55 protein-coding genes and 1 tRNA gene (1 of these 56 cut by a window edge) are annotated in these 55504 nt (G+C 64.5%); 18 read left to right on the plus strand and 38 right to left on the minus strand.

All coding sequences use genetic code 11. The features are described 5' to 3' along the window. Window positions 1-226, plus strand: a 226-nt coding sequence (locus tag K3F49_RS00005) for a hypothetical protein (RefSeq protein WP_234678752.1), incomplete at its 5' end; no start/stop codon positions are given. A gap of 754 nt (window positions 227-980) precedes the next feature. Here the strand turns inward: K3F49_RS00005 and K3F49_RS00010 are convergent. The 13 genes from K3F49_RS00010 to rpoZ all read right to left on the minus strand — a co-directional run bounded on the left by K3F49_RS00010 (window position 981) and on the right by rpoZ (window position 15281). Next, window positions 981-2525 carry a GMC family oxidoreductase gene (locus tag K3F49_RS00010; RefSeq protein ID WP_234678753.1) on the minus strand — a complete coding sequence of 515 codons (1545 nt, stop codon included), beginning with the start codon at window positions 2523-2525 and terminating at the stop codon, window positions 981-983. 4 nt (window positions 2526-2529) lie between these two features. Then, window positions 2530-4080: an ABC transporter substrate-binding protein gene (locus K3F49_RS00015; RefSeq protein ID WP_234678754.1), complete on the minus strand. Its 1551-nt coding sequence runs from the start codon at window positions 4078-4080 to the stop codon at window positions 2530-2532. Between the two features lie 288 nt (window positions 4081-4368). Beyond that, window positions 4369-6627 (minus strand): DNA topoisomerase IV subunit A, encoded by a 2259-nt coding sequence (parC, locus tag K3F49_RS00020; RefSeq protein WP_234678755.1) that lies wholly within the window; start codon window positions 6625-6627, stop codon window positions 4369-4371. A gap of 60 nt (window positions 6628-6687) precedes the next feature. After that, the gene (locus K3F49_RS00025) at window positions 6688-6966 is read right to left on the minus strand and encodes a hypothetical protein (RefSeq protein WP_234678756.1); all 279 of its coding nucleotides are present in this window, start codon (window positions 6964-6966) and stop codon (window positions 6688-6690) included. 125 nt (window positions 6967-7091) lie between these two features. Further along, a complete protein-coding gene (gene recO, locus K3F49_RS00030; RefSeq protein ID WP_234678757.1) occupies window positions 7092-7844 on the minus strand; it encodes a DNA repair protein RecO in 753 nt (250 codons plus the stop codon). Window positions 7845-7914: 70 nt separating this feature from the next. Then, window positions 7915-8295, minus strand: a complete 381-nt coding sequence (locus K3F49_RS00035; RefSeq protein ID WP_234678758.1) for a hypothetical protein — start codon at window positions 8293-8295, stop codon at window positions 7915-7917. A gap of 21 nt (window positions 8296-8316) precedes the next feature. Beyond that, window positions 8317-9243: a GTPase Era gene (gene era, locus K3F49_RS00040; protein ID WP_234678759.1), complete on the minus strand. Its 927-nt coding sequence runs from the start codon at window positions 9241-9243 to the stop codon at window positions 8317-8319. Then, a complete protein-coding gene (rnc, locus tag K3F49_RS00045; protein WP_234678760.1) occupies window positions 9233-10156 on the minus strand; it encodes a ribonuclease III in 924 nt (307 codons plus the stop codon). Before rnc ends, era begins: the two co-directional genes overlap by 11 nt. Next, window positions 10153-10917 (minus strand): signal peptidase I, encoded by a 765-nt coding sequence (gene lepB / locus K3F49_RS00050; protein ID WP_234678761.1) that lies wholly within the window; start codon window positions 10915-10917, stop codon window positions 10153-10155. Before lepB ends, rnc begins: the two co-directional genes overlap by 4 nt. A gap of 261 nt (window positions 10918-11178) precedes the next feature. Continuing rightward, window positions 11179-11598 (minus strand): holo-ACP synthase, encoded by a 420-nt coding sequence (gene acpS / locus K3F49_RS00055; RefSeq protein ID WP_234678762.1) that lies wholly within the window; start codon window positions 11596-11598, stop codon window positions 11179-11181. Then, entirely contained in the window at window positions 11595-12347 is a 753-nt protein-coding gene (locus K3F49_RS00060) for a pyridoxine 5'-phosphate synthase (RefSeq protein WP_234678763.1), read from the minus strand. The genes acpS and K3F49_RS00060 overlap by 4 nt, the downstream gene beginning before the upstream one ends. 45 nt (window positions 12348-12392) lie before the next feature. Further along, a complete protein-coding gene (locus tag K3F49_RS00065; protein WP_234678764.1) occupies window positions 12393-14678 on the minus strand; it encodes a RelA/SpoT family protein in 2286 nt (761 codons plus the stop codon). 210 nt (window positions 14679-14888) lie between these two features. Further along, a complete protein-coding gene (gene rpoZ, locus K3F49_RS00070; protein WP_014494742.1) occupies window positions 14889-15281 on the minus strand; it encodes a DNA-directed RNA polymerase subunit omega in 393 nt (130 codons plus the stop codon). A gap of 331 nt (window positions 15282-15612) precedes the next feature. Here rpoZ and K3F49_RS00075 point away from each other — a divergent pair, with 331 nt between their 5' ends. Together K3F49_RS00075 and K3F49_RS00080 are read left to right on the plus strand one after the other, a co-directional pair. Further along, window positions 15613-16257 (plus strand): LabA-like NYN domain-containing protein, encoded by a 645-nt coding sequence (locus K3F49_RS00075; RefSeq protein ID WP_148773836.1) that lies wholly within the window; start codon window positions 15613-15615, stop codon window positions 16255-16257. Next, window positions 16238-16912, plus strand: a complete 675-nt coding sequence (locus K3F49_RS00080) for a uracil-DNA glycosylase (RefSeq protein ID WP_234678765.1) — start codon at window positions 16238-16240, stop codon at window positions 16910-16912. The genes K3F49_RS00075 and K3F49_RS00080 overlap by 20 nt, the downstream gene beginning before the upstream one ends. On the opposite strand, the gene K3F49_RS00085 is transcribed toward K3F49_RS00080, so the two are convergent. From K3F49_RS00085 to dapA, 4 genes are all read right to left on the minus strand, one after another. Then, window positions 16909-17502 (minus strand): peroxiredoxin, encoded by a 594-nt coding sequence (locus K3F49_RS00085; protein ID WP_234678766.1) that lies wholly within the window; start codon window positions 17500-17502, stop codon window positions 16909-16911. The genes K3F49_RS00080 and K3F49_RS00085 overlap by 4 nt on opposite strands. Window positions 17503-17506: 4 nt before the next feature. Beyond that, a complete protein-coding gene (smpB, locus tag K3F49_RS00090; RefSeq protein ID WP_148773839.1) occupies window positions 17507-17980 on the minus strand; it encodes an SsrA-binding protein SmpB in 474 nt (157 codons plus the stop codon). A gap of 73 nt (window positions 17981-18053) precedes the next feature. Further along, on the minus strand, window positions 18054-18467 hold the full coding sequence (gene mscL, locus K3F49_RS00095; RefSeq protein WP_234678767.1) for a large conductance mechanosensitive channel protein MscL: 414 nt from the start codon (window positions 18465-18467) through the stop codon (window positions 18054-18056). Window positions 18468-18526: 59 nt separating this feature from the next. Continuing rightward, on the minus strand, window positions 18527-19417 hold the full coding sequence (gene dapA, locus K3F49_RS00100) for a 4-hydroxy-tetrahydrodipicolinate synthase (protein WP_234678768.1): 891 nt from the start codon (window positions 19415-19417) through the stop codon (window positions 18527-18529). 296 nt (window positions 19418-19713) lie between these two features. Here dapA and K3F49_RS00105 point away from each other — a divergent pair, with 296 nt between their 5' ends. Next, window positions 19714-22128: a transglycosylase SLT domain-containing protein gene (locus tag K3F49_RS00105; protein WP_234680540.1), complete on the plus strand. Its 2415-nt coding sequence runs from the start codon at window positions 19714-19716 to the stop codon at window positions 22126-22128. 542 nt (window positions 22129-22670) lie between these two features. On the opposite strand, the gene K3F49_RS00110 is transcribed toward K3F49_RS00105, so the two are convergent. After that, on the minus strand, window positions 22671-24182 hold the full coding sequence (locus tag K3F49_RS00110; protein WP_234678769.1) for a porin: 1512 nt from the start codon (window positions 24180-24182) through the stop codon (window positions 22671-22673). A gap of 920 nt (window positions 24183-25102) precedes the next feature. Between K3F49_RS00110 and K3F49_RS00115 the strand changes: the two genes are divergently transcribed. Then, a tRNA-Ser gene (locus K3F49_RS00115) sits at window positions 25103-25195 on the plus strand. A 107-nt stretch (window positions 25196-25302) separates the two neighbouring features. On the opposite strand, the gene K3F49_RS00120 is transcribed toward K3F49_RS00115, so the two are convergent. From K3F49_RS00120 to K3F49_RS00160, 9 genes are all read right to left on the minus strand, one after another. Next, entirely contained in the window at window positions 25303-25557 is a 255-nt protein-coding gene (locus K3F49_RS00120) for a hypothetical protein (RefSeq protein ID WP_234678770.1), read from the minus strand. 95 nt (window positions 25558-25652) lie between these two features. Next, window positions 25653-25919, minus strand: a complete 267-nt coding sequence (locus tag K3F49_RS00125; RefSeq protein WP_234678771.1) for a hypothetical protein — start codon at window positions 25917-25919, stop codon at window positions 25653-25655. A 1412-nt stretch (window positions 25920-27331) separates the two neighbouring features. After that, window positions 27332-28810: an Asp-tRNA(Asn)/Glu-tRNA(Gln) amidotransferase subunit GatB gene (gene gatB / locus K3F49_RS00130; protein ID WP_234678772.1), complete on the minus strand. Its 1479-nt coding sequence runs from the start codon at window positions 28808-28810 to the stop codon at window positions 27332-27334. Next, entirely contained in the window at window positions 28807-29109 is a 303-nt protein-coding gene (locus K3F49_RS00135; protein ID WP_234678773.1) for a hypothetical protein, read from the minus strand. Before K3F49_RS00135 ends, gatB begins: the two co-directional genes overlap by 4 nt. After that, window positions 29100-30575 carry an Asp-tRNA(Asn)/Glu-tRNA(Gln) amidotransferase subunit GatA gene (gene gatA, locus K3F49_RS00140; RefSeq protein ID WP_234678774.1) on the minus strand — a complete coding sequence of 492 codons (1476 nt, stop codon included), beginning with the start codon at window positions 30573-30575 and terminating at the stop codon, window positions 29100-29102. The genes K3F49_RS00135 and gatA overlap by 10 nt, the downstream gene beginning before the upstream one ends. After that, entirely contained in the window at window positions 30572-30787 is a 216-nt protein-coding gene (locus K3F49_RS00145; RefSeq protein WP_014494728.1) for a hypothetical protein, read from the minus strand. Before K3F49_RS00145 ends, gatA begins: the two co-directional genes overlap by 4 nt. 21 nt (window positions 30788-30808) lie before the next feature. After that, window positions 30809-31096 carry an Asp-tRNA(Asn)/Glu-tRNA(Gln) amidotransferase subunit GatC gene (gene gatC, locus K3F49_RS00150; RefSeq protein WP_234678775.1) on the minus strand — a complete coding sequence of 96 codons (288 nt, stop codon included), beginning with the start codon at window positions 31094-31096 and terminating at the stop codon, window positions 30809-30811. A gap of 76 nt (window positions 31097-31172) precedes the next feature. Further along, window positions 31173-32249, minus strand: coding sequence for an NAD(P)H-dependent flavin oxidoreductase (locus K3F49_RS00155; protein ID WP_234678776.1), 1077 nt, complete (start codon window positions 32247-32249; stop codon window positions 31173-31175). Between the two features lie 17 nt (window positions 32250-32266). After that, window positions 32267-33244, minus strand: a complete 978-nt coding sequence (locus K3F49_RS00160; RefSeq protein ID WP_234678777.1) for an NAD(P)H-dependent flavin oxidoreductase — start codon at window positions 33242-33244, stop codon at window positions 32267-32269. A 96-nt stretch (window positions 33245-33340) separates the two neighbouring features. Between K3F49_RS00160 and K3F49_RS00165 the strand changes: the two genes are divergently transcribed. Beyond that, entirely contained in the window at window positions 33341-34231 is an 891-nt protein-coding gene (locus K3F49_RS00165) for a LysR family transcriptional regulator (protein ID WP_234678778.1), read from the plus strand. Here the strand turns inward: K3F49_RS00165 and K3F49_RS00170 are convergent. Further along, complete coding sequence (locus K3F49_RS00170; RefSeq protein WP_234678779.1) at window positions 34218-34433, minus strand: hypothetical protein; 216 nt, start codon at window positions 34431-34433, stop codon at window positions 34218-34220. The two genes, K3F49_RS00165 and K3F49_RS00170, sit on opposite strands and share 14 nt — an antisense overlap. Window positions 34434-34479: 46 nt before the next feature. On the opposite strand from K3F49_RS00170, the gene ruvX reads away from it, so the two are divergent. Together ruvX and K3F49_RS00180 are read left to right on the plus strand one after the other, a co-directional pair. Then, window positions 34480-34965: a Holliday junction resolvase RuvX gene (gene ruvX, locus K3F49_RS00175; RefSeq protein WP_234678780.1), complete on the plus strand. Its 486-nt coding sequence runs from the start codon at window positions 34480-34482 to the stop codon at window positions 34963-34965. A 4-nt stretch (window positions 34966-34969) separates the two neighbouring features. After that, on the plus strand, window positions 34970-35893 hold the full coding sequence (locus tag K3F49_RS00180; protein WP_234678781.1) for an AEC family transporter: 924 nt from the start codon (window positions 34970-34972) through the stop codon (window positions 35891-35893). Between the two features lie 12 nt (window positions 35894-35905). Here K3F49_RS00180 and K3F49_RS00185 read toward each other — a convergent pair whose 3' ends face one another. Genes K3F49_RS00185 through K3F49_RS00195 form a run of 3 tightly spaced genes read right to left on the minus strand, consistent with a single transcriptional unit; the run spans window position 35906 to window position 39078 of the window. Continuing rightward, complete coding sequence (locus K3F49_RS00185) at window positions 35906-36676, minus strand: CPBP family intramembrane glutamic endopeptidase (protein ID WP_234680541.1); 771 nt, start codon at window positions 36674-36676, stop codon at window positions 35906-35908. A 23-nt stretch (window positions 36677-36699) separates the two neighbouring features. After that, on the minus strand, window positions 36700-38343 hold the full coding sequence (locus tag K3F49_RS00190) for an acyl-CoA dehydrogenase family protein (protein WP_234678782.1): 1644 nt from the start codon (window positions 38341-38343) through the stop codon (window positions 36700-36702). Between the two features lie 18 nt (window positions 38344-38361). After that, window positions 38362-39078 (minus strand): M15 family metallopeptidase, encoded by a 717-nt coding sequence (locus K3F49_RS00195; RefSeq protein ID WP_234678783.1) that lies wholly within the window; start codon window positions 39076-39078, stop codon window positions 38362-38364. Window positions 39079-39340: 262 nt separating this feature from the next. Between K3F49_RS00195 and K3F49_RS00200 the strand changes: the two genes are divergently transcribed. The 4 genes from K3F49_RS00200 to K3F49_RS00215 all read left to right on the plus strand — a co-directional run bounded on the left by K3F49_RS00200 (window position 39341) and on the right by K3F49_RS00215 (window position 43568). Beyond that, window positions 39341-40288, plus strand: coding sequence for an aspartate carbamoyltransferase catalytic subunit (locus K3F49_RS00200; RefSeq protein WP_234678784.1), 948 nt, complete (start codon window positions 39341-39343; stop codon window positions 40286-40288). Window positions 40289-40293: 5 nt separating this feature from the next. Further along, window positions 40294-41595 carry a dihydroorotase gene (locus K3F49_RS00205; RefSeq protein WP_234680542.1) on the plus strand — a complete coding sequence of 434 codons (1302 nt, stop codon included), beginning with the start codon at window positions 40294-40296 and terminating at the stop codon, window positions 41593-41595. 53 nt (window positions 41596-41648) lie between these two features. After that, a complete protein-coding gene (gene plsY, locus K3F49_RS00210; RefSeq protein ID WP_234678785.1) occupies window positions 41649-42245 on the plus strand; it encodes a glycerol-3-phosphate 1-O-acyltransferase PlsY in 597 nt (198 codons plus the stop codon). A gap of 150 nt (window positions 42246-42395) precedes the next feature. Continuing rightward, window positions 42396-43568, plus strand: coding sequence for a patatin-like phospholipase family protein (locus K3F49_RS00215; protein WP_234678786.1), 1173 nt, complete (start codon window positions 42396-42398; stop codon window positions 43566-43568). Here K3F49_RS00215 and K3F49_RS00220 read toward each other — a convergent pair. Further along, complete coding sequence (locus K3F49_RS00220; protein WP_234678787.1) at window positions 43560-44804, minus strand: amidase; 1245 nt, start codon at window positions 44802-44804, stop codon at window positions 43560-43562. The genes K3F49_RS00215 and K3F49_RS00220 overlap by 9 nt on opposite strands. A gap of 90 nt (window positions 44805-44894) precedes the next feature. Here K3F49_RS00220 and dprA point away from each other — a divergent pair, with 90 nt between their 5' ends. Then, a complete protein-coding gene (gene dprA, locus K3F49_RS00225; RefSeq protein ID WP_234678788.1) occupies window positions 44895-46037 on the plus strand; it encodes a DNA-processing protein DprA in 1143 nt (380 codons plus the stop codon). Here dprA and K3F49_RS00230 read toward each other — a convergent pair. After that, window positions 46034-46444: a winged helix-turn-helix transcriptional regulator gene (locus K3F49_RS00230; protein WP_234678789.1), complete on the minus strand. Its 411-nt coding sequence runs from the start codon at window positions 46442-46444 to the stop codon at window positions 46034-46036. The genes dprA and K3F49_RS00230 overlap by 4 nt on opposite strands. Before the next feature lie 83 nt (window positions 46445-46527). Between K3F49_RS00230 and K3F49_RS00235 the strand changes: the two genes are divergently transcribed. Then, a complete protein-coding gene (locus K3F49_RS00235; RefSeq protein ID WP_234678790.1) occupies window positions 46528-47136 on the plus strand; it encodes an FMN-dependent NADH-azoreductase in 609 nt (202 codons plus the stop codon). Window positions 47137-47193: 57 nt separating this feature from the next. Here K3F49_RS00235 and K3F49_RS00240 read toward each other — a convergent pair whose 3' ends face one another. Together K3F49_RS00240 and K3F49_RS00245 are read right to left on the minus strand one after the other, a co-directional pair. Further along, window positions 47194-47376 (minus strand): hypothetical protein, encoded by a 183-nt coding sequence (locus K3F49_RS00240; RefSeq protein WP_234678791.1) that lies wholly within the window; start codon window positions 47374-47376, stop codon window positions 47194-47196. A 174-nt stretch (window positions 47377-47550) separates the two neighbouring features. Then, entirely contained in the window at window positions 47551-48324 is a 774-nt protein-coding gene (locus K3F49_RS00245; protein ID WP_234678792.1) for an SDR family oxidoreductase, read from the minus strand. A 121-nt stretch (window positions 48325-48445) separates the two neighbouring features. Here K3F49_RS00245 and K3F49_RS00250 point away from each other — a divergent pair, with 121 nt between their 5' ends. Then, window positions 48446-48913 carry a winged helix-turn-helix transcriptional regulator gene (locus tag K3F49_RS00250; protein ID WP_234678793.1) on the plus strand — a complete coding sequence of 156 codons (468 nt, stop codon included), beginning with the start codon at window positions 48446-48448 and terminating at the stop codon, window positions 48911-48913. A 240-nt stretch (window positions 48914-49153) separates the two neighbouring features. Here K3F49_RS00250 and K3F49_RS00255 read toward each other — a convergent pair whose 3' ends face one another. Both K3F49_RS00255 and K3F49_RS00260 read right to left on the minus strand, forming a co-directional pair. Next, window positions 49154-49501, minus strand: coding sequence for a hypothetical protein (locus tag K3F49_RS00255; protein ID WP_234678794.1), 348 nt, complete (start codon window positions 49499-49501; stop codon window positions 49154-49156). A gap of 87 nt (window positions 49502-49588) precedes the next feature. After that, the gene (locus tag K3F49_RS00260; protein WP_234678795.1) at window positions 49589-49828 is read right to left on the minus strand and encodes a hypothetical protein; all 240 of its coding nucleotides are present in this window, start codon (window positions 49826-49828) and stop codon (window positions 49589-49591) included. A gap of 280 nt (window positions 49829-50108) precedes the next feature. Between K3F49_RS00260 and K3F49_RS00265 the strand changes: the two genes are divergently transcribed. Then, entirely contained in the window at window positions 50109-50501 is a 393-nt protein-coding gene (locus tag K3F49_RS00265; protein ID WP_234678796.1) for a flavodoxin family protein, read from the plus strand. Window positions 50502-50782: 281 nt separating this feature from the next. On the opposite strand, the gene K3F49_RS00270 is transcribed toward K3F49_RS00265, so the two are convergent. Beyond that, entirely contained in the window at window positions 50783-51022 is a 240-nt protein-coding gene (locus K3F49_RS00270) for a hypothetical protein (RefSeq protein WP_234678797.1), read from the minus strand. 226 nt (window positions 51023-51248) lie between these two features. Here K3F49_RS00270 and topA point away from each other — a divergent pair, with 226 nt between their 5' ends. Both topA and rnr read left to right on the plus strand, forming a co-directional pair. After that, window positions 51249-54008, plus strand: a complete 2760-nt coding sequence (gene topA / locus K3F49_RS00275; protein WP_234678798.1) for a type I DNA topoisomerase — start codon at window positions 51249-51251, stop codon at window positions 54006-54008. Window positions 54009-54016: 8 nt separating this feature from the next. Beyond that, on the plus strand, window positions 54017-55504 hold the 5' portion of the coding sequence (gene rnr / locus K3F49_RS00280; protein ID WP_234678799.1) for a ribonuclease R. It continues 858 nt past the right edge of the window; the window shows 1488 of its 2346 coding nt (coding positions 1-1488); it begins with the start codon at window positions 54017-54019; the stop codon falls past the right edge of the window.

The raw sequence follows: 55504 nt of genomic DNA on the forward strand, positions 1-55504 counted from the left end.
AGCCTCGTCGGGCAAAACACCCGCGCAAATTCCCCACTCCGCCTGTCAAGCCCCGCTCGCAGAAATATTCCACTTTACCGAAATTCGGATTTATCGTACAAGCGAAACACCCTGGCCTTCGACAAGGGGCGGATCGCGATCGTACCGAACTGCGGGCCAGGCAGCGATGGACGCGACGGCGTCGGGCGTGATGGCGTTGCAGGGCGGCTTTGGCCGTGAGCAATGACCTCGCGCGGACGAACACGGCGCTGACAGCGTCTTCGCATGGTTTCGGGTGTGAGCACACGCCAGCGCCCGGAGTCCCAGCGAAGACGTGCGCGGACGAACAAGTCGTGTGGTCCTGACGCCCGGAGCCTGTGCGTCAAGTCCTGTGGTGATGCGGGTGGCCCAACCGGGCGCTCACATCAGTCATCCGCTGGGCGACGGGGGCAATAGTGCATCGCTCCCCGGGGAGAGCACGAAGGACACGTTAAAACCATCGCGCAGGGAAGGCCGGGCGATCCGGCGAACCTGCGGTCCACCCCGTGTGCATTTCCATGGCGCACGGACCTGCGGGTGCCAGCCGGCGCCCGGCCTTCCCTGCGCCCTCGTCTTTACGAGGGCGATGCGACAGGTAAAACTCGGGCGACATGCGCCGCGAGAAGGCGATGGCGTGGCTGCTGTTTGAAATGTGAATTGGAGAACGATGGCCTCGCCACTTGCTCCGTCATTGCGAGGAGCCCTTGCGACGAAGCAATCCAGACTGCACCCGCGGAGAAATCCTGGATTGCTTCGCTCCGCCCGCAATGACGAGGTTAGAGCAGCGCGCCCTACTTTCTCCCCGTCACCCTGAGGTGGCCGCTTCTTCAGCGGCCCTCGAAGGGCGACGGCCCCGGCTGCATCAGCGGGGCCGCTCATCCTTCGAGGCTCGCGATGGGGCGCTCCGCGCCCCATCACTCGCACCTCAGGATGACGGGTCGAGTGGAATTTGGCGCGTAAAACTACCGCATCATCATCCGCGCGATTGCCTCGCCAATCACCACCGTCGTGAAGTGGGTGTTGGCGCGGCAGTCGGACGGCATGATCGAGGCGTCGGCGACACGCAGGCCCGAGATGCCCTTCACCGAGCCATCAGGGTTGACCACCCCATCGGCGTTGCCAATGCCGGTCATGCGGCAACTGCCGGCGGCATGCTGGATATCGCCGGTTTCACGGCGCAGCAGCGCATCGAGCTCATGATCCGGCAGCGCCGCAGCTTGTGGCAGCGTCAAATCGGTGTCGGCCAGCCTGATCCAGTCGGCGATGCCGGCAAGGGCCGGCTGCGAGGTGATCACGGCCAGCCGTTTCACTGCATCCATCATGCGCAGCATGTCACGGGGATCGGCCAGCATGTTCTCCTCGACGATGGGATCGACGGATGGATCGGTCGAAGCCAACTTGAGCGTGCCGCGCGAATAGGCGTTGAACAGGCCGGCGCCGATCGCACCCGGCACGCCGATGCCGCGGTGATTGAACGCGATTAGGATCATGTCGCGCTTGCCGCCATTGGCGAGACCGGAGGAATAGGTCACGCAGCAATTGGTGTGGCGGGTGTCGGGATCGGTCGGCCGCAGATTTTCGTGAAGCCCAATCGTGGCCCGGAACAGCGGGTGATCGAAGAAGTGCCTGCCCACCGGCAGATCGCGCGCGACCGCGATCCCCATCGCCTTCAGCTCCTCCGCCGGTCCGACGCCCGAGCGCAGCAGGATCGCCGGGCTGTGGATGGCACCGGCGCACAGCACGATCTGACGCGCGCTGATGTCGCTGGTGCCCTGCCCCTCGGTGTGAACGCGCAGACCGGTCGCACGGCCATCGCTGATCAGAACGCGATCGACCAGCGTCTTGCCCCGGATCTCCAGATTGGCGCGGCCGCGCGCAGGCTCCAGATAGCCCTCGTTGGTTGTGATGCGGCGGCTGTCGCGGCTGTTGATGGGATAGCAGGCGACGCCTTCACCATCGGGACCATTGAGGTCGGCACACCAGGGATAGCCGCTCGCCAGCGCCGCGTCGCGCAGGCCGCGATCGATCGGGCCCCATTTTTCCGGTGGCGCGCGATAGACCGGCAACGGCCCGCCGCGGCCATGCCCCTCAGCATCGCCAAATTCCAGATCGTCCTCGATCACCGAGAAGAGCGGCATCACCTCCCTGGCCGACCAGCCGGTGCAGCCATTGGCGGCCCATTCGTCGAACGCGTCCGCGACGCCGCGAATGGCGATCTGGCCGTTCATCATCGACGAGCCGCCGAGCCCTTTGCCGCGCCAGTAGAAGCGCGGCTCTTGCCCGGCCACGCGGCGCGTCAGGAGATCGGGCCACTGCCACTTCTCCTGATACTCGCGCTTGTGAATGATCGGGATCGGGTTCGGTGTCCTCACTTCCCAGGGCGCGTCGTCGGCGCGCCAGTCGAGGCCCGCTTCAAGCAGCAGGACGCGCCGTGACGGATCCTCGGAGAGCCGCGCCGCAACAGCGGCGCCGGCCGAGCCGCCGCCGACAACAATGACATCGTACATCGCGTTACTTCTCAACGTTCCAGAACACCGGGATGGCGGACGGTATCAGACCGCGCAGAGTGGTGCGATAGGCCGCCGGCTGCGCGAACTGGCCCCACGGGATCGCAGGCGCCTGATCGTACATGATGCTCTGGATCTCACCGGCGATTGTCTTGCGATCGTCCTCGGCAGGCGCCTTGGCAAAGGCCTGCATCAGCGGCGTGATGCGCGGATCGCACTGCCAGCCGGTGAAGTCGGCGCAGTTGAAGGCCACCATGACGTTGGTCAGCGGCGAGCCGAGGTCAAAACCGCTGGCGTGAACGCCATAGACGCTCCAGCCTTCCTTCTTGGCGCGGCGCGCCAGCACGCTCGCCCAGTCCATCACCTGGAGGTCGACGTTGAAGCCGGCCGCCTTCAGCCGTTCGGCCAGCACCTGTGCCGAGACCCGCGGAGCTTCGAGGTCGTTGGCCTCCATGACGACGACGGGCTCGCCGGCATATTTCGTCGCCTTCAGCGCGGCCTTCGCGGCCTCGATGGACGGGCTTGCCGCAGCCTCGGTGCCGGCCTTGCTTTCATACGTGGTGCCGCAGGTGAAGAAGGTCGCACAAGGCGTCGCGTATTTGGCATCGAGCCCGAGCGCATCGAGCACCTCGCGCTGATCGACCAGCTTCCACAGCACGCGCCGGATCGCGGGATCGTCGAACGGTTTTGATGCCGCATTGAGACGATAGGCGCCCGCAAACATGTTGCCGCCGGTGAAGTTGACGAGCTTTACGCGAGAATTCTTCTCCAACTGCGGCAGGAGGTCGAACGGCGCGTACTGCATGAAGTCGATTTCACCGGCCTGCAGCGCGGAAGCCGCCGTCGCAGCATCGGGAATGACGCGGACCTCGAGCGTATCGATGTTCACGCGCTTGCCGCCGGCGAGGAAGTCGGCAGGCTCCGGGCGCGGCACGTAGTCAGCGAACTTCTTCAGGATCATGCGATCGCCGGTGCGGTGATCGGCCTTGCTGTAGACGAACGGGCCGGAGCCGATGATCTCGCTGATGCGCTGGTCGCCGGGCGTCTTGGCGATGCGCTCGGGCATCATGAAGGCGACGGGGCTGACGGGGTTGCCGAGCGCGTCGATGACGAGGCCTGACGGCTCCTTCAGCGTCAGCACGAAGGTTTTTGCGTCGGTCGGCTCGAGCGAGGCGGTGATCGCAAAAATCCGACGGCCGAGCGCGCTGCGGGTGCCCCAGCGGCGCAGCGACGCGACGCAATCGGCTGCCGTGACCGGCTGGCCGTCGTGCCACTTCAGACCGTCGCGCAGCGTGAAGCTGTAGGTCAATCCATCCGCGGAGACCTTCCAGTCCTGCACCATCTGAGGCTTGACGTCGCCCTTGGAGTCTTTCGCAAACAAGGTATCGAACACCATGTAGCCGAACGTGCGCGAAATATAGGCCGTGGAGAAATGCGGATCGAGCGTGACGATCTCCGCCTCGAGCACCGCGACGAGATTGCCTGCGGCATGCACCGGCGCCGCGGCGATCGCGATAGCGCACAGAGCCGGAATGAAAGCCTTCAGCTTGAACATTGGTTTCTTCTTGCCTTTTGACGAAGCGTTTGCAGTCGCAAGGAAAAAGCAATGTTCGTGCCGTCGGAAGGATGCACTTATGCGCACGCGACTATCTGCCACGCGTTTGCAGGATGCGCACTTTTGAGTTGGAGAGCGACGCTATCGCAGCTCGTCATTGCGAGCGCAGCGAAGCAATCCAGACTGCGACCGCGGAAAGACTCTGGATTGCTTCGCTGCGCTCGCAATGACAGCAGGGAGGTAGCGTGTTCCTCCACAGCCGTCGTTGCCCGCAGCGAGAGCCCGCTCCTACCCGATCACCTTGCCGAACTTGTTCGACTTCGGGAAACCCTTCGGCGGCAGGCGGCCGGCATCGGCGCGGGTGCCTTGCCACTCGGCGAGCTCCTTGGTGGTCGCGGAGAACTCGCGGCCGGCGGAGTCTCTCCAGGTCAGGCCTGCCTTGGCCTCGAAGACCGCGACGTCGGACAGGCCGCCGTCCTTGTACTTCTGCAGGCGCACGCCGCGGCCACGCGCCATCTCCGGCACCTGGTCGAGCGGGAAGATCAGCATCTTGCGGTTCTCGCCGATCACCGCGACGGTGTCGCCGATCACCTCGGTAACCGTGCGCGCCTCGTTCGGCATGTCGACGTTGAGGACCTGCTTGCCCTTCTTCGTCGTGCCGACGCAATCGTCCTCGTTGACGACAAAGCCCTGCCCCTCGTGGCTCGCGACCAGGAATTTGCGGCCGCCCTTGTTGACGAACAGCGTGACCAGCGCGGCCTCCGGCTCGAGATCGATGAATTGGCGGATCGGCTCGCCATGGCCGCGGCCGCCCGGCAGCTTCGCCACGTCGATCGAGAAGAACTTGCCGTTGGTCGCGAACAGCAGCAGCTTCGAGGTGGTCTCCGCGAAGAAGGCGAAGCCGAGCTTGTCGTCCTGCTTGAAGGCGAGCCCCGAGAGATCCTCGACATGGCCCTTCATGGTACGGATCCAGCCCTTGTCGGAGACCACGACCGTGACCGGCTCGCGCTCGACCAGGGCTTCCTCCATCGCGGCGAGATCGTGCTCGGGCGCGTCGGCAAAGGTGGTGCGGCGCTTGCCGAGCGGCGTCTTCGGTCCGAACATGTCGCGGACCTTGCCGACCTGCTCGGCAACCTTCTTCCACTGCTCGGGTTCCGAGGCGAGCAGGCCTTCGATGCCCTTCAGCTCCTCGCGCAGATCCTTGTCCTCTGTGCGGATTTCCATCTCTTCAAGCTTGCGCAAGCGACGCAGGCGCATGTCGAGGATTGCTTCGGCCTGCACCTCCGTAAGCTTGAATGTCTTCATAAGAATCGGCTTCGGCTCATCCTCGTTGCGGATGATCCTGATCACCTCATCGATGTTCAGGAAGGCGATCAGATAACCACCGAGGATCTCGAGCCGGTTCTCGATCTGCGCCTTACGAAAATTGCTGCGGCGGATCAGGACGTCGCGCAGATGGTCGAGCCATTCGCGCAGGCACTCTGCGAGCCCCACCACCTTGGGCACGCGGCCCTTGATCAACACGTTCAGGTTCAGCGGAATCTTGTTCTCGAGCTCGGACAGCCGGAACAACGATTCCATCATCAGCGCCGGATCGACGTTCTTCGATTTCGGCTCGATCACGATGCGGACGTCTTCGGCGGACTCGTCCCTGATGTCGCCGACCAGCGGCAGCTTCTTCTGGTCCAGCAGCTCGGCGACCTTCTCGATCAGGCGCGACTTCTGCACCAGGAAGGGGATCTCGGTGACGACCACGACCCAAACGCCGCGCGCGCCCTCTTCCTGCTCCCACCTGGCGCGGACGCGGAACGAGCCGCGGCCGGTCGTGTAGGCTTCAGCGATGGCCTGCTTGGAATCGACGCAGATGCCGCCGGTCGGGAAATCCGGACCCTTCACCCACTTCAAGAGCGCCTTGGACTTCGCGTCCGGCTTCTCGATCAGATGCAACGCGGCGTCGCAAAGCTCGGCGGCGTTGTGCGGCGGGATCGAGGTCGCCATGCCGACCGCGATGCCCTGCGCGCCGTTGGCGAGCAGGTTCGGGAAGCCGCCAGGCAGCACGACGGGCTCTTTCGACTGGCCGTCGTAATTGGCGCGGAATTCGACGCCGTCCTCGTCGATGCCGTCGAGCAGAAGCCGCGCGACATCGGTCATGCGCGCTTCGGTGTAGCGGTAGGCGGCCGGATTATCGCCGTCGATATTGCCGAAATTGCCCTGGCCGTCGACCAGCGGGTAGCGCGAGGAGAAGTCCTGCGCGAGACGCACCATGGCGTCGTAGATCGCCTGGTCGCCGTGCGGATGGAACGAGCCCATCACGTCGCCGACGATTTTTGCGGATTTCTTGAAGGCGGTGCCGGGGTCGAGCCTGAGCAGGCGCATGCCGTAGAGGATGCGCCGGTGCACTGGCTTCAGACCGTCGCGCGCGTCGGGCAGCGCGCGGTGCATGATGGTGGAGAGCGCGTACGCGAGATAGCGCTCTTCCAGCGCCTCACGCAGCGGCACATCATGAATTTCGGCCGGTTCTTCCGGCGGAACGATTCGTTTTCCCATGCCGCCCGGTTAAACCGTGGAAGCGAATCGGGCAAGGATGGATTGGTTCCCCGTGGGCTGCTACTGCCCTGCCCAGCCGGCGGTCACCGTTGGCTGGACCTTGGTCGGGGGCGTCGCCGGCGTGTTCGCCACACAGCGGCGGGCAGCCTCGATTTCGGCCTCGGTTGCGCCATGGGACCGCGCCCATGTCTCTGCGGCCGCAGCGGAATATTTTGCGACATAGTAGCGGACGACGGTGCAGGATGCCCGGCGAAACACGCCAGGTTGCGGCTCGCCGGCCATTGCGTCAGGCGCAAAAGCCAGCAGCGCCGCGGTCAGCGCAAAACCCCTGATCAACATTTGGGCTGTCCCCCGTTATGGAACCTACGGGCCAATTCGAGGAACCCGATTTCGTTCCAAGGGAACCCATGTCCTGCGGCTAGGCAGGGGCGCGATCGTTCATGGCCCCGGGGAGCGCCGCCATTTTATGGCGCCGGAAGCCCCGATTTGGCCTCCTGCCGGGTCAGGGCATTGATGAAGCCGGCGCGCGCGTCGGAATGGGCCTGCCCGCGCGGTTCCAGCACATGGCGCAGCAGGAACAAGCCGGTCAGCCGAAAGCCGTCCTGGAGATCCTCGTCGGTGAGATCGCTCGCGGCTTCGCCATGCCGCAGGAACGGCGGGAGCCGCAGCAACCGGTCGCGCCAGGGCTCGCCCGCGCCGCGCGACACCGCGCCGCCGGATTTGGGCGACACGTAGATCAGGTCGGTGGTCTCCCCGGTCACGGCGCAGTTTTCGAGCGCAAGCCGAAAGCCAAGCTCGGAGAGCATCGCCAGCTCGAAATGAATGAGGTGCACGGCCGCGCTGCCGATGTCGTCGAAATCGTCGAGCGAATGTTCGAGCAGCGCAAAGATGTCCGCGTGCGGATCTCGCTCCGGCAGCAGCCGCGCAATCGAGGCCAGATGGGTGACGCCGTAGACGCCATGGGACGATCCCAGCAGCGTCGCCGCGCGCAGCTTCAATCCCTCGATCGCGTATGTGCCGAGATGCTCGTCGAGCCGCGCCCGCCACACCGCGCTGACGCTGTTGCCGGGTTGCAGCAGCGGCCGCAGCCGCGAACTCGCGCCGCCGCGCACGAGGCCGAGATGCCGGCCATGCTGGCGCGTCAGCAGTTCAACGATGGCGCTACTTTCGCCATGCCGCCGCACGCCCAGCACGATGCCTTCGTCAGTCCATTCCATGCGTTGAAGTGTAGCGCAATTCGAGCGCTCGTAGGGTGGTCAAAGCGAAGCGTGCCCGCCAATTTGATCGTCACGCGTTGAACCAGCCCTGTGCGTCGCCGGTGAACGAGAAATACAGCCCGAACCCCGTCAGCACGCAGGAGACGATCTCGATGACGCTATCGAGCTCGAGGCCCTTCTCACCGAGGATCTGACCGAGCGAGATCACTGACAGAACCAGCGCTGCCGCCAGCACCCAGCGCGGCCAGTTCTTGCGCCAATGGGCGGCCAACCAGACGAAATAGACCAGCAGCAAGATCATCCCGCCGGCGAGCAGCGTAGCCGTCATGATCATCTGCTCGGTCATCTCGATGGTGGGCGTGCGGTCCTGCACCGCCACCGACAGTGCATCCAGCATCAGCGATGCATAGAGCAACGCTTCGAAGCGCCGGACGTTCGTAGGCACGCTCATCAAACACCGATCTTTTCTTGCTTATTCCTTGGGAAATTCCAGGCCCATCTCGCGGTAGCGATCGGGATCGTCACCCCAGTTCTCGCGCACCTTCACGAACAGGAACAGATGCACCGGCACGCCCAGGATCTCGGCGAGCTCCTTGCGCGAGTCCGCGCCGATCGACTTGATGGTGGCGCCGCCTGCGCCGAGCACGATCTTGCGCTGGCTCTCGCGCTCGACGAAGATCGTCTGCTCGATGCGCACCGACTTGTCCTTGCGCTCCTCCCACTTGTCGGTCTCGACCGTGGACTGGTAGGGCAATTCCTGGTGCAGCTTGCGATAGATCTTCTCGCGCGTGATCTCGGCCGCAAGCTGCCGCATCGGCGCGTCCGACATCTGGTCTTCGGGATAGAGGAACGGCCCCGGCGGCACGATCTCGGCAAGTGTATGCCTGAGGTCATCGACACCGTCGCCCGAGATCGCCGCGATCATGAAAGTCTTCGCGAACGGCATGCGCTCGTTGGCGGCCTGCGCCAGCGCCAGCAGCTTCTCGCGCTGGACCAGGTCCACCTTGTTGATGACCAGGATCTTCTCGTGTTTCACGCTGGCGACCTTGGCGAGGATCGCCTCGGCCTCTTCGTCGATTCCCGCCTTGGCGTCGAGCAGCACGCAGACGAGGTCGGCGTCATGCGCCCCGCTCCAGGCAGTCGAGACCATGGCGCGGTCGAGCCGGCGCTTGGGCAGGAAGATGCCGGGCGTGTCGACCAGGATGATCTGCGCGTTGTTCTCGATCACGATGCCGCGGATCAGCGCGCGCGTGGTCTGCACCTTGCGCGAGACGATCGTGACTTTGGCCCCGACCAGCGCATTGACCAGCGTGGATTTGCCGACGTTCGGCGCGCCGATCAGCGCAACGAAGCCACAGCGCGTAGCAGTAGGCGCCTCGCCGCTTGTTTCAGCCGTCATTGCCGCCGCCAACACCTTCACGTTCGATCATCACTGAAGCAGCCACCTTCTCTGCCGCGCGCTTGCTGCCGCCGGTACCTTCGGCCGGTGCCAGTCCCGGGAGGTCGACCGCGACACGAAACTCCGGATCGTGATGCGGGCCGGTGCGCTCGACCTCGCGATAAACAGGCGTCGGCAGTCCCTTCCCCTGCGCCCATTCCTGCAGCACGGTCTTGGGATCGCGCAGCGGCCGCCGCGGCTTGTGCATGCGCTCGGTCCAGTTGCGCTTGACGAACTCGTCCGCCGCCGCATGGCCGCCGTCGAGGAAGATCGCGCCGATCACGGCTTCGCAGATATCACCGAGGATGGATTTGCGCAGGCGCGCATCGGCGCTGGAGCCGACCGAGCCGAGCTTGATGTCGTCGAGCAGACCGAGCGACTTGGCGACGTCGGCGCAGCTTTCCTTGCGCACGAGCTCCGCAAGCCGCTTGGACAGCTCGCCCTCATCGGCGTTCGGAAAGGCATGATAGAGCATGTCGGACACGACAAGCCCAAGCACGTGGTCGCCGAGGAACTCCAGCCGCTGATAGCTGTCGCCGCGCTTGCGTCCGGACTTCAGCGCCGAGACATGCGTGATCGCCTGCATCAGCAGATTCGGATCGGCAAAGTTGTGGCCGATGCGCGCTTCGAGCGCCGCGCTCGCGTCAGCCGCCGCCTTTGCCTTGTCCTTGGCCTTGCTGCTCCGCGTCCGCTTCTTCGCCAGCGGCTTGGCTTCAGCCGCCTTCACGTCGGGAGACTTGGTATCAGGAGTCTTGCTGTCAGGAGTCTTGCTATCAGGAGTCTTGGTCGCAAGCGTCTTGGTTGCAGCTTCGCTCTCGGGAGCGGCTTGCGCCTCGATCGGTTGGGTCGCGATGTCCTTGGCTTCGTCTTTCATCGGACGATTTTGAAGAAGCGATTCCAGCGCACCGCCCACGGCCAGCGCCAGAACATCCAGGCATGCTCGCCTTCGGCGATCGAGAAGAAGATCATCTGGGCGCGGCCGATCAGGTTCTCCCGTGGCACGTAGCCAACCTGGCCGAGGAAGCGGCTGTCGGTGGAGTTGTCGCGATTGTCGCCCATCATGAAGAAATGGTCGGGCGGCACGGTGTAGACGTTGGTGTTGTCCATGTAGCCGTTGTCGGCGCAATCAAGCGTCTCGTAGGAGACGCCGTTCGGCAGCGTTTCCTTCCAGCGCTTCACCCGCGAGATGCCGCCGCCTTCGGAGCCGCAGGGATCCTCGCCGACAAATTCGCTCAGGCGCTGGCGCTCGACCGGAGTGTCGTTGATGTAGAGCAGCCCATCCTTCATCTGGACGTGGTCGCCGGGCAAGCCGATCACGCGCTTGATGTAATCGGTGGTGTCGTCCTTCGGCAGCCGGAACACGACGATGTCGCCGCGGTTCGGGTCCGAACCCCAGATCCGTCCCGAGAACAGCGGCGGCGAGAACGGGATCGAGTAGTGGCTGTAGCCGTAGGAATATTTCGAGACGAACAGATAATCGCCGACCAGCAGCGTCGCCTTCATCGAGCCGGACGGGATGTTGAACGGCTGGAACAGGAAGGTGCGGATCACCAGCGCGATCAGGAGAGCATGGATCACGACCCGGATTGTTTCGCCGACGCCGCTTTCAGTTTTCGTTCCCGAAGTCACGCTCATTGCTCTCTCAATTCCGGCCGGCGATCACAGAACGCCCTCCTCTCGCGAACGGCCCACCGGTTCGCGGCCCAAGGAGATTGTCCTGATTCTGACAGTGAGGGCCAATTCCGGCGTAAAGCCGAATTTGCCCAGCCTGATTTGCATCCGCGGACTTTTAGACGGTTGCCGCAGGCCACGCAATCAAGGATCGCATCAAAAACCCGTAAGGCGTTGAATTTTAATATGAATTATAAAATTTCCACCCCGCCCCTCAGGAATCGGTCAGGGCTTGGCCAGCGGCACGGCGGAAATGATCACGAAGGCCTGCGCCAACGGCCAGTCGTCGGTGATCGAGAGGTCGATCTGAGCTTCGAATCCCTCCGGCGTGAGGGCCTGGAGCCGGGCCAGCGCCCCCCCGGTCAGCCGCATGGACGGCTTGCCCCCGGGCAGGTTGACCACCCCCATGTCGCGCCACCACACGCCCTGCCTGATGCCGGTGCCGAGCGCCTTGGAGCAGGCTTCCTTGGCGGCAAAGCGCTTGGCGTAGGTCGCCACCACCATCTTCTCGTTCTTGGCCCGCCGCTCCGCCTTGGCCCGCTCGGCCGCGGTGAAGATGCGGTCGAGGAAGCGCTCGCCATGGCGCTCCATCACCTTAGCCACGCGCGTGATGTCGATGAGGTCGGACCCGATGCCGATGATCATGCCCGGCTCCGTCCGACATCCATCGCCGCGCGCATCTTGCGCACCGTCTCGGCAAGACCGACGAAGAGCGCCTCGCCGATCATGTAGTAGCCGATGTTGAGCTCCATGATCTCAGGCAGCGCGGCGATCTTCTCGGCCGTGGCGTAGTCCAATCCGTGGCCGGCATGGACCTCGAGCCCGGCGTCCTTCGCGAGCTTCACGCCCGCCACGATCCGCCGCCACTCGGCCTCGGCCTTGTCAGCGTGACCGTCGACCACAGCGTCGCACCAGGCGCCGGTGTGAATCTCGATCACGGGCGCGCGCAGTTGCGCCGCCATTGCGATCTGCGCAGGGTCCGCGGCAATGAACAGCGAGACGCGGATGCCGGCATCGTTCAACCGCGCGATATAGGGCGCCAGCGCATTGTGCTGGCCGACCGCATCCAACCCGCCCTCGGTCGTCACCTCCTGGCGCCGCTCCGGCACCAGGCACACCGCATGCGGCTTGGTGGCGAGCGAGATGCGCATCATGTCGTCGGTCGCCGCCATTTCGAAATTCAGCGGCCTGGAGATCTCCGCCTTCAGCCGCGCCATGTCCTCGTCGCGGATGTGCCGGCGGTCTTCACGCAGATGCGCGGTGATGCCGTCGGCGCCGGCCTCGATCGCGAGCAGAGCGGCGCGGACCGGATCGGGATGGCGGCCGCCGCGCGCGTTACGGACGGTCGCGACATGGTCGATATTGACGCCGAGGCGGAGCGGAGGTGCGGGCATTTCAGGGCTCACGGGATCGGAGGAACAGGCGACTGCGACAGACGCCTATCCATTAACACGTTCGACACGGGCGACGACCGCCTTGGCGCGCAGCTGGGCCAGGATCGCGCTCAAATGCTTGAGATCGTAGACTTCGAGATCGATCGTCGTCTCCGTGAAGTCGGGCGAGCGGCGCTGCATGCTGATATTGTCGATGTTGCCGTCGTGCTCGGCGATCACGGTCGCGATCTGCGCCAGGGCGCCGGGCTCGTTGACGTTCTCGACCTTGATGCGCGCCGGGAAGCGCTGCGGGGCGGAATCCTCGATGTCCCAGCGCACGTCGAGCCAGCGCTCCGGCTCCTCCTCGAAATCCTTCAGCGCCGGCGACTGGATCGGATAGATCGTGATCCCCTCGCCTGGCGTAACGATGCCGACGATGCGATCGCCAGGCACGGCGCCGCCGTTCGGCGCGAATTTCACCGGCAGGTCGGAATTGTTTCCGCCAATAGGGATCGCAACCGGGCTGCGCGACGGCTCCGCCGCCTTCTCCTTGAGCTTGGCGGCGAGCCCCTTCTTGACGCCGTAGCGCGCGACGCGCTCCTCCTTGTAGTCGGGATACATCGCGCGCGCGACGTGGGAGGCCTTGATCTCGCCCCGGCCGACCGCCGCCATGACATCCTCGATCGAGGTGCGCGCCAGCCGCGGCAGCGCGCCCTTGAGCTTGTCGTCGGCGTATTCGATCTTGGCGCGCTCGAACAGGCGCTCGACGATGCGCCGGCCGAGACCGGCATATTGATCGCGCACCGCGGTGCGCGTTGCGCGCCGGATCGCGGCGCGCGCCTTGCCGGTGACGGCAAGCGTCTCCCAGGCCGAGGGCGGTGCCGACTGGGCTTCCGAGGTCAGCACTTCGACTTCGTCGCCATTCTGAAGCTCGGACGACAGCGGCGCGAACTGGCCGTTGATCTTGCAGCCCACCGCACTGTTGCCGACGTCGGTGTGCACGGCATAGGCGAAGTCGATCACATTGGCATGGCGCGGCAGCGCGATCAGCTTGCCTTTCGGCGTGAAGCAGAACACCTGGTCGTGGAACAGCTCGAGCTTGGTGTGCTCGAGGAATTCTTCGGGGTTGGCGCTCTCCGAGAGGATGCCGATGGTGTGGCGCAGCCAGGCGAACGCGGTCGACTCGCGCTTGAGGAATTCGGTCGGCGAGCCCACGCCTTCCTTGTAGAAGACATGCGCGGCGATGCCGCGTTCGGCGATCTGGTCCATCGCCTCGGTGCGAATCTGCAGCTCGACGCGCTGGTTGCCGGGGCCGATCACCGTGGTGTGAATCGAGCGATAATCGTTCTGCTTCGGCGTCGAGATGTAGTCCTTGAAGCGCCCCGGCACGACCGGCCAGGTGGTATGGACGATGCCGAGCGCCCGATAGCAGGCCTCGATGTCGTTGACGACGACGCGGAAGCCGAAAATGTCGGACAGCTGCTCGAAGCCCACCGACTTGCGCTCCATCTTGGTCCAGATCGAGAACGGCTTCTTGCTGCGGCCATAGACCCGCGCGCCAAGGCCCTTGTGACGCAGATTGTTGGAAAGCTGCGCCTCGATCTCGCCGATCAAATTGCGATTGCGTTCGGCGAGCGCGTCGAGCCGCTGCATCACAACCGAATAGGCGTCGGGATCGAGGGTGCGGAAGGACAGGTCCTCCAGCTCCTCGCGCATCTGCTGCATGCCCATGCGCCCGGCCAGCGGCGCGTAGATGTCGAGCGTCTCCTCGGCAATGCGCCGGCGCGATTCCGTCGGCACGAAATCGAGCGTGCGCATGTTGTGCAGGCGGTCAGCGAGCTTGACCAGGAGCACGCGGACATCGTCGGCAATGGCCAGCAACAATTTGCGCAGGTTCTCGGCCTGCTTGGCCTCGCGCGACACCAGTTCTAGTCGCTTCAGCTTGGTCAGGCCCTCGACCAGCGCGCCGATCTCGGGGCCGAACAACTGGTCGATCTCGGCCCGCGTCGCCTCGGTGTCCTCGATCGTGTCGTGCAGCAGCGCAGCGACGATGGTCGCGTCGTCGAGCTTCAGGTCGGTGAGAATCGCCGCGACTTCGAGCGGGTGCGAGAAATACGGATCGCCGGAAGCGCGGGTCTGCGAGCCGTGCGCCTTCATGGCGTAGACATAGGCGCGGTTCAGCAGGTCTTCGTTGGTGTTCGGATTGTAGGACCGGACGCGTTCGACGAGGTCATATTGGCGCATCATGCGCGCGCGCGGCTTCGCTGGCCGTGCCACCGGCGCAGTCGGGGCCACGGCAACCGATTCGGTTGCGCCCTGCATCTGCGTCGATCTGCGGCGTCGATACACCATGCCGTCCTGCCTTCAAACAGACCACGAAACGGCCCGTTGTATACATCCTAAGCTCCGATCGCGGACACTGCCGATCAATTCAATGACAGGCACGCGGCGCAAACCGGCAACGCTATGGTAACCACGGAAACGCCAACAAAAGCAAAGGCCCGAACGCGGGTTCGGGCCTTTGATAAGATCACAAGAAGTCGACGATCGCGATTAAGACGATTACTCGTCCTCCTCGGGCTGCTCTTCCGGCGGCGCGAGGCCTTCGAGGCCCTTCAGGAGCTCCTCTTCGGTCATGCGCTCGACAGCCACCTCGGTATCGTCGGCATCGACGCTGGCGCCGGCGGAACCGATCAGCGGCACAGTGTCCGGCTCGGGCTCGTCCACCTCGACGAACTTCTGGAGGGAGTGCACCAGCTCCTCGCGGAGGTCCTCCGGCGAGATGGTCTCGTCGGCAATTTCACGCAAAGATACAACAGGGTTCTTGTCGTTATCGCGGTCAACCGTTAGTTGTGAACCGGACGAAATCATGCGGGCACGGTGGGCGGCCAGCAGGACCAGGTCAAACCGGTTGTCGACCTTGTCGATACAATCTTCTACGGTGACGCGAGCCATAGACTGTCGCTCCGTTGTGGGTGGGACGAAATATGTGGATGATTGGGGCTAGTTATAGGGGCCGGGGCGGTTTCGCAAGGCAAATTTGTGATTTGGCCTCGCCAAACGCCTCTGCTACCTCCACATTGGGGCTGGGATGGGTGGTTTCCCGGGCTGCCATTGAGGGCGGCGCCGGGAGTATGAGAGTCCGCCATAACTATACCTTGATTGCCCCGACTTCTCCGGATTTGCGGTTTCGACGGGTTTCGGCAGGGCTTTGAACTGCGCGGCTTGCTGCCGCTGCGCCAACAATAAAACGATCAATCACGAACACACTACGCGAGCAAACTGAATGTCACCTTCCCCTACCAACAAGATCGCGCTCTTCATCGACGGGGCCAATCTTTACGCAACGGCGAAAACCTTAGGCTTCGACATCGATTACAAGCGCCTTCTGAAGGAATTTCAGAGCCGCGGGACGCTGTTGCGGGCGTTCTACTACACAGCGATCATCGAGGATCAGGAATATTCCTCGATCCGTCCCCTGATCGACTGGCTCGACTACAATGGCTACACGGTCGTCACCAAGGCGACCAAGGAATTCATCGACGCCTCCGGCCGCCGCAAGGTCAAGGGCAACATGGACATCGAGCTCGCGGTCGATGCCATGGAGCTTGCCGAGCACATCGACCAGATGGTGCTGTTCTCGGGCGACGGCGACTTCCGCTCGCTGGTCGAGGCCGTGCAGCGCCGCGGCGTGCGGGTCACGGTGATCTCCACCATCGCCAGCCAGCCGCCGATGATCGCCGACGAGCTGCGCCGCCAGGCCGACGTCTTTACTGATCTCGTCGAGTTGCAGTCCAAGCTTGGCCGCGACCCGTCCGAGCGCCCTGCCCCGCGCGATCGCGGCGAGCGCGAGGCGCGCCACCACGCTCCGCAGTTCCTCCAGCGCGCGACCACGATGGCGCCGAGGGGCGATGACGACTTCGAGGAGTGAGGCTGCCCGGTCCAGCCGCCAGGCCCCCACCCTCGTTCCCGACCGTGACTGTCCGCTCTGTCCGCGCCTGGTCGCCTTTCGCGAGGCGAACCGCGCGCGCGAGCCGTCCTGGCACAATGCGCCGGTGCCACCGTTCGGCGATATCGAGGCGTGCCTATTGATCGTCGGCCTCGCGCCGGGCATGCAGGGCGCCAACCGCACCGGCCGCCCCTTCACCGGCGACTATGCCGGCGACCTGCTCTACGCCACGCTGCTCGAATACGGATTTGCCAAGGGCAGCTATCAGGCCCGGCCCGACGACGGCCTAAAGCTTGTCGACTGCCGGATCGCCAATGCCGTGCATTGCGTTCCGCCGCAGAACAAGCCGCTGCCGGTCGAGATCAACACCTGCCGCCAGTTCCTCATCGCGAATCTCGAGACGATGCCGAAGCTGCGTGCGATCATCGCGCTCGGGCGGATCGCGCACGACAGCGTGCTTAAGCCGCTGAACTTGAAGGCCTCGCAAGCACCCTTCGGCCACGGCGCCGTGCACCAGGCAGGCCGGTTCAAGCTCTACGACAGCTATCATTGCTCCCGCTACAACACGAACACGGGCGTGCTGACGACGGACATGTTCCGCAGTGTGTTTGCGAAAATAAAGGCCGACCTCGACTAGGCCTTTGCCGGAGTCTTTGCAGGATTGGCCTTCAGCCAGTCCAGCACGTCGCCCGCGTTCCGGTCGGGCGGAAACACCGGATAGAACACATGCGAGATCCCAGCGTCGTCGACGATCAGCGCGAGGCGCTTGATCAACGTCAGGCCCGCAACCTCCATGGTCGGCAGATTTAGCGCGCGCGTGAGCGCCAGCTTTTCGTCCGACAGCACCGGGAATGGCAGATGCAGCCGCGACGCCATCTCGGTCTGGTAGGCGTTGCTCTGGGTCGAAAGCCCGAACACGTGTGAGGCGCCGGCGGCCTTCAGCTCGGCGAACAAGTCGCGAAACGCGCAGGTCTGCGGCGTGCAGCCCCGCGCCCCCGGGATCATGTCCCAATCGTCGACCAGCGAGATCTTGCCGGGCTCGCCGGTGCGCGGATAGGCGAACACCACGGTGCGGCCGGGGAGCGCCGACAGATCGACCGAATTGTCATCGGTCGCACGCAGGCTGATCGTGGGCATCGTTAGGCCGGTCAGATGCGCGGCGCCGCCGTCGTCGGCGGGTGCTGGAATCTGGCTCCAATCGACCTCGAGCAGGTTCTTCTGGTTCATCTCGCTATCCCCTCGCCCGCATCAGCCGGCCCTTCTCCCGGCTCCAGTCGCGCTTCTTCTCGGTCTCGCGCTTGTCGTGCAGCTTCTTGCCCTTCGCAACCGCTAGCTGCAGCTTGGCCCGCCCGCGTTCGTTGAAGTAGAGCTTGAGCGGAATCAGCGTCATCCCCTCGCGGTCGACCGCGCCCATCAGCTTGTTGATCTGACGGCGATGCAGCAGCAGCTTTCGCGGCCGCTTCGGCTCGTGGTTGAAGCGGTTGCCCTGGAGATATTCGGGAATGGTGGCGTTGATCAGCCAGATCTCGCCGTCTTTGGAGTCGGCGTAGGACTCCGCAATCGTGCTCTTGCCGTTGCGGATCGACTTCACCTCGGTTCCGGTCAGCGCAATGCCCGCCTCGACCGTATCCTCGATCGCATAGTTGAAGCGGGCCTTGCGATTTTCCGCCATGACCTTGATAGGACGTTCGTTCTTATCGGCCATGACCTAGGAAACCTGAACAACAAACCTGATCGAGATGCGCACGTAAGCTAACAGTTTGGATGAAGCGCGCGCGTCACTTCTTGAGGAGATCGCGGATCTCGGTCAGCAGCGCAACCTCGGCCGATGGCTTCGGCGGCTCCGCGGGGCTGGCCTCATCCTTGCGCTTGAACTGGTTCATGGTGCGGATCACCATGAACAGCACGAAAGCGATGATGACAAAGTTCACGACCAAGGTGAGGAAGCTGCCGTAAGCCAGTACCGCACCCTGCTTCTTGGCTTCGACGAGATTGGTCTGCGTGACGTTTTTGGAGAGTCCGACGAAATAGTTGGAGAAATCCAGACCGCCGGTGACTGCGCCGATGATCGGCATGATGATGTCGTTGACCATGGACGTCACGATGGCACCGAAGGCGGCGCCGATGATGACCGCAACGGCGAGATCGACGACGTTGCCCTTCATCGCGAATTCGCGGAATTCCTTCAGCATGTCCGTCCCCTCTCTTCGGTGTCACGCACCGGATTGTCCGGCCGCGAAATCCCCAAATCTCAGTTGATCAGGCCGGCATGCACCATGGCGCTGCGCACGGCGGCGCGGGTCGACTCGGACACCGGAACCATCGGCAGCCGCAGCGTCTCGTCGAGCTTGCCGAGCAGCGACATCGCGTACTTGATCGGCGCCGGATTGCTCTCGATGAAGAGGTTGTTGTGCAGCGGCATCAGCTTGTCGTGGATCGCGAGCGCCGCCTTGGTGTCGCCCTTCTGCCAGGCTGCGTGGAACTCCGCGCACAGGCGCGGCGCGACGTTCGAGGTCACCGAGATGCAGCCATGGCCGCCATGCGCCATGTAGCCGATGATGGTGGCGTCCTCGCCGGAGAGCTGGTTGAAGTCCTCGCTTAATTCAGCGCGCTGCTGCGACACGCGCACCATGCTGGCCGTGGCGTCCTTGACGCCGGCGATGTTCTTCAGCTCCCACAGCCGCTTCATCGTGTCGACCGACATATCGATCACCGAGCGCGGCGGGATGTTGTAGATGATGATCGGAATCCCGATCGCATCATTGATCGCCTTGAAGTGCTGATACATGCCTTCCTGGGTCGGCTTGTTGTAGTAGGGCGTCACCACCAGCACGGCGTTGGCGCCCGCCTTCTCGGCATGCTGGGCGAGCTCGACCGCTTCCTTGGTGGAGTTGGAGCCGGCGCCGGCGATCACGGGCACGCGGCCCTTGGCCTCCTCGATGCACCATTCGACGACCTTCTTGTGCTCGTCATGGCTGAGCGTCGGGCTCTCGCCGGTGGTGCCGACCGGGACCAGGCCGTTGGTGCCTTCGGAGATCTGCCAGTTGACCAGGGAGCGGAACGCCGCCTCGTCGAGCGAGCCGTTCTTGAACGGCGTGACCAAGGCGGTGAACGACCCCCGGAATTTCGTCTTGGCTGCCATGGACTTCCTCCGTACGCGGCGAGATTTTAGAGCAAGCCCCATTCTTATCGGGTCTGTCCGGCCGGTAAAAGACCTGCCGCCCATCGACGCACCGTTTAGGCCGCGATTTTGCCGCGGTGGTGGTGCAAACCCGGCGAAGGTAAGCGGCTGTTGGTATTTTGTCCGCATATTCAATCAAATACAGCCAGATCTTGTACAGATAGGTCTTGAGCCAATTGACTGATTCGGGGCGACGAACCTCCGTGACCTCCTTTCCTCGTGCCGCATGGCGATCTGCTGGTCTGGCCGTTTGCCTGATGGCCGGCCTGTCGATCGGCTGCGTCGCCTTGGCCAAATCCAATGAAGCGGCCGACGACACCGCGAAGGAACCCGCCAAGCAGGCGACCAAGGGACCCGCGAAACCAGCCGTCAAGCCGTCCGCGAAGGACGAGACGAAGGGATCTGCCAAAGGGTCGGCCAAGGAGACCGCCAAGAGCACGGGCAAGGAAGCGGCCAAGGAGACCGCCAAGGGCGCGAGCAAGGGAGGCGCTTCCGCGCCGGCCAAGGATGCTGCGAAGAAGCCCGCCGGCAAGGATGCCGCCAAGGACAAATCGAAGCCCGCTGCCGCCGCCTCCGCGCCAAAAGCACGGCCGACCGCCAATGCTCCGGCCTCCCGGACCACGCCGGCGGTGACGGCCACTGTCAGACCTTCCGCGCCGGCCCCCGGCTCCGCCAAGCCTGTCGCAGCGCCGGTGCTGGCGCCCGCGACCCGCCAGCACGCCGCGCCGCGCAAGCCGGTCACGCCGGCCGCGGTTGCTGCGACCTCGTCGACGTCGCAGGCCGACAAGGATACGCTCGAGAACGTCATCGAGCTCGTCCGCAAGCGCAAGGCGGGCGATGCCACGAGTTACGCCGATTCGATTTCGGATCCCGTCGCGCGAAAGCTTGCGGAATGGATCATTCTGCGCAGCGAGGACAACGGCGCGAGCGTTGAGCGCTATCGCGCCTTCCTCTCCGCCAATCCGAGCTGGCCGTCGCAGACCTTCCTGCGCCGGCGCTTGGAGGCTGCGATGTGGGACGACAGGCGCGACGACTCCGTCGGCTGGTCGTGGTTCGAGAACGAATCCCCCGTGTCGGCCAAGGGGCGCTTCGTGCTTGCCAAGGCGATGCTGGCGCGCGGCGATCGCGCCAACGCCGAGCGGCTCGTGCGCGAAGCCTGGCGCAGCGATCCGATGTCGGAAGACACAGAGAACAACGCGCTCGACCAGTTCGGCGCCCTGCTCACGCCGGGCGACCAGAAGGCGCGGATGGACACCCTGCTCTATGGCAGCGAGACCGAGGCTGCGCTGCGCGCCGCCAGGCGCCTGGGCGCCGGCTATGTCGCACTCGCCAAGGCCCGTATCGCCTCCTTCAAGAAAGCGCCGAACACGCGCGCGCTGCTCGAAGAGGTACCGCGCGAGCTGCACGGCGATCCCGGCTTCATCTTCAGCAAGATCCAGCTGCTGCGCCGCGAGGAGAAGTTTGCCGAAGCTGCCCAGCTCATGCTGTCGGCGCCGAAGGATCCGGGTCGGCTCTACAATCTCGACGAATGGTGGATCGAGCGGCGCCTGCTAGCGCGCAAGATGATCGACACCGAGGAATTCCGCAGCGCCTACCTGATCGCACGCGACGCGGCGCTGCCCTCGCGCGACATCTACAAGACCGAGCAGGAATTCACGGCAGGCTGGATCGCACTGCGCTTCCTCAACGATCCAGCGGCAGCCGCCCAGCACTTTGCCCGCATCGGCGTCGGCAGTGTCAATCCGACCACGCTGGCGCGTGCGGGTTACTGGCAGGGCCGCGCCGCGGAAGCCGCAGGCCGCCAGCAGGAGGCCCGCAACGCCTATGCCCGCGCCGCCGAGCAATCCACCAGCTATTACGGCCAGCTTGCGCGCGCAAAACTTGGTCTGCCGCAGATCGAGCTGAACAGCCAGCCACGCGGCCGCGGCTCCGAACGGCTGGAGATCGTGCGCGCGGCACAACTGCTTTACGAACTTGACGAGCGCGAACTCGCGGTGCCCATGCTCGCCGACATGGGCGAGAACGGCGATCCGGAGGCGCTGACCGGCCTCGGCGAGCTGACCCAACGCTACAGCGACGCGCGCGGCATGCTGCTGCTCGGCAAGGCCGCATTGAATCGCGGCCTGCCGTTCGATTTCTACGCCTATCCCGTCAACGGCATTCCGCAGTTCACGCAGATCGGCCCCGAGGTCGAGCGCAGCATCGTCTACGCGATCGCGCGACAGGAAAGCGCGTTCAATCCGTCCGTGGTCTCGCCGGCGCAGGCCTATGGCCTGATGCAGGTGACGCCGGACGCCGCGCGTTACGTCTGCAAACGGCACGGCGCGACCTATGACCTCTCGCGGCTGAAGAACGATTCGTCCTACAATGCGACGCTCGGCGCGGCGGAGCTCGGCGGCCTGCTCGAGGATTATCGCGGCTCCTACATCATGACTTTCGCCGCCTACAATGCCGGCCGCGGCAGCGTGAAAAAGTGGATCGACCGTTACGGCGACCCGCGCGACGCCAAGGTCGATGCCGTCGACTGGGTCGAGCTGATCCCGTTCTCCGAGACGCGCAATTACGTGCAGCGTATCATGGAGAACCTCCAGGTTTACCGCGCTCGCTTCGGCGGTGGCACGCGGCTCCAGATCGAGGCCGATCTGCGCCGCGGCGCCGGCAGCGTGGAATAGCGACCTTCTCTCTCGGGCGTAAGACGCTGCTCCTCGGTAACAGACGCGCGCCTCAGGCCGACACGACGTCGCCATCGCAGCAGCAACGAGCGCGAACCCCCGTGCCGCCGCGCCGTTGCCGCGACTTGGGCACCACGCCTGTCAGCTTTCCAGGACGGTCTTGAGCTTCTCATCTTCGGACCAGCCCCGCCGCTCGCCCGTGTCCACCATCTCAAGCGACTTCGAGCCGTTCCACTTGAGCCGTTCGACTTGGGCACTGCGCCTATCATGGCGCCATCGCCACTGCGGGACTGTCAAATCCAGGGTCTTGGCTCAATGCCCAAATACTGGCCCAAGTGCCGGCCAAGGCGCTGGTTCAAGTGTCCTGACGTCTCCGATCAGCACATCCAGGGATCTGAGCACCTTGGTCAGTTGATCGACCACAACCGGGTCGTCGATCATCTTTCGACTTGTGCGTCGCAAGGCCATCGTCACGCCGACAAACAGCAAAAAGCCCCCGGCGGTTTCCCGCCGGGGGCTTTCTATCGATCGCTAGATCGATCTTAGAAGGTGCGCTGAGCGCGAAGCATCAGGGTCAGGGAGTTCTGATCCTTCAGCTCATACACCGCAGGCGGCTTGGCAGCGGTACCAAGGAGCGCCGGAGCAGTGACCGTGCCGGAGAACTTCTGGTCCAGCATCGAATAGCTCAGGTCCGCCGTGAAGGCCAAGTTCTTGACCGGGGTCCAGACGGTGTTGACGCCGACGACGCCGAAGTTGAAGTCCGGGTTACAAGTCGCCCCGGCGTTCGCAATGTTGGCGAAGATGCCGCAGATCAGGGCCTTGCTGTTCGTGCCGTAGCTCAGGGCACCATAGCCACCGTAAACGCCGGTCACCCAGTAGGGGCTCCAGTTGTGGGTATAGCCGCCACGGACGCCCCAGGTCTTCACGGTCTCGATGCTGCCGCCAGCGCCGAAGACGCCGTCAGCAACGCCAGCCAAACCGATGCTCTGGTATGCACCAGGCACGCCCGTGCCACTGAACATGAAGAAGGTTGCCGGGAACAGGACCTGGAAGTTCTCCTTGCTCATGCCATCGGTGTAGACGGCCTGCAAGTTGATCGAGTCGCCAGCGCCGGTCGGGATGTTCTTGATCGACAACGAACCCTGAACCGCCCAGCCCCACTTGTCCGACGGGTGACCCGTGGGTTCCGTCGTGCCGTAGTAGGCAGCATGAAGATTATGTGCAGCAACCGAGAACTGGGCAAGACCCCAAGCCTGGTCAACACGGACGGCACCGACGATGTCGGGGGAGCGCGTTCCACCCCAATCGCTGGAGCCGTAAGCACTACCCGTAATCAACGCAGTGGCAGCAGCGAGCGGTGAAGCGAAGCCGGAGGTGTTCCAGAGGTTGCCCTGACCGTTCGACTGAGTGGTGGGCTCTTCCAAGGCGATCGAACCGGTGATGCCCTGGCCGAAGTCAGCGGTATAGGCGAACTGGTTGATACCGGTGACATGGTTGGAGCCGCCCGGAATGGTATCGGGACCGCCAGCCGGATAGCTCTGCCACGGCGCGTCGAAGATCGAGACCGTGCGGCCCATGGTGAAGCCAGCGAACTGGATGAACGCATGGTAGAGGCCGAGCGACGGTTGTCCGGTCGAGAACGCCGACGGGCTGCTGCCGGTGACGTTGGCCGTGTCATAGCTGAAGATCATGTCAGCGTAGGTACGAACAACGCCGTATTCGGTCGCCGTGCGGGTATCGACGTTGAGGTCCATACGAGCGCGGGTGTAGTAGTAGTTGGTCAAACGGTTGTTTGAGCCACCGTTCGCCGCGGCGGTGCTGTAGTTGAAACCGTAGTCGCCGGAGCCGCCGAAAATGGCGTCAGCGCGCAGGTAACCACCCAGCTTGATGCAGGTGTCGGTGCCGGGCATGTAGTAGAAACCCGCACCGTACAGGGAGCAGATCTTCACGTATTCGACCGCTTTGGCCTTCACGGGGAGATCGGCTGCCTGCGCTCCGCCCACGGCGATAAGACCCGCCGCTGAGCCGAGCAAAAGGCTCTTAACCAACTTCATGTTAAACCTCCAAGTTGCTCTTCAGGGAAGGTTACTGACCCGAATGGCCAATTCCCCAACCCCCTTTAAATCACCGCCTTGGCCACCTTCGCGTCTTCGGACACACCCGCATGAACGCGAGGGACTTAAGCGAAAGACCTAAACGGGACGACCTTGGGATGCCCCCCTCCGTCGCCCGATCACAATTACCGAACGTCCTTGCACACACAACAACAGAACGCTCCGAAGCAGGCCTGTGAAGCGTGTTTTCCGACGGGTGTTGCACAAATAACACGCAGATGTGATCACGCGACACCTGTAACACATTGTTTATACTATATTTTTTTGATCGGTTCCACTTGCCGCCGAAATTCCCGGTCCGATGCCGCGCGGATCGGCTTACACACAGAAGCGGCTTTGACGCGCGCGAATCGTGGAATCGGCATGCGGAGTTCACACGCAGGCTCAGGAGATCTGTAACGCGCCGTAACTCTCGGTGATCTCTGGCAGGAGACGTGCGAATGGCCGACACGGCGTGCGCGGCGCAGACTCATTAAGTGGCTGACGTCGCTCGCGCGACCAGGAGAATCAGGACCGGCATCATCCCGGCTGGCGGGGATGTGCGGTTCGCCCGTCGATGCCTCCATAAGCCTGGAACGGCGCAGCAAGCCGGAAGCCTGCCTCGCAGGCGCGCGCCTGAAATATCCAGTAAATTCAATAGCTTGATGGATCTGGCATGGCGTCCCCCGTCGCCGCTGTCGCTGTAACCTCAGGCAAACGCCTTGATTCTGCGTCCACTCTTTCTGCGCGATGTTTCTCGACCGGAAAGCACACCGTCACTATTGGCGCGCAGTCCTGCGGAAATCGTTGGGAATATTCGAGCGAAAACACGCGCTTCCAAATTGACCGGCCCAAGTAATTAGATGCATAAGGCTCGCACCGGAGAGGTGGCCGAGTGGCTGAAGGCAACGCTTTGCTAAAGCGTCATACGGTCTCAAGCTGTATCGAGGGTTCGAATCCCTCCCTCTCCGCCACCCAGCGGCAGAATCAAGGTCTGTTCATCTGAAAGCGATCGTCGCACGGCTGCGAAAGCCTGGCGCCAGGATTCGCGCGGCTGAGCTCGGCCCGATTCGCGCTCTCTTTATATGTGCGTGTCCGCATCTCGCGGCCCGAATCGCCAGATCCGCCAGTGCGAGGGTGATATCAGCACGGCCTCGCCCGCCCAGACATTGAACCAGACGCCGGCCTTGCGCCGGCATGGGAAGCCAAGCGGCAGAATGCCGGTCTTGTGCGGCCGTCCGAGTTCCAGATCGCAATCGTCGGGCGCGATCTGAATCGGCAGCCATTCGCTTCGTCTTGGACTCAGTCCTGAGTCATTCTTCTCGGGATCGCTCATGCCGCTCAGGTCTTAAGTGATGGCACGACGCGGGAACTTGATTCAGCGCAATCCAATCGCCCCGTGAAACCGCGGAGCCGGATCCGCTTCTCAATTCAATGCGCGGACACCCACGCCCTCGCGTCACGCTGCGCGGCCGAGATCTCGGACTCCGACATCTGGCCGGCCACTTCCTGGCGCAGCGCGACGGCGTCCTTGCGGCCCTTCAGCGCAGCGAGGTTGAACCATTTGTGCGCGGCGACGAGGTCGACCAGGCCCGAGCGGCCGCTCGCCCAATAGATCCCGCGCTCGAACAGAACGTCCGACAGCGCGCTTGCATCGATCGGCGTAGCCGCATCGAGATCGAAAGTACCCTGAAACATAACGCATCCCCTTTTTCTTAGGCCGCCTCGTTCCCCCGAGCGCGGCTCCCGTCCACTCTGATGTGCGCGATCCTTCTGGATCGCGCGCTGTTCAACTTACCCCCATGCCGTTTGCCGGCTTGTTGGAGGCGATGATGGCGGGCAAATTTGAATGGCAGTTTAAGTATCGCGATGAAGCAGACGTAAACGCGAGGCCGCGCCACGCGCGCGGGAAATTCAAGAAGTCCCTGATTTGCAGGCACTTCTTCGATTCGTCAGATTTGGTTTACCGTGGGATTTTTGGACATCGATAACCATCGCGCGCAGTGGCGCGTGTCCTGTGATGTCTCCCTCCCGCTATCGAGTGGAGGAGCAACGCGCTGTCAGCGTGCAATCATCCGCACTCTCGCCGGCCCCAAGGCGGCGGAGCCAGGACGGCAGGCCAAGACAGCACGACAGCGCAGTGCGACTGCCGTGGTCAGATCAACAATGTCGGGAATGGGAATGCCGGCAATACCCCGGCCTCAGGGAACGAGGGCGTCGGCGAACACGTCAGGACCAGATTCCAAATTAGCCCGGAGGCCGCTTGTGGAATTGCGGAGCCCTTTTGAAGGAGACCCGCACCGAACGAAGAAAACTTGTTTCTTCTGCCGGACCGGACTTTGACGAGCAAGCTCGCGAAGCTGACGATCCGACCGTTGACCTGATGTCTCGCCGACACCCTCTATCGTCGACCAGAACCTTTTGAGAGGCGCTGGTGACGTGCCGGCTCTCTGGGAGCCGGCAACTTCAGAAGCGAAGTTACTTCTTCTTGGCGACCTTGCGGGTCTTCTTCGCAGTCTTCTTCACTGCGCTCTTCGCCTTCTTCGCCTTCTTCGCCTTCTTTGCTTTCTTGGCCATGTTGCCCTCCGATGTGTGAGATGGCTCTAATCGCTGCGCGCATTCGGGGATCGAATGTGCACTCACCCCGAATACACCAACACGACGAAAAAAACATCTTCTCACTTAAGGAAGTGTTGACGACGCAGCGCGCCTGCGCCAGCCGCGCTTGATTTGCCGACACGCAGAGACACGCGTCTGCGAATGCAAATGCTTCTCGCAACGTCGGCGGCGCCAAGCGCGGCGATTGCAGGAAAACACTATGCAGCAAGTATTATCCTGCGCGCGCACGTCACGCGTGATCCGCGCGATGGCGCGCGCTGCAAAGCGCGCCATCGCCTCGCAGAGGCGAGTCGCGGACTCTGAGTCGCGAATTTTGGCAACGAAATTATTTTCATGCTTAACGGCGGAAGCGCTCGTCAGGGCGAGTGCAAGTCGCCGTTTTGTGCGAATCGCGCCACCGCGATTCGCATCTGCAGCGTGACCTCAACGGGATAAAGTTTGCTGTTTGCGATGCGTGCGCGCGTCTCGTCTCGACGTCGCGCGAGGTGACGTCAGATACCGAGCTTCGACTTCAGCAGATCGTTGACCGCTTGCGGGTTCGCCTTGCCGCCGGATGACTTCATCACCTGGCCGACGAACCAGCCGAGCGACTGCGGCTTGTCCTTCACCTGCGCGGCCTTGTCGGGATTGGCCGCGATGATGTCGTCGACAACCTTTTCGATCGCCGAAAGATCCGTGACCTGCTTCATGCCGCGGCTTTCGACCAGCGCACGGGGATCGCCGCCTTCCTGCCAGACGATCTCGAACAGATCCTTGGCGATCTTGCCGCTGATCGTGCCCTCGCCAATCAGGTCGACGATTGCGGCAAGCTGCTCGGCGTTGACCGGAGAGCCCGTAATATCCCGGCCTTCCTTGTTGAGACGACCGAACAGCTCGTTGATCACCCAGTTCGCGGCCATCTTGCCGTCGCGGGCGCGGTTGGCGAGCCTGTCGAGCACCGTTTCGTAGAACACCGCGCTCTCCCGCTCGGCGACCAGCACGCTCGCGTCGTAGGCCGACAGGCCGAAGTCGGCGACGAAGCGCGTCTTCTTCTGGTCCGGCAGCTCGGGAAGCTCAGCCTTCAGCTCGTCGACGAAGCTTTGCGAGAACTCCAGCGGCAGCAGATCCGGATCGGGGAAGTAGCGGTAGTCGTGCGCCTCTTCCTTCGAGCGCATCGAGCGCGTCTCGCCCTTGTTGGGGTCATAGAGCCGCGTCTCCTGGTCGATCTGACCGCCATCCTCGAGGATTTCGATCTGGCGGCGCGCTTCGTACTCGATCGCCTGGCCGATGAAGGTGATCGAGTTCATGTTCTTGATCTCGCAGCGGGTGCCGAGCGGCGCGCCCGGCTTGCGCACGGAGACGTTGACGTCGGCGCGCAAGCTTCCCTTTTCCATATCTCCGTCGCAGGTGCCGAGATAGCGCAGGATCGAGCGCAGTTTTGTCACGTAAGCCTTGGCCTGCTCCGCGTCGCGGATGTCCGGTTTTGACACGATCTCCATCAGCGCCACACCGGAGCGGTTGAGATCGACATAGGTCATGGTCGGCGACTGGTCGTGCAGCAACTTGCCGGCGTCCTGCTCGAGATGCAGGCGCTCGATCCCGATCGCGACGCTGCGGCCGCCGTCGAGTTCGACCTGCACCTCGCCCTCGCCCACGACCGGCGATTTGTATTGGCTGATCTGGTAGCCCTGCGGCAGGTCCGGATAGAAATAGTTTTTCCGATCGAACACCGAACGCAGATTGATCTTTGCGTTGAGACCAAGCCCTGTCCGGACAGCCTGCCTGACACATTCCTCGTTGATGACGGGCAGCATGCCCGGCATCGCGGCATCGACCAGCGAGACGTGGCTGTTCGGCTCGCCGCCGAACGTGGTCGACGCGCCCGAGAACAGCTTCGAGTTCGACGTCACCTGGGCATGGATCTCCATGCCGATGACCATCTCCCAATCGCCGGTTGAGCCCTTCAGAAGCTTGTGCGTGGCCGTGCTCATGTCTTGCTCCCGAGCAGCGTGGCAGCGATCCGCTCCCACTCCGCTTCCAATGAATCCTTTGCAGCGGGCTGGCCGGCCTGGCGATACCAGTAGCCGGCATTGCCGAGATCGCCTTCGACGCGGTGCAGATACGCGTGCACCCAGGCGGCGTCGCGCCCCTGGTCGTCCTGAACGATCTTGTGCGCCTGGTCCCAGTCGCCCTTCGCGGCCCACCAGAGGCCGGCAAGCGGCGCACTCAGGCCAGGCGCGGGCGCCGCGCCGTCGACGCTCGCGATGAAATCAGCGACATTCACCACCACCTCGCGGGCGTGAAGCGGCCGGCGGCCTGCTCGATCACCTCGCCGAGCGAGAACAGCGTCTCCTCGTCAAAGGGACGGCCGATCAGCTGCAAGCCGAGCGGCAGGCCCTGCGCGTCCTTGCCGGCGGGCACGGCGATGCCCGGCAGGCCCGCCATGTTCACGGTGACCGTGAAGATGTCGTTGAGATACATCTCGACGGGGTCGGCGCCGCCCTTCTCGCCGATGCCGAAGGCGGCCGAAGGCGTCGCCGGCGTCAGGATCGCGTTGACGCCCTTGGCGAAGCAATCCTCAAAGTCCTTCTTGATCAGCGTGCGCACCTTCTGGGCGCGCAGATAATAAGCGTCGTAATAGCCGGCCGAGAGCACATAGGTGCCGATCATGACGCGGCGGCGCACCTCCGCGCCAAAGCCTCTCGCGCGGGTGTTCTCGTACTGCTCGATGATGTTCTTGCCCTGCTCGCGCAGGCCGTAGCGGACGCCGTCATAGCGCGCGAGGTTGGACGAGGCCTCCGCCGGCGCCACGATGTAGTAGGCCGGCAGCGCGTACTTCGTGTGCGGCAGCGACACCTCGACCAGCTCGGCGCCGGCCGCCTTCAGCCACGCCGCGCCCTCGCTCCAGAGTTTCTCGATCTCGGCCGGCATGCCGTCGAGACGATACTCCTTGGGAATGCCGATCCTGAGGCCCTTCACGGACCTGCCGATCGCAGCCTCGTAGTCCGGCACGGCAACGTCGACGGACGTCGTGTCCTTCGGATCATGCCCGGCCATCGAGCGCAGCAGCATCGCCGCATCGCGCGTCGTGCGTGCGATCGGACCGGCCTGGTCGAGCGACGAGGCAAAGGCAACGATGCCCCAGCGCGAGCAGCGGCCATAGGTCGGCTTGATGCCGACGGTCGCGGTGAATGCTGCCGGCTGGCGGATCGAGCCGCCGGTGTCGGTCGCAGTCGCGCCCATGCACAGCAGCGCCGCCACGGCCGAGGCCGAGCCGCCGGACGAGCCACCCGGTACCAGCATGGTGTTGCTTCCGTCGCGCCGCCAGGGATTGCCGACGGGGCCGAAGCACGAGGTCTCGTTCGCCGAACCCATCGCGAACTCGTCATTGTTGAGCTTGCCGAGCATCACCGCACCGTCGCGCCAGAGCTGCGAAGTGATGGTGGACTCGTAGGTCGGCACGAAATTGCCGAGTATCTTCGAGCACGCCGTGGTGCGCACGCCCTTGGTCGCGAACAGGTCCTTGATGCCGAGCGGGATGCCCGCGAGCGGACCGGCGTCGCCTTTGGCGATCTTCTCGTCCACGGCCTTCGCCATGTCACGCGCACGATCGGGCGTCTCCATTACGAAGGCGTTGAGCACGCGTGCGGCTTCGATCGCGGAAAGATGCGCGTCGGTCAGCTCGAGTGACGTGAAAGTCTTGTCGGCGAGACCCTTGCGGGCCTCGGCGAGCGTCAGCGATGTCAAATCGGTCATTTATTGATCGGGCTGCAGAAGAAGGGAGACAGGGTCTTGTCGTTGGCCGGGTCATCTTTTTTCTTGGCGGCGGCATTCGCAGCGGCCTCGATCTCGTCGAGCACGGCATTGACGGCGACATTGGGGTCGGCAGCCTTGCCCTGCCGCTCCATCTTGTCGAGATAGTTCATATAGGCCTGATAGGCCTTCTCATCGTCGCAAAGCATGCACATCGGACGGCGTCCTGAATTGAACTACTCAACAACCTTCGGCACCAAGAAGAAGTGACCTTCGGTCGCAGGCGCGTTGGCAACGATATCGTCGGCGATCTCGCCGTCATTGACCAAATCTTGCCGCTTCTTCATCCGCATCGGGGTAACCGAGGTCATGGGCTCCACGCCCTCGACATTGACCTCCGAGAGCTGCTCGACAAAGGCGAGCATGGCGTTGAGCTCGCCCTGCAGATGCGGAACCTCATCCTCGGAAACCGCAATGCGCGCCAGATGCGCGATGCGGCGGACGGTAGCGGCGTCGACGGACATTATATAAGGCCTCTCACGGCAAAATCTAACTGCCGTATAGCAGAGGCCGGTTTTGCGCCGCAACCGGCGCCAGCGCCTAGCCGGCCAGCGCCTTCATACGGGCCAGCGCCGTTTTGGCGAGATCCCGGGTCAATTCGGCGGCGGGGACTTCGCGGCCCAGGGCCACGGCCTGTCCGGCCCAGAGATTGGTGAAATCCACCCTGCCCTGCTTTTCGGCAGCCGTCTTCAAGGGCGCCAGCGCCGTCGCCGCATGGGGAAACGGCGGCGCGTCCGGCGAGATCGGGCCGGCCTCGCGCATCAGGCGGTTCTGGACACCACGCGCCGGGCGGCCGGTCATCACATTGGTGATGACGGTGGAATCGTCTCGCGCCTCGGCAAGCGCCTTGCGGCCGCCTGCGCTGACCTTGGACTCCGGGCAGCGCAAGTAAGCGCTGCCGATCTGCACGCCGGAGGCGCCGAGCGCAAAGGCGGCAGCAATGCCGCGCCCGTCGGCGATGCCACCGGCCGCGATCACCGGCACCTTCACGGCATCGGCGACCTGCGGCACCAGCGCAAACGTGCCGGGCTGCTCCGAGATCTTGTCCGTCAGGAACATGCCGCGATGGCCACCGGCCTCGGCGCCCTGCGCGATGACGGCATCGACGCCACGCTGCTCCAGCCAGACGGCTTCCTTCACCGTGGTGGCGGACGAAATGACGAGGCAGCCCGCCGCCTTGACGCGCTTGAGCAGCGCCGCCTCCGGCAGGCCGAAATGGAAGCTGACGACCTCCGGCTTCAGCTCCTCGACGACTTCGCAGAAAGAGGCATCGAACGGTGCGCGGTTTGCCGCATTGATCGGTGCTGACGGATCGAGGCCATGCTCAGTATAGTAGCCCGTGAGCCGCTGTTTCCAGCGCGCTTCGGCGTCCGCCGTGAGCTCGATCGGCGTGTGGCAGAAGAAGTTCATGTTCACCGGCGCCGTCACGCGCTGGCGGATGACGTTGACCTGCTCGCGCGCCTTCTCCGGCGACAGCATCGCGCTCGGCAACGAGCCAAGTCCGCCGCCCTGCGCCACGGCGATCACCAACTCCGCGTCCATCACGCCGGCCATCGGCGCCAGCACGATCGGAAATTCGGTCTTGAAGAGATCGATCAGTCGACGGTCAGGCCACATGGCGTGTCTTTCTTGGTTCAGGCGAGCGATGCGATGGAATTGCGCTGGCCGGCAAGCAGCTGCTCGGCCTCGGACGCAATCCGCTCGACGATCTCGGCCGCCGGTGGAATATCATGGATCAGGCCGACCGCTTCTCCCGCGAAGACGGCCGCGATTTCGAAATCGCCCGCCATTTTCGCCGCGAAATAATGTTTGGCGACTTCGTCTGCGCGCTGCATCAGCTCGACCTCTCGGCCGGTCCAGCTTTTGATATGGCCGTTGACCAGCGTTCGCGCGGTAAACGGGGCGGGCCAGAACAGTTTTCGCGACCAGTCGGGAACGACGCCGCGTACGGTGTCATCGCTGCCGGCCGTGCGGATGCGCTCCTTCGCTTCCGCGGCGCCATTGGCCTCCACGCTCGCATAGAAGCGCGTGCCGATCAGCACGCCGGAGGCGCCGAGCATCATCATTGCGGCGAGGCCCCGGCCATCGGCGATCCCGCCGGCTGCAACGACAGGCACGCGCCCGGCCGTGAGATCGACGATCGCCGGCACGATATCGACCGTGGTGCGCGACGCGCCATGGCCGCCCGCCTCGGTCCCCTGCGCGATCAATATCTCCGCGCCGGCATCGAGGGCCTGCTTCGCCATGTCCTCGCTCTGGACCTGGCAGATCAACCGCGCACCGCTCGCCTTGATCTGCGGCGCGAACGGCGCGGGATCGCCGAATGACAGCATGACGGCCTGCGGGCGCGCGTCGAGCGCGATGTCGAGAAGGTCGGGCTGTTTCGCCAGGCTCCAGGTGATGAAGCCGATGCCGAACGGTGCAAAGCCCTTCAGCTCTGCCGCCTCGGCCTGAAGTCGGGTGCGATCACCGTAGCCACCGCCGAGGATGCCAAAACCGCCGGATTCGCTGACGGCGCGGGTCAGCCGGCTGCCCGCGATCGTGTCCATGGGCGCCGACAGGATCGGATGCCTGATCCCGAGAAGCTCCGTCAGCGGCGTGGCGATCGGCATGGGATCTCTCACTCTGGACAGAAACATTAGGCGCAACTAACATTCTCGAAAAATGAATTATTATGAACGCTGCCATCACAAAAGCGAAACGATGCCATGGAACTGAGTGACATCCAGACCTTTGCCGCGGTCGCCCGCACCGGGGGCATCACCCGCGCCGCCGAAGAGCTCAACACGGTGCAATCCAACGTCACCCAGCGCATCAAGGCCTTGGAGGCCGAGATCGGCACGCCGCTGTTCGAGCGCCATAGCCGCGGCATGGCGCTGACCAGCGCCGGCAAACGTCTCCTCCCCTATGCGCAACGGATGGCTGCGCTATCGCACGAGGCCGTGCTCGCCGCGCGCGACGACGGTGAGCCGAAGGGACCGCTCTCGATCGGCTCGATGGAGACGACGGCTGCAGTACGGCTGCCGCCGCTGCTGGCCGATTTCCACCGCCGCTTCCCCGCGGTGCGTCTGAGCCTGCGCACATCGCCGACCGCCGATCTCGTCGCCGGCGTGCTCGACGGCACGCTCGATGGCGCCTTCGTCGCAGGCCCCATCGCGCATGCCGACCTCACCGTAACAAGCGCGTTCCGCGAAGAGCTGGTGCTGGTCAGCGCGCGGCGCTGGGCCTCGCTTGCTGAACTGCGCGCCGGCACGCCCGAGTCGGGCCCGACCGCGCTGGTGTTTCGCACCGGCTGTACCTATCGGCAGCGGCTCGAGCAGATTTTCGTCGAATTCGGCTGGCCATCGGCCGCGCGCTTCGAGCTCGGTACGCTCGACGGCATGATCGGCTGCGTCGCCGCCGACATGGGGGTGACGCTCTTGCCGCGTGCGGTGGTCGAGCGCAGCGCGATGAACGGCAGCGTGACGATGCATCCGCTGAGCCCATCGCATGGGCGCGTCGAGACCCTATTCATCCAGCGAACCGCCGGCCATCAAACCAGCGCGCTCGCTGGCTTCCTCGCCTGCCTGACCAGTGACGACGAAATCATCGCGGCTTGACCAACCACCGCCGCAGCGCAACGAAGGCCCAGATCGCCTCGACGAGGCCGAACGGCCAGGCCCCCTGCAGGAAGCCGTACGCGGATCCGAGCGCACAGGACGCAGCAAACAGCAGCACGAACCAGTGGCTGCGGTCCTCCAGGGCATAGCAGACCAGCATCGCCGTCACGGCGAACAGGCCGAATAATGTCAGTGCGTCCATCGTTGTGGGTTCACTCCGCTGCGCGACGCGTGATATGCGCTAAACCATGCCCGCTCTTATCCTGCCCCTGATCGATGCTGCAACCCACTGGCCCGAACGCGGCGGGTTGATCGGCCTTGACCTCGGCACCAAGACCATCGGCGTTGCTGTGTCCAATCCGGACCGCCGGCTCGCGACCGGTGTCGAGACGATCCAGCGCAAGGCATTCAAGCAGGACGCAGGCCGCCTGCTCGCCATCGCGACTGAGCGCAAGGTCGTCGGCTTCGTGCTCGGCCTGCCCATCAACATGGACGGCAGCGAGGGCCCGCGCGCACAGTCGACCCGCGCCTTTGCGCGCAATCTGGCCAACCTCACCACGCTCCCCATAGGCCTCTGGGACGAGCGCCTCTCGACCGCGGCGGTCGAGCGCGAGCTGATCGGCATGGACGTCAGCCGCGCCAAGCGCGCCGAGGTGATCGACGAGCACGCCGCCATCTTCATCCTGCAGGGCGCGCTCGACCGGCTCGCCAATCTACGCTCAGAGACTGGCTGACCCGATGCTCGTGGTGATCGCGGCGCTGCTGCCGGTCTTCATCCTCATCGTGCTCGGTGTCGTGCTCCGGCACAGCCTGATGCGGCTCGACACGCAGTGGCACGGGCTGGAGCGGCTGACCTATTTCGTGCTGTTCCCCATGCTGCTGATCCAGACGCTGGTGAAGGCTGACCTTTCAAGAGTGCCGGTCGCCGGCGTAGGTGGCGCGCTGCTGCTGGCGGCGCTCGCGATGTCGCTGCTTTGCCTCGCGCTGCGTCCGGCGCTGTCGCGCCTCGACATCGATGGCCCCGCCTTCACCTCGATCTTCCAGGGCGCGACGCGCTGGCAGACCTACGTCGCCCTCTCCGTCTCCGCCAATCTGTACGGCGATGTCGGGCTGGCGCTGGCCTCGGTCGCGATGGTCGCGATCATTCCGCTCGTGAACGTGTTCAGCGTCGCCGTGCTCGCACACTACGCATCGCCCGAGAAGCAATCAGCGCGCGCAATCGCCATGACCGTGATCCGCAATCCCCTGATCTGGGCCTGCATCATCGGCCTCTTCGTCAATGTGGTCCACCTGCCGCTGCCAAGAATCTGGCACGAGGTCGCCGACGCGCTCGGCCGCTCCTCGCTCGCCATCGGCCTGCTCGTCACCGGCGCCGGCCTCCAACTCAAGGGCCTGCTCCGCCCGAGTGTGGGCGTGACCCTTGGCGTGGCGTTCAAACTGGCGCTGATGCCCGCAATTGCGCTAGCGCTCGCCGTCTGGTTTGGCCTGTCCGGCACCAACCTCGCAATCGTCGCGATCTGCGCCGCGGTGCCGACCTCGCCCAGCGCCTACGTGCTGGCCCGCCAGATGGGCGGCGATGCGCCGCTGCTGGCACAGATCATCACGCTGCAGACGATTTTGGCCGCGATCACGATGCCGATCGCGATCGCGCTGGTGGCCTAGACCTCGAGTGCCTCACTCGCCCAGCCACATCGTCAGCACCACCGCCGTCATGTTGTTCAGCGCATGCAGCACGATGGTGAGCCAGAGCGAGTTGGCGCGGTAGCGCATGTAGCCGAACCACAGGCCGATCGAGAAGACTTCGGCGAGGAAGTAGAGATCGTATTGCAGGTGCACCGCCGTCCACACCAGCGACGACAGGATGATCGCGCCGGGCACGCGCAAAAAGCTCGCCGACCAGCCGCGGAACAGGAAGCCGCGCGCAAGCACCTCCTCCGACATCGGCGCCGCCACGCTGAAAGCGAACAGCAGCAGCAGCGCCGCGCCCTTGTCACGGCCGGATTTCAGGAGATCGGACATGAAGCCCGGCGTGGCCTCGCGGCCGAGCGATCGCGACACCACCTCCCAGGCCATCACGGTCACGATGAGCCCGGCGGCGCCGAGCAGGAGTTGCTTCCAGGTCGGCCAGCGCAGCGCGAGGTAGTCGACGAAGGAGGCCTTCTTGATGCGGATGGCGAGCCACACCGCCGCGAGCGTCGCAGGCAGCCCCATGATCACCGACAGCGCCAGCGCCTGCGGCTCCTTCCCAACGAGCTGGATCGAGCCCATGTCGAGCGGCAGCCCACGCATGGCCACTAGCAACAGGACCGCCCCGACCTGGCCGACGAACATCGCGACGAAGACGAGCAGGCCCCACAGCGCCGTGCCCCAGAACTTCCAGACGCGCGGCGCATAGCCGGCGGGCGTTATGACGAGCGGCGGATGATCGGGATTGAGGGTGTCCATCAAGAGGCCTTCGTTTGGCAGGCTCACGGCAGGGCCCGCTCCAGCAGCGCATGTACGTCGCCACTGTCCAGCTCGACCGCGCCGTACATGCTGGCGTGATTATTCGCGAGGCGCGTCGCGGCGAAGAGTTCGGCGTGGTGCGGTGAGACGCCGTTCAGCGCGGCGGCAACGGCCAGCAGCGCCAGCTTCTCGACGGCAAGGCGCGCGACGCGCTCGCCATCTGCGCGGCGGAAGGTCTTGCCGATGAACACAACGGCCTCGCCTGCCCCGGGCAGAGCTTTCGTCTCGGCTGCAAGACCTTGCAGCACCGCCGTCGCAGCCTCTGGCTCGCGCGAGAGCGCGCGGAGCACGTCGAGGCACATCACGTTGCCCGAACCCTCCCAGATCGCGTTGACCGGCGACTCCCGGTAATGACGCGCCAGAATGCCGTCCTCGACATAACCGTTGCCTCCAAGGCACTCCATCGCCTCATAGAGGAACGGCGGCGCACTCTTGCAGGTCCAGTATTTGATCGCGGGCGTCAGCAGCCGCATATAGGCGGCTTCAGTCGCATCGTGCGGCGTACGGTCGAAGGCGCGGCAGAGCCGCATCACCAGCGCTGTGCTCGCCTCGACATGCAGCGCCATGTCAGACAGCACCGCCTGCATCAAGGGCTGCTCGGCGAGATGTTTCTGGAACACGCTGCGGTGACGGGCGTGATGCAGCGCGTGCGCGAGCCCCGAGCGCATCAGGCCGACCGAGGCGATCGCGCAGTCCTGCCGCGTCAGCTGCACCATCTGGATGATGGTGCGGATGCCCTTGCCCTCGTCGCCGACGCGTTCGCCATAGGCGCCGACGAACTCGACTTCGGACGACGCGTTCGAACGATTGCCGAGCTTGTCCTTCAGCCGCTGGAACTGGATCGCATTGACCGATCCGTCAGGCGCGAAGCGCGGCATGAAAAAGCAAGTCAGTCCCTGCTCGGCCTGCGCCAGCACCAGGAACGCATCGCACATCGGCGCCGACATGAACCATTTGTGGCCGGTAATACGATAGGCGCCGCCATCGCGCACGGCGCGCGTCATGTTGGCGCGCACATCGGTGCCGCCCTGCTTCTCGGTCATGCCCATGCCGAGCGTCATGCCGCGCTTGTCCCACCACGGCGTGAAGCCGGGATCGTAGCTCCTGGTCGACAGCACCGGCATCACCTTGCCGAGCAGATCCGGCTGCATCGCCAGCGCCGCGACGGAGGCGCGCGTCATCGTGATGGGGCAGAGATGGCCGGTCTCGACCTGCGAAGCCATGTAGAATCGTGCCGCACGAATGACCTCGGCCGCACCGCCCGCAGGCTTTCCATCCGCGGTCCAGGTCGAATTGTGGACGCCCGCATGGGCGCTGTGCGCCATCAGTTCGTGATAGGCTGGATGAAACTCGACCTGGTCGCGGCGATTGCCCTTGGCGTCGAAGCTCCGCAGCTTTGGCGTGTTCTCGTTCGCCGCGCGCCCGCGATCGGCCATCGCCGCCGAGCCCCAATGCTTGCCGAACTCGGACAGCTCCCGCTCCGCCGCCGCACCGCCATTGGCCTTGACGGCCTCGACCAGCGGCTGGTCCACGGCAAACAGGTCGATGTCCTCGAACGGCGGCGACTGGTTGAGGACCTCGTGGGTCGCGAAGCTCGGCTGGGTCATCTTGTTTCCTTGCCGGAATCAGTTCCGCCGCGGCTGGATCGGGAAATCATAGGCCGCCCCGCTCGCCCCCGGCAGGGAAAAATGCCACCACTCCTTCGAATAGTTCACAAAGCCTTGCTTCGCCATCGCAGCCACCAGCCGCTTGCGCCAGGCGCGCTGATCCCCTGTGATCGACGGTGCTGCGGTATGCCCCTTCGCATCCGTGCAATCATAGCCGGTGCCCATGTCGACGCTGCCTTCCGGCAGCCGCGCCGCGACCGGCGCCGTGCAGTCGGCATAGGATTTTGCGGAATCGATCCTGGCGGAATTGTCAGCCTTGAGATCGACCAGCGTGAGATCCAGCGCCGCACCCGTCGAATGCTGCGAGCGGCTCGCGATATAGCCGAGGCGAAACAGTTCGGTCTTGGCGATCCGCGGATTGTAGCGCCGGTCGGCCGCGGTCTCGCGGCCGTTCTGCGACCATCTCACCATGTCGAGCGAGGCGCGCGCCGGCCGATAGCAATCGAACATCTTGAGCGACAAATTCTGCGCCGCCAGCTCCTGCTGGACCGCTTTCAGCCGCAGCCCGACTTCGCGCTTCACCACGCACTCGCCGGCGCCGTAACCGGCGAGCGGCCGGCCGATGAAATTGCTGGAGCTGGCGTAACGGATGTCCTGGATGATGCTGGGATCGACGTCGCGCAGATAAACGAAGCCGCCAGGGAGCGATTGGGCGGAAGCGGACGAGATGGACATTATCAATACAATCGCAATTCGAATTGATTTCACGAGATGCCTCCGCATCGTCATGGCCGGGCTTAGCCGTCTGAAGGACGGCGTCGCTTCCGCTCGCCTATGTCCCGGCCATCCACGCCCTTTTTGCGGCGAGCGTGCAAGAACGTGGATGCCCGGGACAAGCCCGGGCATGACGGAGAAAGCAGCACTATCGGGGGATAACTCCCCGCCTCGGCATTGGCCCTTGCTCCATCAGCCATCCGCGCCTATAGCTCTCGCTTTAATGACATCGAAATCGACCTTCGTCCTCGGCCACCGGCATTTGCTGGGCATCGAGGGCCTTTCCGCGGCCGACATCAGCGGCCTCCTCGACCTGTCCGAAGAATATGTCGAGCTCAACCGCCAGGTTGACAAGAAGCGCACCGTCCTGCGTGGACGGACGCAGGTAAACCTGTTCTTTGAGGCCTCGACCCGGACCCAGTCCTCGTTCGAGCTCGCGGGAAAGCGCCTCGGCGCCGACGTCATGAACATGTCGGTGTCCTCCTCGTCCATCAAGAAGGGCGAGACGCTGGTCGACACCGCGATGACGCTCAACGCCATGCACCCGGATATCCTGGTGGTGCGCCATCACGCCTCCGGCGCGGTGGAACTGCTGGCCCGCAAGGTTGACGGTTCCGTGATCAATGCCGGCGACGGCGCGCATGAGCATCCGACCCAGGCGCTGCTCGACGCGCTCACCATCCGCCGCAACAAGGGCCGGATCGAGGGCCTCGTGGTCGCGATCTGCGGCGACGTGCTGCATTCGCGCGTGGCCCGCTCCAACATCATCCTGCTCAACGCCATGGGCGCCCGGGTCCGCGTCGTCGCCCCCTCCACGCTGCTGCCGCCCGGCATCGAGCGGATGGGCGTCGAGGTCGCGCGCGACATGCGCGAGGGGCTCAACGGCGCCGACATCGTCATGATGCTGCGGCTGCAGCGCGAGCGCATGAACGGCTCCTTCGTGCCGTCGACCTCCGAATATTTCCACTATTTCGGCCTCGACCAGAAGAAGCTCGCCTACGCCAAGCCCGACGCGCTCGTGATGCATCCGGGCCCGATGAACCGCGGCGTCGAGATCGACACTGCGGTTGCCGACGGCGCGCAGTCCCTGATCCGCGAACAGGTGGAGATGGGCGTGGCCGTGCGTATGGCCGTGCTCGAAGCGCTCGCCCGTAACCTGCCGAACGCGTGATGCCCATGCTGATCGACCGCCGCCCCATCCTGCTCGCCAACGCCCGCGTCGTCGATCCCAGCAGGGATTTCGACGGCCCCGGCGACGTCCTGATTGCCGACGGCATCATCCGCGAGACCCGTCGCGGCATCGGTGCGGCCGGCGTCCCCGAGGGCACCGACGTCGTCAATTGCTCCGGCAAGATCGTGGCGCCCGGCCTGATCGATATGCGCGCCTTCGTCGGCGAGCCCGGCTTCAGCCATCGCGAGACCTTTGCCTCCGCGAGCCAGGCGGCCGCGACCGGGGGCATCACCACCATCATCTGCCAGCCCGACACCTCACCGGTGATCGACAATTCGGCGACCGTCGATTTCGTGATGCGGCGCGCGCGCGACACCGCGATCGTCAACATCCAGCCGATGGCCGCGCTGACCAAGGGCATGCGCGGCGAGGAGATGACCGAGTTCGGCCTGCTCAAGGCCGCCGGCGCCGTCGCCTTCAGCGATGGCGACCGCAGCGTCACCAACGCGCAGGTGATGCGGCGCGCGCTGACTTACGCCCGCGATTTCGACGCGCTGATCGTGCATCACACCGAGGATCCCGATCTCGTCGGCGAAGGCGTGATGAACGAGGGCGAGTTCGCCTCGCGCCTCGGCCTGATGGGCATCCCGAAAGCCGCCGAGGCCGTGATCCTCGAACGCGACATGCGCCTGGTTGCACTGACCGGCGGCCGCTATCACGCGGCGTCGCTGTCCTGCATCGAGTCGCTCGAGATCCTGAAGCGCGCCCGCGACGCAGGTCTTGCCGTCAGCGCCTCGGTCTCGATCAACCATCTCGCGCTGAACGAGAACGACATCGGCCCCTACCGGTCCTTCCTGAAATTGTCGCCGCCGCTGCGCACCGAGGACGATCGCCGCGCGCTGGTGGAGGCTGTCGCCTCCGGCCTCGTCGACGTCATCATGTCCGACCACAATCCGCACGACGTCGAGATGAAGCGCCTGCCGTTTGCGGAAGCAGCTCCCGGCGCCATCGGCCTCGAGACCATGCTGCCCGCGGGCCTGCGGCTGGTTCACAACGAAGAGCTCGACCTCAAGACGCTGATCCGGGCGATGTCGACGCGGCCGGCGGAGATCCTGGGCCTGCCGGGCGGAACCCTGCGCACCGGCGCACCGGCCGACGTCATCGTGATCGATCCCGATGTGCCCTGGGTGGTCGATCCCGCCGACCTCAAATCGCCCTGCAAGAACACCCCGTTCGACGAAGCCCGCTTTACAGGCCGCGCTATCAGGACCATCGTCGGCGGGCGAACGGTTTACGAGCATGTCTGACGTGCGGAGGTGCAGGCATGGGCGCTGGCTATGTCAGCCATGGAGATACTGCCATGGCGCTTGATGCATTCCTGCCGGTGGCCTTCGTCATCGGCTATTTGCTCGGCTCGATTCCGTTCGGGCTGGTGCTGACCAGGCTTGCCGGCACGCAGGATCTGCGCGCGATCGGCTCCGGCAGCATTGGCGCCACCAACGTGCTGCGCACGGGACGCAAGGGGCTCGCCGCGGGCACCCTGCTGCTCGATGCGCTCAAGGGTACGGCGGCAGTCGTGATCGCCGGCACCATCGCAGGCCCCAATGCCGCGATGGTGGCAGGCCTCGGCGCCTTCCTCGGCCACCTCTTCCCGGTCTGGCTGAAGTTCAAAGGCGGCAAGGGTGTTGCTGTCTACATCGGCATCCTGCTCGGCCTGTTCTGGCCGGCGATGGTGGTGTTCTGCCTGATCTGGCTCGCGACCGCCTTCACGACCCGCTACTCCTCGCTCTCGGCGCTGGTGGCGTCGTTCATCACGCCGCTATTCCTGTGGTGGTTCGGCCACCTTGCATTGGCCGCGCTGGCCGTGGTGCTGACGCTGCTGCTGTTCTACGCGCATCGCGAGAACATCAAGCGCTTGCAAGCGGGCAAGGAAAGCCGGATCGGCGAGAAGGCGTAAAGCCGGAAAAAGTACGGATACCGCCACAAGGCCTCCGCATTATATGCCAATTCCTGTTCGCAACTTCCGTCCGGCGCGCGGGTGGCAGTAGCGAACAAGCTCCATGCCTGCCATCCTGACAAAGAAAATGGCGTTACGCGGTTGCTCAGAATGAGCGAGAAGATTGACGGCACGCATGATGACGACGGCTCGCAGGGCACTGCGGCAAGCCGGCTGCTCTCATCGACCAACATCTGGTCCGACGTGCCCTCGCCGCCTCCCGCGCCGAAGCCTGTCTCCGCTCCCCCATCTGCTCCCGTATTGCAAGCTCCCACAGCGGTCGAGCGCGTCACCATTGCTGCGCCAGCGCAGATGCGCGCCGAGCAATGGCCGCCGCGAAAATTGTCACTGGCGCTCCAAGGCGGCGGGACGTTCGCCGCCTTCACCTGGGGCGTGCTGGAGCGGCTGCTGGAAGAGCCTGACATCGAATTCGACACGATCAGCGGCGCCAGCGCCGGCGCCATCAACGCGCTGCTGCTGGCCTGCGGCCTTGCCGAAGGCGGCCGCGAAGGTGCCCGTAGCCGGCTGAACCGGTTCTGGATCCGGCTGATGCATGAGGCCTCGTTCCGCTCGTTGATGCTGATCGGCGGCTTTTCGCCGGCGGGAAGCTCGGTCGCGTTCGGGCCGACGCTGCGCTCCGGCCAGTTTGATCCGTTCGATCTCGATCCGCTGCGCCTGGCGCTGTCGCGCGACATCGATTTTGCGCGCTTACGCGATGCCAAATGCCCAAAACTCCTGATCGCGGCGACGCGGATCCGCGACGGGCAGCAGCAGATTTTTGGCAATGACGCTGTGACCGCCGACGTCGCGCTGGCCTCGACCTGCCCGCCGCTGGTTCACTGCGCCGTCGAGATCGACGGCGAGGCCTATTGGGACGGCGGCCTTGGCGGCAATCCGCCGCTGATAAAACTGGCGCAGCAATCGGCAACCGCCGACCTGCTGCTCGTCCAGGTCACACCCACGCGCGATAGCTACGTGCCGATCACGCTCGCCGCGATCGACCGCCGCCTCGACCAGATCGCCGCCAACGCCGCCCTCAAGGCCGAGATCGCGGCGATCGCATGGGCGCAGTCTCACGCGGCGCCCGCACTGCGGCTTAGAAAAATCGCGGCCGAAGACTCCGTCGACGGCCTCGCGCAGCGCTCGTCGACCGATCTCGGCCGCGGCTTCATCCGTCTGCTGCACCGAAGCGGCCGCGAAGCCGCCGAGCGCTGGCTCGGGCAAGGCGCGACAGGCACTGAAGCCCAACGCACCCTGCCCGTGGCCGCGCTTGCGCTAGCCTGATTTCGCCAGCGCATTCTCCAGGAACCACGCCGCCGCCAGCGCGGCGGGATCGTTGCCGAAGCGCGCGATCACCTGCACGCCGATCGGGAGGCCACCGACCTTCATCACGGGCACGTTGACGCACGGATTGCCCATCAGCGTCCACAGCCGGTTGTAGCGAGGCGAGCCGGTCGAGGCGAGCTCCTTGGCCGGCGCGGTGCCCGGGGCCGAATAGGTGAGTAGCACGTCGTAACCCTCGAACAGCTCGCTGAGCTCGCGACGGCCGCGGCGGGCGATCCGGCGAGCGTCATCGTATTCCTTCGGCGTCAGTCCGACGGTGGCGTCGAGACTTTCGCGCAGCATCGGCGCGATCTCGTCGTGATGCTGGTCGAATTCCCAGGCCAGCGCGCGATGCGCTTCGAAATCCTGGATGACGGGATGGATGCGCCAGGCCTCCTTCACGCTCTCGGGCAGGTCGATGGTCTGCACGCTGGCGCCGGCACGCTCCGCCGCCTTGATCGCCGCGAGCAAGCCCTCGTCCGCCGCCGGCTCGACGGCTTCGGCAAACTCCTGCCTGACCACGCCGACGCGCGGCGCTTTCGCCGGGACGATGCCGTCGAATTCGGTGCGCCCGGTGATCCCCAGCAATCCGCGCGCGAGATCCTCCGCGCGTGATCCGAACAGGCCGACCGTGTCGAGCGCCCACGAATAGCATTTGACGCCGATGGTCGGCAGCATCCGGAACGACGGCTTGATCGCAGCAGCGCCGCAATAAGCTGCCGGCCGGATCACCGAGCCGCCGGTCTGGGTGCCCAGCGCCAGCGGGATCATGCCGGCGCCGACGGCGGCCGCCGAACCGGAGGACGAGCCGCCCGGCGTATGGCCCAGATTGTGCGGATTGAGCGTCGCCGTCGGATCGCGCGAGGCGAACGCCGTCGTCGTGGTCTTGCCGATGATGGTGGCGCCCGCCCGCTTCAGCATCATCACAACAGGCGCGTCCGCGCGCGGCTGCCAGCCGCGATAGATCTCCGACCCCATCTCGGTCGGCATATTGGCGGTGTCGATGATGTCCTTGATGCCGACCGCGATGCCCCGCAGCGGGCCGGAGGCCTGCGCCTTCGCGGATTTGTCATGACGGACGAAGGCGCGAACGTCCTTCTCGCGTGCCTCGATCGCCGCGTGCGACTGGGCGATGGCGTCATCGGGCGAAAGCTCACCGCTGGCGATGCGGCGCTGGAGGTCGGCGAGTGAGATCATGGCAAAATCCTTCTTATTGGGATCGCTTTTAGCATCGCGACGAGGCCGCGCAAGCGCACGCCGCTGTTGCCCACGCCCTCAGGTTGTTCCATGCTGCGCCCACAAGGAGACGCCGTGGACGCCATCAATCCAAGCGTGGAGCTGACCGAGGCCGACAGGATCGACCGCCTGCGGCTGATCCGCTCCGACAATGTCGGACCGCGCACTTTCCGTTCGCTGGTCGATCATTTCGGCACGGCGCGCGCCGCACTGGAGCGGCTGCCGGATCTGGCGCGCCGGGGCGGTGCGGCGCGATCGGGGCGCATCTGCAGCGCGGATGAAGCCAAGGCCGAGCTCGCCGCAAGCAGCAGGTTTGGCATCGCCTGGCTTGCGCCCGGCGAGGACGGCTATCCGGCGCGGCTGGCGACGCTCGACGATGCGCCGCCGCTGCTCGCCGTGCGCGGTGACAACGCAACGCTCATGCGGCCGATGATCGCCATCGTCGGCTCGCGCAACGCCTCCGGCGCGGGCTTGAAGTTCGCCGGCCAGCTCGCGCGCGAACTCGGCGAAGCCGGCTTCATCGTCATCTCGGGGCTCGCCCGCGGCGTCGATCAGGCCGCGCATCGCACGAGCGTCGAGAGCGGAACGATCGCGGTGCTCGCCGGCGGCCATGATTGCATCTATCCGCCCGAGCACGGCGACCTGCTCGCCGCGATCCTCGACCACAAAGGCGCGGCGATCTCCGAAATGCCGCTCGGCCACGAGCCGCGCGCGCGTGATTTCCCCCGCCGCAACCGGCTGATCTCGGGCGCCTCGCTCGGCGTGGTCGTGGTGGAAGCCGCACATCGCTCGGGCTCGCTGATCACCGCGCGCATGGCCGCCGAACAGGGCCGCGAAGTGTTCGCAGTCCCCGGCTCGCCGCTCGATCCGCGCGCCGCCGGCACCAATGATCTGATCAAGCAGGGCGCGACCCTCGTCACCGAAGCCGCCGACATCGTCAACGCTGTCGCACCGATCATGGAGCGGCCGCTGATGCATCCCGTAGGCGAGCCCGACAGCGAGCCGTTCGAGAGCGACCCGCAAGGGCACGACCGCGACCAGATCACGGGCCTGCTCGGCCCCACGCCGATCTCGATCGACGATCTCGTGCGCATGTCCGGCGCCTCGCCCGCGATCGTGCGCACGATTTTGCTGGAGCTGGAGCTCGCCGGCCGGCTCGAACGTCACGGCGGCGGATTGGTCTCACTGCTCTAGGAGCTATTCCGCTCGTCGAAGCGGGTGCGCGCCGACGCAATCTGTTCCTGATGCGCTATCGCCCACTCGCCCAGCGCCTTTACCGGCTGCTGCAACCCGCGGCCGAGATCGGTCAGCTCGTAATCGACGCGCGGCGGGATGGTCGGAAAGATCGTGCGCGTGACGAGGCCGTCGCGCTCGAGGCCACGCAGCGTCAGGGTCAGCATCCGCTGCGAGATACCGTTGATCATCCGCTTCAGCTCATTGAAGCGTTTTGGCCCATCGCTCAGCATCATGATGACGAACACGCTCCACTTGTCGCCGACGCGCGCGAGGATCGAGGCTACGCCGCGGCAGTCGGCATGGTCGGGGTGCGGCGCCTGCAAGGCAGGCAAATGGCTGTGTGTCGGTTCCAAAGATGTGCCCATGGCTCAAAAAAGTGCGTTCTTGCGGAGATTTCGACAGTCACTCATGTAGTCTCAGTTACAAACATATACCATGGGTGACCCAAATGAAACTCCTCCATATCGACTCCAGCGTGCTCGGCCCTCACTCCGTCTCCAGGCAGGTTTCCGCCGCCATCGTCGATCGGCTGCGGCAGGCGACGCCCTCTCTCGATGTCGTCTATCGCGACCTGACCCAGGCCCCGCTCGCCCACCTCTCGGGCTCGCATCTTGCAGCCGCGCAAGGCGCGCCCGCGCCTGCGGAGCTCGGCCCCGACCTCGCGGCGAGCGCGGCCGCGCTCGACGAGTTCCTCACCGCCGACATCGTCGTGATCGGCGCGCCCATGTACAATTTTACGATTCCGAGCCAGCTCAAGGCCTGGATCGACCGCGTCCTGGTAGCGGGGAAGACGTTCAAATACGACGCAAGCGGAGCGCAGGGCCTTGCCGGCGGCAAGCGGGTGATTGTTGCGATCTCGCGCGGCGGCTATTACGGCGCGGGCTCACCGGCCGCTTCGCTGGAGCATCTCGAAACCTATTTGCGCAGCGTGTTCGCCTTCATGGGCGTCACCAATCCTGAATTCATCAGCGCCGATGGCATTCAGGTCGGCCCCGAACATCGCGAGAAGGCGCTGGCCGGCGCGCTCCAGGCGGCCACCAGCTTGCGCGCGGCGTAAGGTTACGCCGACGACGGCCGCTGCCGGACTCCGGCGGCGGCTGACGGATCGCGTGGACTAGAACCAGGCGCCCTGCACGCCCAGGATCACGGCGAGAAGGGAAATGAAAAGCCCGATGCCGGAAAAGATGGCGACTCCGATGAACTCGGACGTGTCGGAGTGCTTGGCGGGAACTGCGGAACGCTCGGTGTAAATGCGCGGTGCTGAAATCGGAGCAAAAATGCGTGCTGCTTTTGGCATAACGGGCTCCTTCAAAATGAGTCTTATGACCCCTGCCCGTAGAAAGGTCTTGGCACCACGCGCTAAGGTTCAACGCATCACGCAAGCTTCAGAAAATACATCTCGCGAGATGTGGGAACCGGCCGGCGCAACCGTGTCTCGCGCACCGACCGATTCAATTTTCGCCAACGTCGATCAACCGCGATAAATCGGTGCGCCCGCTGGCGATGCAACCGCGCCGCCATCGACGAAGATCTCCTGGCCCTGAATGTGTCCGGCATCGTCGGAGGCGAGGAACAGCACCGTCTTCGAGATGTGATCTGGTTCACCAATTCGCCCCAACGGCGTCGACAACCCGATGCGCGTCTCGAACGCCTTCTCCGCTTCGGGTGTTGCGATCGCGGCGCCCCAGATCGGCGTGCGGATCGCACCGGGCGCAACGACGTTGACGCGGATGCCGCGCGGCGACAATTCCGAGGCCATGATCCGCGCCATCGCCCGCACGCCGGCCTTCGCCGCGCCATACGCGGAATAACCGGGAATGCCGAGCACGGAGATCACCGAGCCGTTGAGGATGATCGAAGCGTTGTCGTTGAGATAAGGCAGCGCCGACTGCACAGTGAAGAACACGCCGGTGAGGTTGGTGCTAATGACTTTCTCGAACACTTCGAGCGTCGCCGATCCGAGCGGCGTGCCGCCGGGAATGCCGGCATTGGCAAACACGATGTCGAGCTTGCCGAACTTCTCGGTGCCCTGCTTGATCGCGGCTTCCGTCGCGGCGATGTCGGTTGCATCGGCCGCGACCGCGAGCGCGTTCGGACCGAGCTCCTTCGCGGCGGCCGCCAGCGTCTCCTTGTTGCGCCCGGTGATGATGACCTTGGCGCCCTCGGCCACGAACAGCTTTGCCGTCGCCAGTCCAATGCCGCTGTTGCCGCCGGTGATCAGTGCCGTCTTGTCTTTCAGCCTCAAGCTCGCCTCCAGTGGTTGCATAATGAAACTTGATTGCCATGTAGGCTAAATGGTTTTATGATGCAACCACACAAGCGCGTGATCGACGCGGAAATCGGGCGAACGCGACAGGGCCAGGACGATGGTGAAACGAACGAGCTTTGAGGGCGACGGTTGTCCGGTCGCAAGGGCGCTGGAGGCGATCGGCGACTGGTGGTCGCTCCTGATCATCCGCGAGGCGCTGCTCGGTGTGCGCCGCTTCGGCGAGTTTCAAAGCAAGCTCGGTATGGCCAAGAACATTCTGTCCGTGCGGCTGCGATCAATGGTCGACCACGGCATCCTGGCAATGGCCCCCGCCTCCGACGGCAGCGCCTACCAGGAATATGTGCTGACACCGAAGGGCCGCGGCCTCTTCCCGATCCTGGTCGCGCTTCGGCAATGGAGCGAGGAGTTCGACGATCACCCGGAGCAGATCGCGACCATTCTGGTGGATCGCGCGAAAGGCCGCCCGGTGAAGAAGCTGGAAATGCACGCCGAGGACGGGCGACTGCTCGCTCAGGGCGATACGATGCTGAAGCCGCGGCCGGCGCCGCGGCGGCGGTCGGCGTGAAGAGACGAGGCTGCCACCACGTCGTCATTGCGAGGAGCTCTTGCGACGAAGCAATCCAGACTGTCACCGCGGAAAGATTCTGGATTGCTTCGCTACGCTCGCAATGACGGGGTTAGAGCGGCGCCGCAACTTTCTCCCCGTTACCCTGAGGTGGTCGCCTCTTCAGCGGCCCTCGAAGGGCGGCGGCCCTGCCTCGGTAGCAATGCATGCCACCAGCGTGTCCGGACGCCGCAGCGCGGTTCAGCTCATGCTGCCTGGCATGAAGCACCGGACTTTGGGATGACCATCGAGGTAATGCTTCCACACCATGGTCCATCCGGCACGGTTGAACTGCTTGATGACGGCGCCATCGGGCACTTTCACCCATTCATCATCGATGCGAACACGATAATGCACGCCGTCGGTGTCCCAATCCGGATCGGAGATAATGTATCCGTCAGCATTGGTGCAGCACTGTCCAAATTCGCTTTGCAAGCTCTCGAACCACGACTTGAGCGGAGAATTGGCGTAACGGCCATCGTCGCGCCCGAGCACGGGCGCCGCAAACACGATCACCCCCAGCAGCGCCGCGCGTGTTACTCTGGACATCCCTCTCTCCGCGGTTGGTCGCAATGAAACGTGCGCACAGCTACGCGCCCGAACCAGGTTCGGCCCGTCAGAATGTGGCAGTGAAATTTAAGAGTTGGCGTCGAGAGCATCCGGCAGGTCGTCGACATAGTCCTTGCTTGCGGTCAGTCCTTCGGTGACGGCCAGCTCGAAGCCGAGTTTCCGGCCCTCCGCAAGGCCCTGCGCGATCATGCGTACGACGATGTCGGCTTCGTCGCTTGTTAGCCGCCTGAGGGACGTCCAAGACCTCAGGATCTGGCGAGCGCGCCACAAATCCGTTCCGACGAATGGAAGCGGCTTGATAGACATCGCAAACCTCCAATTTCGCGAGAGCAAATCTACCACAGCCGCATTTCCTTCAGGCATGCATTTTAGGCGCCAAAATGGGATGCTCGTTCGATCGATCGCATGCCATTGCGGCGGTTTCGCCATTCGCGCGAGGATGACGGGTAGCCCGGATTGAGCGAAGCGCAATCAAGGATTCTCGCCTCGCGGTGACGCGCGGCGCGGCCAGCATGGCGGAGATCGCGCTTTGTCGGATCGCCGGCGACGATATCGTGTCAGGCCGATTCCAGAATGACGGCTTGAGATGATCGACCGCGCCGACGCGGTTTCATTTGGCAGCCCGACCTACATGGGCGGACCAGCCGCGCAATTCAAAGCCTTCGCGGACGCTTCAAGTGACCGATGGAGCCAGCAGCGATGGGCCAACAAGATCGCGGGCGGCTTCACGACGGGCGCGTGTGCAAGCGGCGATCAACTGCACACGTTGACCTACTTCTCCATTCTGGCCGCTCAGCACGGCATGCTCTGGTGCGGAATCGATATTCCGGGCGGAGAGGACCCGGGCGGCCGCAATCGCCTGGGCAGCCAACTTGGCCTGGCAACACATTTGGTCGACGGCGCATTGCCGCAGAGTGATTTTAGCGCGGCCGAATATCTCGGCCACCGATTGGCCAAAATGGCAAGCAGCAACGGCTAACCACACCCGTCATTGCGAGGAGCCCTTGCGACGAAGCAATCCAGACGCCCGTCCGCGACAAGACTCTGGATTGCTTCGCTGCGCTCGCAATGACGGGGTTAGAGCAGTGCGCGCCAACTCTCTCCCCCGTCATCCTGAGGTGCTCGCCTCTCCGGCGAGCCTCGAAGGACGACGGCCCGGCTGTTGCGGCGGGCAGTGCGCTGAAGCATCTCGGCCGCTCATCCTTCGAGGCTCCTGGCGCGATGCTTAGCATCGCGCCACTCGCACCCCAGGATGACGGGTCACGACAGCTTGCGCTTGCTCCGCAGCCGCAAATGCTCGTCGGCCTCGAGCTTGGTCATGCCCAGAAGATAATGCAGCACGTCGAGCTTGTGGCGCTCGGCGAGCTTGCGCAATGCCCCCACCTGCTCGGCGATGAAGCCCACGGCCTCATCGACCCCGCCCTCCCCCGGTTCCTCGTTGCGCGAGCCTCCACGCACGCCTGTCGCGGCGCGCGCCCGTTTCTTTCCTGGCTTTGTCACCAGCCCCACCCGAATCCATGCCCCGCAGAAACTTTACGCCGACACCGACCACAACTCCAAGGTGGTATTTCGCAACTTTCTCGATATGAAACTTTTCCCATTCGGGGGGCTTTCAACACCCTTCGATTTGACAGCGAGGGCCCCACCACCCATGTTCGGGTCGAAAGGGCCGACCCGAATCTCGTCGATTTCGGCCCAATATTTCCCCGTAAGTTACTGGAACTACATGAATATCGTCATTGTGGAGTCGCCGGCGAAAGCCAAGACGATCAACAAATATTTGGGCTCGTCCTACGAGGTTCTGGCCTCGTTCGGTCATGTCCGCGACCTTCCCGCGAAGAACGGTTCCGTCGATCCGGACGCCAATTTCAAGATGATCTGGGAGATCGACCCCAAGGCGGCCGGCCGGCTCAATGACATCGCCAAGTCCCTGAAGAACGCCGACCGGCTGATTCTGGCGACCGACCCTGATCGCGAGGGCGAGGCCATCTCCTGGCACGTGCTGGAGGTGCTGAAAGAGAAGCGCGCGCTGAAGGATCACAAGATCGAGCGCGTGGTGTTCAACGCCATCACCAAGCAGGCGGTCACGGACGCGATGAAGCATCCGCGCCAGATCGACGGCGCGCTGGTCGACGCCTATATGGCGCGCCGTGCGCTCGACTATCTGGTCGGCTTCACCCTCTCCCCCGTGCTGTGGCGCAAGCTGCCGGGCGCCCGCTCGGCCGGCCGCGTGCAGTCGGTGGCGCTGCGGCTGGTCTGCGACCGCGAGCTCGAGATCGAAAAGTTCGTCGCCCGCGAATATTGGTCGCTGATCGCGACCCTTCTGACGCCGCGCGGCGATACCTTCGAGGCCCGTCTCGTCGGCGCCGACGGCAAGAAGATCCAGCGTCTCGACATCGGTACCGGCGCGGAAGCCGAAGATTTCAAGAAGGCGCTCGAAACAGCCAGCTACGCGGTGACCGCGGTCGATGCGAAGCCGGCTCGGCGTAATCCGCAGGCGCCCTTTACGACGTCGACGTTGCAGCAGGAAGCCAGCCGCAAATACGGTTTTGCGCCCGCGCATACGATGCGCATCGCGCAGCGCCTTTATGAAGGCATCGACATCGGCGGCGAGACCACCGGACTCATTACTTATATGCGTACCGACGGCGTGCAGATCGATCCGTCCGCGATCACGCAAGCCCGCAAGGTGATCGGCGAGGATTACGGCAACGCCTATGTCCCGGACGCCCCGCGCCAGTACCAGGCCAAGGCCAAGAACGCCCAGGAAGCGCACGAAGCCATCCGCCCGACCGACATGTCGCGCCGCCCGGACAGCATGAGCCGCAAGCTCGATGCCGACCAGGCGCGGCTCTATGAGCTGATCTGGAAGCGCACCATTGCCAGCCAGATGGAATCGGCCGAGCTCGAGCGCACCACCGTCGACATCACGGCGAAGGCGGGTGCCCGCACGCTTGAGCTGCGCGCCACCGGCCAGGTCGTCAAGTTCGACGGCTTCCTTGCTCTTTATCAAGAAGGCCGCGACGACGAGGAGGACGAAGACTCCCGCCGCCTGCCCGCCATGAGCCCGAACGACGCGCTCAAGCGCCAGTCGCTGTCCGTCACCCAGCACTTCACCGAGCCGCCGCCACGCTTCTCGGAAGCGTCGCTGGTCAAGCGCATGGAAGAGCTCGGCATCGGCCGACCCTCGACCTATGCCTCGATCCTCCAGGTCCTCAAGGACCGCGGTTACGTCAAGCTCGAGAAGAAACGCTTGCATGGCGAGGACAAGGGCCGCGTCGTCGTCGCGTTCCTGGAGAGCTTCTTCAACCGTTACGTCGAGTACGATTTCACGGCCAATCTGGAGGAGCAGCTCGACCGCATCTCCAACAACGAGATTTCCTGGCAGCAGGTGCTGAAGGATTTCTGGACCGGCTTCATCGGCGCCGTCGACGAGATCAAGGATCTGCGCGTGGCGCAGGTGCTGGACGTGCTCGACGACATGCTCGGGCAGCACATCTATCCGCCGCGCACCGATGGCGGCGACATCAGGCAGTGCCCGAGCTGCGGCAACGGCCGGCTGAATCTGAAGGCCGGCAAGTTCGGCGCCTTCGTCGGCTGCTCGAACTACCCGGAGTGCCGCTACACCCGCCAGCTCGCCGCCGACAGCGAGACCACCGCGGACCGTTCGCTCGGCCAGGATCCTGATACGGGTCGTGATGTCTGGGTCAAGGCCGGCCGCTTCGGCCCCTACATCCAGCTCGGCGAGCAGAAGGATTACGAGGAAGGCGAGAAGCCGAAGCGCGCAGGCATCCCGAAGGGCACCTCGCCCGGCGATGTCGAGCTCGAGCTTGCGCTGAAACTGCTGTCGCTGCCGCGCGAGATCGGCAAGCATCCGGAGACCGGTGAGCCGATCACCGCGGGCCTCGGCCGCTTCGGGCCGTTCGTCAAGCATGAGAAGACCTACGCCAGCCTCGAGGCCGGCGACGAGGTCTTCGACATCGGCCTCAATCGTGCGGTCACGCTGATCGCCGAGAAGGTCGCGAAGGGCCCGAGCCGCCGCTTCGGTGCTGATCCCGGCAAGGCGATCGGCGATCATCCGACGCTCGGCACGGTCACCGTGAAGAGCGGCCGCTACGGCGCCTATGTCACCGCCGGCGGCGTCAACGCGACGATTCCGGCCGAGTTCGAAAAGGACACCGTCACGCTGCCGCAGGCGATCGCGCTGATCGACGAGCGCGCGGCCAAGGGCGGCGGCAAGAAGCCCAAGAAGGCGGCGAAGCCGGCCAAGGCCAAAAAAACTGCAACGAAGGCTGCGGATGGCAACGACGCCGCGCCGAAGAAGAAACCGGCCGCGAAGAAGGCCGCAGCCAAAACCAAATCAGAATCCACCAGCAAGGCGCGCGCAGCCGTGTCGTCGACCGCCAAGACTTCAGCAGTCAAGACGTCGCCGACCAAGGCGTCCGCCGCCAAAGCTCCGGCCAAGAAGAGTGCCGGCACGACTTAAGAGGTTAAGTGAAACGCAAGAATGACCATGGCTTTCCCGAGCGGAGCGCCATCGTCGCCTTCATCAAGGCACATCCAGGAAAGGTCGGGACTCGCGACATTGCGCGCGAGTTTGGCCTGAAGAACGCCGATCGCATCGCGCTCAAGCGCCTGCTGCGCGAGCTCGCCGACGACGGCACCATCAAGAAAAAACGCCACACGGTCTCCGAGCCGGACAGCCTGCCGACGACCCTGGTCGCCGACATCACCGGCCGCGATTCCGACGGAGAGCTGATCGCCTCCCCCACTGAATGGGACGAGGTCGAGAGCGGCGAGCCGCCCAAAATTCTGATCGCAATGCCGCGCCGGCCGAAGCCCGGCACGACCGCCGGCGTCGGCGACCGTGCGCTGCTGCGCGTCGAGCCGACCAACGAGACCGAAGGCCCGGCCTATCGCGGCCACATCATCAAGGTCTTCGACAAGACCAAGAGCCGCATCCTCGGTGTGTTCCGCAGCCTGCCCGAAGGCGGCGGACGGCTGATCCCGGTCGACAAGAAGTCCGCCGACCGCGAGCTGAACATCGCCGCGGCTGACACCCGCGACGCCCAGGACGGCGACCTCGTCAGCGTCGACATCGTCCGCACGCGCAGCTTTGGGCTGGCCTCAGGCCGGGTGAAAGAGAAGCTCGGCTCGGTCAAGTCGGAGAAGGCGATCAGCCTGATCGCGATCTACGCCCACGACATCCCGCTGCAATTCTCCTCGGGCGCCATGCGCGATGCGGAAGCAGCGGAGCCAGCGAACCTGAAGGGCCGCGAGGACTGGCGCGACGTCCCCCTCGTCACCATCGATCCGCCTGATGCCAAGGATCACGACGACGCGGTGCATGCGCAGGCGGATCCCGATCCGAACAACAGAGGCGGCTTCATCGTCGACGTCGCCATTGCGGATGTGAGCTTCTACGTGCGGCCGGGCACCGCGCTCGACCGCGCCGCGCTCGACCGCGGCAATTCGGTCTATTTCCCCGACCGCGTCGTACCGATGCTGCCCGAGCGGATCTCCAACAATCTCTGCTCGCTGGTGCCGGGCGAGCCGCGCGGCGCGCTCGCGGTGCGGATGGTCATCGCCCCTGATGGCCGCAAGCGTTCGCACTCATTTCACCGCATCCTGATGCGCTCAGCGGCGAAGCTGAGCTACGCGCAGGCACAGGCCGCGATCGACGGACGGCCCGATGACACCACCGGGCCCCTGCTCGATCCGATCCTGAAGCCGCTCTATGCCGCCTACGCCTGCGTCAAGCGCGCCCGCGACGAGCGCGATCCGCTCAATCTCGATCTGCCCGAGCGCAAGATCCTCCTGAACAGCGACGGCACTGTTGATCGTGTCGTCATTCCTGACAGGCTCGATGCGCACAAGCTGATCGAGGAGTTCATGATCCTCGCCAACGTCGCGGCGGCCGAGATGCTGGAGAAGAAGTCGCTCCCGCTGATCTACCGCGTGCACGACGAGCCGACGCTGGAG

This window comes from Bradyrhizobium monzae, assembly GCF_021458635.1.
GTDB lineage: Bacteria > Pseudomonadota > Alphaproteobacteria > Rhizobiales > Xanthobacteraceae > Bradyrhizobium.

What these genes read in the sequence shown, in the direction of transcription:
- rpoZ (WP_014494742.1), bottom strand. Translation starts at nt 15,281, where the DNA reads ATGGCTCGCGTCACCGTAGAAGATTGTATCGACAAGGTCGACAACCGG.
- K3F49_RS00165 (WP_234678778.1), top strand. Translation starts at nt 33,341, where the DNA reads ATGGAACTGAGTGACATCCAGACCTTTGCCGCGGTCGCCCGCACCGGG.
- K3F49_RS00060 (WP_234678763.1), bottom strand. Translation starts at nt 12,347, where the DNA reads ATGCCCGCACCTCCGCTCCGCCTCGGCGTCAATATCGACCATGTCGCG.
- dprA (WP_234678788.1), top strand. Translation starts at nt 44,895, where the DNA reads ATGCTGCGCCCACAAGGAGACGCCGTGGACGCCATCAATCCAAGCGTG.
- rnc (WP_234678760.1), bottom strand. Translation starts at nt 10,156, where the DNA reads ATGAAAGACGAAGCCAAGGACATCGCGACCCAACCGATCGAGGCGCAA.
- K3F49_RS00190 (WP_234678782.1), bottom strand. Translation starts at nt 38,343, where the DNA reads ATGACCCAGCCGAGCTTCGCGACCCACGAGGTCCTCAACCAGTCGCCG.
- K3F49_RS00120 (WP_234678770.1), bottom strand. Translation starts at nt 25,557, where the DNA reads ATGAGCGATCCCGAGAAGAATGACTCAGGACTGAGTCCAAGACGAAGC.
- K3F49_RS00200 (WP_234678784.1), top strand. Translation starts at nt 39,341, where the DNA reads ATGACATCGAAATCGACCTTCGTCCTCGGCCACCGGCATTTGCTGGGC.
- K3F49_RS00155 (WP_234678776.1), bottom strand. Translation starts at nt 32,249, where the DNA reads ATGTGGCCTGACCGTCGACTGATCGATCTCTTCAAGACCGAATTTCCG.
- K3F49_RS00065 (WP_234678764.1), bottom strand. Translation starts at nt 14,678, where the DNA reads ATGGTGTATCGACGCCGCAGATCGACGCAGATGCAGGGCGCAACCGAA.
- acpS (WP_234678762.1), bottom strand. Translation starts at nt 11,598, where the DNA reads ATGATCATCGGCATCGGGTCCGACCTCATCGACATCACGCGCGTGGCT.
- K3F49_RS00105 (WP_234680540.1), top strand. Translation starts at nt 19,714, where the DNA reads ATGGCCGGCCTGTCGATCGGCTGCGTCGCCTTGGCCAAATCCAATGAA.
- K3F49_RS00035 (WP_234678758.1), bottom strand. Translation starts at nt 8,295, where the DNA reads ATGAGCGTGCCTACGAACGTCCGGCGCTTCGAAGCGTTGCTCTATGCA.
- topA (WP_234678798.1), top strand. Translation starts at nt 51,249, where the DNA reads ATGAATATCGTCATTGTGGAGTCGCCGGCGAAAGCCAAGACGATCAAC.
- K3F49_RS00170 (WP_234678779.1), bottom strand. Translation starts at nt 34,433, where the DNA reads ATGGACGCACTGACATTATTCGGCCTGTTCGCCGTGACGGCGATGCTG.
- K3F49_RS00145 (WP_014494728.1), bottom strand. Translation starts at nt 30,787, where the DNA reads ATGTGCATGCTTTGCGACGATGAGAAGGCCTATCAGGCCTATATGAAC.
- K3F49_RS00180 (WP_234678781.1), top strand. Translation starts at nt 34,970, where the DNA reads ATGCTCGTGGTGATCGCGGCGCTGCTGCCGGTCTTCATCCTCATCGTG.
- K3F49_RS00015 (WP_234678754.1), bottom strand. Translation starts at nt 4,080, where the DNA reads ATGTTCAAGCTGAAGGCTTTCATTCCGGCTCTGTGCGCTATCGCGATC.
- era (WP_234678759.1), bottom strand. Translation starts at nt 9,243, where the DNA reads ATGACGGCTGAAACAAGCGGCGAGGCGCCTACTGCTACGCGCTGTGGC.
- K3F49_RS00195 (WP_234678783.1), bottom strand. Translation starts at nt 39,078, where the DNA reads ATGTCCATCTCGTCCGCTTCCGCCCAATCGCTCCCTGGCGGCTTCGTT.
- K3F49_RS00080 (WP_234678765.1), top strand. Translation starts at nt 16,238, where the DNA reads ATGACGACTTCGAGGAGTGAGGCTGCCCGGTCCAGCCGCCAGGCCCCC.
- K3F49_RS00205 (WP_234680542.1), top strand. Translation starts at nt 40,294, where the DNA reads ATGCTGATCGACCGCCGCCCCATCCTGCTCGCCAACGCCCGCGTCGTC.
- parC (WP_234678755.1), bottom strand. Translation starts at nt 6,627, where the DNA reads ATGGGAAAACGAATCGTTCCGCCGGAAGAACCGGCCGAAATTCATGAT.
- K3F49_RS00075 (WP_148773836.1), top strand. Translation starts at nt 15,613, where the DNA reads ATGTCACCTTCCCCTACCAACAAGATCGCGCTCTTCATCGACGGGGCC.
- dapA (WP_234678768.1), bottom strand. Translation starts at nt 19,417, where the DNA reads ATGGCAGCCAAGACGAAATTCCGGGGGTCGTTCACCGCCTTGGTCACG.
- gatC (WP_234678775.1), bottom strand. Translation starts at nt 31,096, where the DNA reads ATGTCCGTCGACGCCGCTACCGTCCGCCGCATCGCGCATCTGGCGCGC.
- K3F49_RS00265 (WP_234678796.1), top strand. Translation starts at nt 50,109, where the DNA reads ATGATCGACCGCGCCGACGCGGTTTCATTTGGCAGCCCGACCTACATG.
- ruvX (WP_234678780.1), top strand. Translation starts at nt 34,480, where the DNA reads ATGCCCGCTCTTATCCTGCCCCTGATCGATGCTGCAACCCACTGGCCC.
- K3F49_RS00025 (WP_234678756.1), bottom strand. Translation starts at nt 6,966, where the DNA reads ATGTTGATCAGGGGTTTTGCGCTGACCGCGGCGCTGCTGGCTTTTGCG.
- K3F49_RS00240 (WP_234678791.1), bottom strand. Translation starts at nt 47,376, where the DNA reads ATGCCAAAAGCAGCACGCATTTTTGCTCCGATTTCAGCACCGCGCATT.
- lepB (WP_234678761.1), bottom strand. Translation starts at nt 10,917, where the DNA reads ATGAGCGTGACTTCGGGAACGAAAACTGAAAGCGGCGTCGGCGAAACA.
- K3F49_RS00255 (WP_234678794.1), bottom strand. Translation starts at nt 49,501, where the DNA reads ATGTCCAGAGTAACACGCGCGGCGCTGCTGGGGGTGATCGTGTTTGCG.
- K3F49_RS00160 (WP_234678777.1), bottom strand. Translation starts at nt 33,244, where the DNA reads ATGCCGATCGCCACGCCGCTGACGGAGCTTCTCGGGATCAGGCATCCG.
- K3F49_RS00235 (WP_234678790.1), top strand. Translation starts at nt 46,528, where the DNA reads ATGAAACTCCTCCATATCGACTCCAGCGTGCTCGGCCCTCACTCCGTC.
- K3F49_RS00110 (WP_234678769.1), bottom strand. Translation starts at nt 24,182, where the DNA reads ATGAAGTTGGTTAAGAGCCTTTTGCTCGGCTCAGCGGCGGGTCTTATC.
- K3F49_RS00250 (WP_234678793.1), top strand. Translation starts at nt 48,446, where the DNA reads ATGGTGAAACGAACGAGCTTTGAGGGCGACGGTTGTCCGGTCGCAAGG.
- K3F49_RS00125 (WP_234678771.1), bottom strand. Translation starts at nt 25,919, where the DNA reads ATGTTTCAGGGTACTTTCGATCTCGATGCGGCTACGCCGATCGATGCA.
- K3F49_RS00220 (WP_234678787.1), bottom strand. Translation starts at nt 44,804, where the DNA reads ATGATCTCACTCGCCGACCTCCAGCGCCGCATCGCCAGCGGTGAGCTT.
- gatA (WP_234678774.1), bottom strand. Translation starts at nt 30,575, where the DNA reads ATGACCGATTTGACATCGCTGACGCTCGCCGAGGCCCGCAAGGGTCTC.
- recO (WP_234678757.1), bottom strand. Translation starts at nt 7,844, where the DNA reads ATGGAATGGACTGACGAAGGCATCGTGCTGGGCGTGCGGCGGCATGGC.
- K3F49_RS00010 (WP_234678753.1), bottom strand. Translation starts at nt 2,525, where the DNA reads ATGTACGATGTCATTGTTGTCGGCGGCGGCTCGGCCGGCGCCGCTGTT.
- K3F49_RS00260 (WP_234678795.1), bottom strand. Translation starts at nt 49,828, where the DNA reads ATGTCTATCAAGCCGCTTCCATTCGTCGGAACGGATTTGTGGCGCGCT.
- mscL (WP_234678767.1), bottom strand. Translation starts at nt 18,467, where the DNA reads ATGCTGAAGGAATTCCGCGAATTCGCGATGAAGGGCAACGTCGTCGAT.
- smpB (WP_148773839.1), bottom strand. Translation starts at nt 17,980, where the DNA reads ATGGCCGATAAGAACGAACGTCCTATCAAGGTCATGGCGGAAAATCGC.
- plsY (WP_234678785.1), top strand. Translation starts at nt 41,649, where the DNA reads ATGGCGCTTGATGCATTCCTGCCGGTGGCCTTCGTCATCGGCTATTTG.
- gatB (WP_234678772.1), bottom strand. Translation starts at nt 28,810, where the DNA reads ATGAGCACGGCCACGCACAAGCTTCTGAAGGGCTCAACCGGCGATTGG.
- K3F49_RS00230 (WP_234678789.1), bottom strand. Translation starts at nt 46,444, where the DNA reads ATGGGCACATCTTTGGAACCGACACACAGCCATTTGCCTGCCTTGCAG.
- K3F49_RS00185 (WP_234680541.1), bottom strand. Translation starts at nt 36,676, where the DNA reads ATGGACACCCTCAATCCCGATCATCCGCCGCTCGTCATAACGCCCGCC.
- K3F49_RS00085 (WP_234678766.1), bottom strand. Translation starts at nt 17,502, where the DNA reads ATGAACCAGAAGAACCTGCTCGAGGTCGATTGGAGCCAGATTCCAGCA.
- K3F49_RS00215 (WP_234678786.1), top strand. Translation starts at nt 42,396, where the DNA reads ATGAGCGAGAAGATTGACGGCACGCATGATGACGACGGCTCGCAGGGC.